General features: G+C 72.0%; 47 protein-coding genes and 2 tRNA genes (1 of these 49 cut by a window edge). 8 read left to right on the top strand and 41 right to left on the bottom strand.

The annotated features are described in order from the left end of the window. Nucleotides 1-42 precede the first annotated feature (42 nt). The 4 genes from ACFC0Z_RS17945 to hrcA form a co-directional block, all read right to left on the bottom strand. The gene (locus ACFC0Z_RS17945; RefSeq protein WP_376438470.1) at nt 43-786 is read right to left on the bottom strand and encodes a 16S rRNA (uracil(1498)-N(3))-methyltransferase; all 744 of its coding nucleotides are present in this window, start codon (nt 784-786) and stop codon (nt 43-45) included. Beyond that, nucleotides 783-2,015 (bottom strand): nitronate monooxygenase, encoded by a 1,233-nt coding sequence (locus ACFC0Z_RS17940; protein ID WP_376438467.1) that lies wholly within the window; start codon nt 2,013-2,015, stop codon nt 783-785. The genes ACFC0Z_RS17945 and ACFC0Z_RS17940 overlap by 4 nt, the downstream gene beginning before the upstream one ends. A gap of 247 nt (nt 2,016-2,262) precedes the next feature. Continuing rightward, complete coding sequence (gene dnaJ, locus ACFC0Z_RS17935) at nt 2,263-3,399, bottom strand: molecular chaperone DnaJ (RefSeq protein ID WP_360801621.1); 1,137 nt, start codon at nt 3,397-3,399, stop codon at nt 2,263-2,265. Beyond that, a complete protein-coding gene (gene hrcA, locus ACFC0Z_RS17930; protein WP_376438464.1) occupies nt 3,400-4,419 on the bottom strand; it encodes a heat-inducible transcriptional repressor HrcA in 1,020 nt (339 codons plus the stop codon). A 149-nt stretch (nt 4,420-4,568) separates the two neighbouring features. Between hrcA and ACFC0Z_RS17925 the strand changes: the two genes are divergently transcribed. Together ACFC0Z_RS17925 and ACFC0Z_RS17920 are read left to right on the top strand one after the other, a co-directional pair. Next, nucleotides 4,569-5,297, top strand: a complete 729-nt coding sequence (locus ACFC0Z_RS17925) for an MBL fold metallo-hydrolase (protein ID WP_376438462.1) — start codon at nt 4,569-4,571, stop codon at nt 5,295-5,297. Between the two features lie 10 nt (nt 5,298-5,307). Then, complete coding sequence (locus ACFC0Z_RS17920; RefSeq protein ID WP_376438459.1) at nt 5,308-6,117, top strand: DUF3097 domain-containing protein; 810 nt, start codon at nt 5,308-5,310, stop codon at nt 6,115-6,117. 220 nt (nt 6,118-6,337) lie between these two features. Here ACFC0Z_RS17920 and hemW read toward each other — a convergent pair whose 3' ends face one another. The 3 genes from hemW to lepA form a co-directional block, all read right to left on the bottom strand. After that, the gene (gene hemW, locus ACFC0Z_RS17915) at nt 6,338-7,570 is read right to left on the bottom strand and encodes a radical SAM family heme chaperone HemW (protein ID WP_376438457.1); all 1,233 of its coding nucleotides are present in this window, start codon (nt 7,568-7,570) and stop codon (nt 6,338-6,340) included. A gap of 76 nt (nt 7,571-7,646) precedes the next feature. Further along, the gene (locus ACFC0Z_RS17910) at nt 7,647-9,524 is read right to left on the bottom strand and encodes an AMP-dependent synthetase/ligase (RefSeq protein WP_376438454.1); all 1,878 of its coding nucleotides are present in this window, start codon (nt 9,522-9,524) and stop codon (nt 7,647-7,649) included. Between the two features lie 171 nt (nt 9,525-9,695). After that, nucleotides 9,696-11,561 carry a translation elongation factor 4 gene (gene lepA / locus ACFC0Z_RS17905; protein WP_376438451.1) on the bottom strand — a complete coding sequence of 622 codons (1,866 nt, stop codon included), beginning with the start codon at nt 11,559-11,561 and terminating at the stop codon, nt 9,696-9,698. A 187-nt stretch (nt 11,562-11,748) separates the two neighbouring features. Between lepA and rpsT the strand changes: the two genes are divergently transcribed. Then, nucleotides 11,749-12,015 (top strand): 30S ribosomal protein S20, encoded by a 267-nt coding sequence (gene rpsT / locus ACFC0Z_RS17900; protein ID WP_360801601.1) that lies wholly within the window; start codon nt 11,749-11,751, stop codon nt 12,013-12,015. A 1,094-nt stretch (nt 12,016-13,109) separates the two neighbouring features. On the opposite strand, the gene holA is transcribed toward rpsT, so the two are convergent. Continuing rightward, entirely contained in the window at nt 13,110-14,099 is a 990-nt protein-coding gene (gene holA / locus ACFC0Z_RS17895; protein WP_376438448.1) for a DNA polymerase III subunit delta, read from the bottom strand. A gap of 62 nt (nt 14,100-14,161) precedes the next feature. On the opposite strand from holA, the gene ACFC0Z_RS17890 reads away from it, so the two are divergent. Then, nucleotides 14,162-14,407 carry a hypothetical protein gene (locus ACFC0Z_RS17890; protein WP_376438445.1) on the top strand — a complete coding sequence of 82 codons (246 nt, stop codon included), beginning with the start codon at nt 14,162-14,164 and terminating at the stop codon, nt 14,405-14,407. Nucleotides 14,408-14,412: 5 nt separating this feature from the next. Here the strand turns inward: ACFC0Z_RS17890 and ACFC0Z_RS17885 are convergent, their stop codons facing one another. The 9 genes from ACFC0Z_RS17885 to ACFC0Z_RS17845 all read right to left on the bottom strand — a co-directional run bounded on the left by ACFC0Z_RS17885 (nt 14,413) and on the right by ACFC0Z_RS17845 (nt 25,901). Next, nucleotides 14,413-15,303 (bottom strand): YceI family protein, encoded by an 891-nt coding sequence (locus ACFC0Z_RS17885; protein WP_376438442.1) that lies wholly within the window; start codon nt 15,301-15,303, stop codon nt 14,413-14,415. A 132-nt stretch (nt 15,304-15,435) separates the two neighbouring features. After that, nucleotides 15,436-16,719, bottom strand: coding sequence for an MFS transporter (locus ACFC0Z_RS17880; protein WP_376438439.1), 1,284 nt, complete (start codon nt 16,717-16,719; stop codon nt 15,436-15,438). Nucleotides 16,720-16,724: 5 nt separating this feature from the next. Continuing rightward, nucleotides 16,725-17,351, bottom strand: a complete 627-nt coding sequence (locus ACFC0Z_RS17875; protein ID WP_376438436.1) for a winged helix-turn-helix domain-containing protein — start codon at nt 17,349-17,351, stop codon at nt 16,725-16,727. A gap of 29 nt (nt 17,352-17,380) precedes the next feature. Next, nucleotides 17,381-19,828 (bottom strand): ComEC/Rec2 family competence protein, encoded by a 2,448-nt coding sequence (locus ACFC0Z_RS17870; protein ID WP_376438434.1) that lies wholly within the window; start codon nt 19,826-19,828, stop codon nt 17,381-17,383. Next, a complete protein-coding gene (locus ACFC0Z_RS17865; protein ID WP_376438432.1) occupies nt 19,825-20,448 on the bottom strand; it encodes a helix-hairpin-helix domain-containing protein in 624 nt (207 codons plus the stop codon). Before ACFC0Z_RS17865 ends, ACFC0Z_RS17870 begins: the two co-directional genes overlap by 4 nt. A 441-nt stretch (nt 20,449-20,889) precedes the next feature. Continuing rightward, entirely contained in the window at nt 20,890-21,735 is an 846-nt protein-coding gene (locus ACFC0Z_RS17860) for a DegV family protein (RefSeq protein WP_376438429.1), read from the bottom strand. Between the two features lie 91 nt (nt 21,736-21,826). Continuing rightward, on the bottom strand, nt 21,827-22,546 hold the full coding sequence (locus ACFC0Z_RS17855; protein ID WP_376438426.1) for a hypothetical protein: 720 nt from the start codon (nt 22,544-22,546) through the stop codon (nt 21,827-21,829). Nucleotides 22,547-22,671: 125 nt separating this feature from the next. Next, nucleotides 22,672-25,545: a leucine--tRNA ligase gene (leuS, locus tag ACFC0Z_RS17850; protein WP_376438424.1), complete on the bottom strand. Its 2,874-nt coding sequence runs from the start codon at nt 25,543-25,545 to the stop codon at nt 22,672-22,674. Nucleotides 25,546-25,828: 283 nt separating this feature from the next. Beyond that, nucleotides 25,829-25,901: transfer RNA gene (locus tag ACFC0Z_RS17845), tRNA-Ala, on the bottom strand. A gap of 132 nt (nt 25,902-26,033) precedes the next feature. On the opposite strand from ACFC0Z_RS17845, the gene ACFC0Z_RS17840 reads away from it, so the two are divergent. Then, nucleotides 26,034-27,284 (top strand): glycosyltransferase 87 family protein, encoded by a 1,251-nt coding sequence (locus tag ACFC0Z_RS17840; protein WP_376438422.1) that lies wholly within the window; start codon nt 26,034-26,036, stop codon nt 27,282-27,284. Here ACFC0Z_RS17840 and ACFC0Z_RS17835 read toward each other — a convergent pair. Both ACFC0Z_RS17835 and ACFC0Z_RS17830 read right to left on the bottom strand, forming a co-directional pair. Next, the gene (locus ACFC0Z_RS17835) at nt 27,263-27,496 is read right to left on the bottom strand and encodes a hypothetical protein (protein ID WP_376438419.1); all 234 of its coding nucleotides are present in this window, start codon (nt 27,494-27,496) and stop codon (nt 27,263-27,265) included. The genes ACFC0Z_RS17840 and ACFC0Z_RS17835 overlap by 22 nt on opposite strands. A 137-nt stretch (nt 27,497-27,633) precedes the next feature. Then, nucleotides 27,634-29,067, bottom strand: a complete 1,434-nt coding sequence (locus ACFC0Z_RS17830; RefSeq protein WP_376438416.1) for an MFS transporter — start codon at nt 29,065-29,067, stop codon at nt 27,634-27,636. 101 nt (nt 29,068-29,168) lie between these two features. On the opposite strand from ACFC0Z_RS17830, the gene ACFC0Z_RS17825 reads away from it, so the two are divergent. Beyond that, the gene (locus ACFC0Z_RS17825; protein ID WP_376438413.1) at nt 29,169-30,053 is read left to right on the top strand and encodes a helix-turn-helix transcriptional regulator; all 885 of its coding nucleotides are present in this window, start codon (nt 29,169-29,171) and stop codon (nt 30,051-30,053) included. A 53-nt stretch (nt 30,054-30,106) separates the two neighbouring features. Here ACFC0Z_RS17825 and ACFC0Z_RS17820 read toward each other — a convergent pair. From ACFC0Z_RS17820 to ACFC0Z_RS17790, 7 genes are all read right to left on the bottom strand, one after another. Continuing rightward, a tRNA-Ala gene (locus ACFC0Z_RS17820) sits at nt 30,107-30,179 on the bottom strand. 126 nt (nt 30,180-30,305) lie between these two features. Further along, entirely contained in the window at nt 30,306-30,959 is a 654-nt protein-coding gene (locus tag ACFC0Z_RS17815) for a histidine phosphatase family protein (RefSeq protein WP_376439140.1), read from the bottom strand. Continuing rightward, on the bottom strand, nt 30,956-31,420 hold the full coding sequence (gene rsfS, locus ACFC0Z_RS17810) for a ribosome silencing factor (protein ID WP_360801561.1): 465 nt from the start codon (nt 31,418-31,420) through the stop codon (nt 30,956-30,958). The genes ACFC0Z_RS17815 and rsfS overlap by 4 nt, the downstream gene beginning before the upstream one ends. A gap of 83 nt (nt 31,421-31,503) precedes the next feature. Continuing rightward, nucleotides 31,504-33,258, bottom strand: coding sequence for an LCP family protein (locus tag ACFC0Z_RS17805; protein ID WP_376438410.1), 1,755 nt, complete (start codon nt 33,256-33,258; stop codon nt 31,504-31,506). Between the two features lie 19 nt (nt 33,259-33,277). Next, nucleotides 33,278-33,898 carry a nicotinate-nucleotide adenylyltransferase gene (gene nadD, locus ACFC0Z_RS17800; RefSeq protein WP_360801555.1) on the bottom strand — a complete coding sequence of 207 codons (621 nt, stop codon included), beginning with the start codon at nt 33,896-33,898 and terminating at the stop codon, nt 33,278-33,280. Between the two features lie 52 nt (nt 33,899-33,950). Continuing rightward, on the bottom strand, nt 33,951-34,112 hold the full coding sequence (locus ACFC0Z_RS17795) for a hypothetical protein (protein WP_376438407.1): 162 nt from the start codon (nt 34,110-34,112) through the stop codon (nt 33,951-33,953). A gap of 84 nt (nt 34,113-34,196) precedes the next feature. After that, entirely contained in the window at nt 34,197-34,433 is a 237-nt protein-coding gene (locus ACFC0Z_RS17790) for a hypothetical protein (RefSeq protein WP_376439174.1), read from the bottom strand. Nucleotides 34,434-34,563: 130 nt separating this feature from the next. On the opposite strand from ACFC0Z_RS17790, the gene ACFC0Z_RS17785 reads away from it, so the two are divergent. After that, on the top strand, nt 34,564-35,682 hold the full coding sequence (locus ACFC0Z_RS17785; RefSeq protein WP_376438404.1) for a M48 family metallopeptidase: 1,119 nt from the start codon (nt 34,564-34,566) through the stop codon (nt 35,680-35,682). Here the strand turns inward: ACFC0Z_RS17785 and ACFC0Z_RS17780 are convergent. The 7 genes from ACFC0Z_RS17780 to ACFC0Z_RS17750 all read right to left on the bottom strand — a co-directional run bounded on the left by ACFC0Z_RS17780 (nt 35,667) and on the right by ACFC0Z_RS17750 (nt 42,254). Further along, entirely contained in the window at nt 35,667-36,749 is a 1,083-nt protein-coding gene (locus ACFC0Z_RS17780) for a hypothetical protein (RefSeq protein WP_376438401.1), read from the bottom strand. The genes ACFC0Z_RS17785 and ACFC0Z_RS17780 overlap by 16 nt on opposite strands. Nucleotides 36,750-36,819: 70 nt before the next feature. Further along, entirely contained in the window at nt 36,820-37,383 is a 564-nt protein-coding gene (locus ACFC0Z_RS17775; RefSeq protein ID WP_376438399.1) for a hypothetical protein, read from the bottom strand. Nucleotides 37,384-37,490: 107 nt separating this feature from the next. Next, entirely contained in the window at nt 37,491-38,774 is a 1,284-nt protein-coding gene (locus ACFC0Z_RS17770; protein WP_376438396.1) for a glutamate-5-semialdehyde dehydrogenase, read from the bottom strand. Nucleotides 38,775-38,910: 136 nt separating this feature from the next. Next, nucleotides 38,911-39,429, bottom strand: a complete 519-nt coding sequence (locus ACFC0Z_RS17765) for a hypothetical protein (RefSeq protein WP_376438393.1) — start codon at nt 39,427-39,429, stop codon at nt 38,911-38,913. Nucleotides 39,430-39,568: 139 nt separating this feature from the next. Continuing rightward, nucleotides 39,569-40,672, bottom strand: coding sequence for a glutamate 5-kinase (proB, locus tag ACFC0Z_RS17760; protein ID WP_376439137.1), 1,104 nt, complete (start codon nt 40,670-40,672; stop codon nt 39,569-39,571). A gap of 116 nt (nt 40,673-40,788) precedes the next feature. Next, nucleotides 40,789-41,274, bottom strand: a complete 486-nt coding sequence (locus ACFC0Z_RS17755; RefSeq protein WP_376438391.1) for a GtrA family protein — start codon at nt 41,272-41,274, stop codon at nt 40,789-40,791. Further along, complete coding sequence (locus ACFC0Z_RS17750; protein ID WP_376438388.1) at nt 41,274-42,254, bottom strand: glycosyltransferase family 2 protein; 981 nt, start codon at nt 42,252-42,254, stop codon at nt 41,274-41,276. The genes ACFC0Z_RS17755 and ACFC0Z_RS17750 overlap by 1 nt, the downstream gene beginning before the upstream one ends. A gap of 176 nt (nt 42,255-42,430) precedes the next feature. On the opposite strand from ACFC0Z_RS17750, the gene ACFC0Z_RS17745 reads away from it, so the two are divergent. Beyond that, a complete protein-coding gene (locus tag ACFC0Z_RS17745) occupies nt 42,431-44,005 on the top strand; it encodes a DUF6056 family protein (protein WP_376438386.1) in 1,575 nt (524 codons plus the stop codon). Nucleotides 44,006-44,076: 71 nt separating this feature from the next. Here ACFC0Z_RS17745 and galE read toward each other — a convergent pair whose 3' ends face one another. From galE to ACFC0Z_RS17705, 8 genes are all read right to left on the bottom strand, one after another. Further along, entirely contained in the window at nt 44,077-45,060 is a 984-nt protein-coding gene (gene galE, locus ACFC0Z_RS17740) for a UDP-glucose 4-epimerase GalE (protein WP_376438383.1), read from the bottom strand. A 170-nt stretch (nt 45,061-45,230) separates the two neighbouring features. Further along, complete coding sequence (locus tag ACFC0Z_RS17735) at nt 45,231-46,415, bottom strand: glycosyltransferase (protein WP_376438381.1); 1,185 nt, start codon at nt 46,413-46,415, stop codon at nt 45,231-45,233. After that, a complete protein-coding gene (locus ACFC0Z_RS17730) occupies nt 46,399-49,191 on the bottom strand; it encodes a CDP-glycerol glycerophosphotransferase family protein (protein ID WP_376438378.1) in 2,793 nt (930 codons plus the stop codon). Before ACFC0Z_RS17730 ends, ACFC0Z_RS17735 begins: the two co-directional genes overlap by 17 nt. Before the next feature lie 226 nt (nt 49,192-49,417). Next, nucleotides 49,418-51,052, bottom strand: a complete 1,635-nt coding sequence (locus tag ACFC0Z_RS17725; RefSeq protein ID WP_376438375.1) for a glycosyltransferase — start codon at nt 51,050-51,052, stop codon at nt 49,418-49,420. Between the two features lie 437 nt (nt 51,053-51,489). After that, on the bottom strand, nt 51,490-52,929 hold the full coding sequence (gene obgE / locus ACFC0Z_RS17720) for a GTPase ObgE (RefSeq protein WP_376438372.1): 1,440 nt from the start codon (nt 52,927-52,929) through the stop codon (nt 51,490-51,492). Between the two features lie 109 nt (nt 52,930-53,038). Beyond that, nucleotides 53,039-53,293 carry a 50S ribosomal protein L27 gene (rpmA, locus tag ACFC0Z_RS17715; RefSeq protein WP_015033582.1) on the bottom strand — a complete coding sequence of 85 codons (255 nt, stop codon included), beginning with the start codon at nt 53,291-53,293 and terminating at the stop codon, nt 53,039-53,041. 13 nt (nt 53,294-53,306) lie between these two features. After that, nucleotides 53,307-53,627, bottom strand: coding sequence for a 50S ribosomal protein L21 (gene rplU / locus ACFC0Z_RS17710; RefSeq protein WP_015033583.1), 321 nt, complete (start codon nt 53,625-53,627; stop codon nt 53,307-53,309). Nucleotides 53,628-53,869: 242 nt separating this feature from the next. Beyond that, a protein-coding gene (locus ACFC0Z_RS17705; RefSeq protein WP_376438369.1) for a ribonuclease E/G crosses the window boundary here: on the bottom strand, nt 53,870-56,959 show its 3' portion. It continues 753 nt past the right edge of the window; the window shows 3,090 of its 3,843 coding nt (coding positions 754-3,843); its start codon lies beyond the right edge, outside the window; its stop codon occupies nt 53,870-53,872.

Raw genomic sequence — 56,959 nt, 5'->3', positions numbered from 1 at the left:
CTATCGGTAGCCGCCGGCCCGGCATGATCGGCAAGACGCCCCCTAGCTCCAGCGCCCCGTACGCCCCAGCACGAGGGCCGTCGCCGCCGTGCCCGCCGTGGACGTGCGCAGGACGCTGCGGCCGAGGCGGTACGGCTTGGCCCCGGCGGCTTCGAAGGCGGCCAGCTCGTCGGGCGAGACCCCGCCCTCGGGGCCGACGATCAGCACGATCGAGCCCTTCTCGGGGAGTTCGGCGGTGGCGAGCGCGCCGCTGGGGTGCTCGCGGTCCTCGTGCAGGACGGCGGCGAAGTCGGCGGCGGAGAGCAGCGCGGCGAGCTGCTTGGTCGTCATGAGCTCGGAGACCTCGGGGAAGCGGGTACGGCGGGACTGCTTCCCGGCCTCGCGCGCGGTGGCGCGCCACTTGGCGAGGGCCTTGAGGCCGCGGTCGCCCTTCCACTGGGTGATGCAGCGGGAGGCGGCCCACGGCACGATCGCGTCGACGCCGGTCTCCGTCATGGTCTCGACGGCGAGTTCGCCCCGGTCTCCCTTGGGCAGCGCCTGGACGACGGTGATCCGGGGCGTCTCCTCGGCGTCCTCGTGCACCTCGTCGACCCGTACGGTCAGCTGGTCCTTGCCCTCGGCGGCGAGCACGACGCACTCGGCCCAGCGGCCCCGCCCGTCGGCGAGGACGAGCTCCTCGCCTTCCCGCAGCCGCTTCACGGAGACGGCGTGCCGTCCCTCGGGCCCGTCGAGGAGGAAGCTCCCGGGCCCGGGGACGGTGTCGACGACGAAGACGGGTGCGGTCATGAGGCGCTCCTGTGGGCGAGCCCGGGAAGGTCGGAGGAATCGGTGGAACCGGCGGCACCGGCGGCACCGGCGGGATCGGCGGGATCGGCGGCGCCGGAGGTGTCACAAGAAGAGGAGGAGCCGGCGAACTCGGCCGCGCCCGGCGCCCCCTCGGGACAGCCGAAGAGCCCCGCCCGCGCGGCCTCCAGCTCCGCGACGAGGACGTCGACCAGCTGCCCGGCGGGCAGCTCCCGGGCCAGCCGGTGGCCCTGCCCCGCCCACAGCGCCATGCCCTGCGCGTCGCCGGAGTCGGCGGCGGCCTTGCGGATCGGCGCGGTGAGGTGGTGGACCTCGGGGTACGCGGCGGGGGCGTACGGCCCGTGCTCGCGCATGAAGCGGTTGACGAGCCCGCGCGCGAGACGCCCGGAGAAGGCCCGGGTGAACGCGGTGCGGTGGAAGAGCGGATCGGTCAGGGCCCGCTTGTGGAGCGGGTGGGCGCCCGACTCGGGGCAGGCGAGGAAGGCGGTGCCGAGCTGGGCGGCGTCGGCCCCGGTGGCGAGGACCGCGGCGATCTGCGCGCCGCGCATGATCCCGCCGGTGGCGACGATCGGCAGCCGTACGGCCTCGCGGACCTGGGGGACGAGGGCGAGGAGCCCGATGCCGGGCGTGTCGTCGTCCTCGGGGTCGTCACGGTACGAGCCCTGGTGCCCGCCCGCCTCGACGCCCTGGACGCAGACGGCGTCGGCCCCGGCCCGCTCGGCTTCGAGGGCCTCCTCGACGGAGGTGACGGTGACGATCGTGTACGTACCGACGCGGGCGAAGGCGGCGAGCGTGTCGGCGTCGGGACAGCCGAAGGTGAAGGAGACGACCCGGACGGGGTCGTCGAGGAGGATGGCCAGCTTGGCGTCGTACGCGTCGGTGCCGCAGTCGTCGAGGTCGCCGAGCGGCGTGTCGTACCAGGCGGCCTCGCCGGCGAGCTGGTGGCGGTAGACCTCCACGGCGGCGGGGCCGTCGGTCCGGCCGCCGCTCGGCGGGACGAAGACGTTGACGCCGAAGGGGCGCGCGGTCAGCCCGCGCACCTGCTTGATCTCCTGGTAGAGGCCTCCGGCGGTCTTGTACCCACCGGCCAGGAAGCCGAGCGCACCGGCCTCGCAGACGGCTCCGACGAGCTCGGGACAGGAACCGCCACCCGCCATGGGGGCCTGCACGATCGGAAACCGAGAGAGATCGTTCAGTGCGGTGGTGGACATATGGGCATCGTGTCATGCCCCTGCTTCCGGGCCGAATCGGTACGTCAGGTCACGCGAAAGGGCGGTATCCACTGGATACCGCCCCTTCTCACACGCACAACCCGCAACCCGGACCTATCGCCCGCCGAAGGCGGCCTTCAGGGGCCTACCGCCCGTTGAAGGCGTCCTTCAGTCGCGAGAACAGCCCCTGCTGCCCCGGCTGACTGTGCCTACCCGGGGGACGACCCCCGGACCCCCAGCCGAGCGCCTACCGCCCGTTGAAGGCGTCCTTCAGTCGCGAGAACAGCCCCTGCTGCCCCGGCTGGAACTGGCCCGTGGGCCGTTCCTCGCCGCGCAGCTTGGCGAGTTCGCGCAGGAGCCGCTCCTGCTCGGCGTCGAGCTTGCCGGGCGTCTGGACCTCGACGTGCACGATCAGGTCACCGCGCCCGTTGCCGCGCAGGTGCGTGACGCCCCGGCCGTGCAGCGGGACCGACTGGCCGGACTGCGTGCCCGGACGGATGTCGATCTCCTCCAGGCCGTCGAGCGTCTGCAGCGGCACCTTCGTGCCGAGCGCGCCCGCCGTCATCGGGATCGTCACCGTGCAGTGCAGGTCGTCGCCGCGCCGCTGGAACGTCTCGTGCGGGGTCTCCTGGATCTCCACGTACAGGTCGCCGGCGGGGCCGCCGCCGGGGCCGACCTCGCCCTCGCCCGCGAGCTGGATCCGGGTGCCGTTGTCGACACCGGCCGGGATCTTCACGGTGAGGGTGCGGCGGGAACGGACCCGGCCGTCGCCCGCGCACTCGGGGCACGGGGTCGGGACGACGGTGCCGAAGCCCTGGCACTGCGGGCAGGGCCGGGAGGTCATGACCTGGCCGAGGAAGGACCGCGTGACCTGGGAGACCTCGCCGCGGCCGCGGCACATGTCACAGGTCTGCGCGGAGGTGCCGGGAGCGGCGCCCTCACCCGAACAGGTGGTACAGACGACGGCCGTGTCGACCTGGATGTCCTTGGTGGTGCCGAAGGTCGCCTCGTTGAGGTCGATCTCCAGGCGGATCATGGCGTCCTGGCCGCGGCGGGTCCGCGAGCGCGGTCCGCGCTGCGAGGACTGGCCGAAGAAGGCGTCCATGATGTCGGAGAAGTTGCCGAAGCCACCGGCTCCGAAGCCGCCCGCGCCACCGCCGCCGGAGGCCGAGAGGGGGTCGCCGCCGAGGTCGTAGACCTGCTTCTTCTGCGGGTCCGAGAGGACCTCGTAGGCGGCGTTGATCTCCTTGAAGCGCTCCTGCGTCTTCGGATCAGGGTTGACGTCCGGGTGCAGCTCGCGCGCGAGCCTCCGGAAGGCCTTCTTGATCTCGTCCTGGGAAGCGTCGCGGCGCACGCCGAGCACGGCGTAGTAGTCCGTGGCCACTTACGACTCCGCCAGGATCTGTCCGACGTAACGTGCCACTGCGCGTACCGCTCCCATCGTTCCGGGGTAGTCCATGCGGGTCGGTCCGACCACGCCGAGTTTGGCGACTGCTTCGCCGCCCGAACCGTAGCCGACCGAGACGACCGAGGTGGAGCTGAGCCCCTCGTGGGCGTTCTCGTGCCCGATCCGTACGGTCATGCCCGATTCCTTGGCCTCGCCCAGCAGCTTGAGGAGCACGACCTGCTCCTCGAGGGCCTCCAGGACGGGCCTGATCATCAGGGGGAAGTCGTGTCCGAAGCGGGTGAGATTGGCGGTTCCGCCGATCATCAGCCGCTCCTCGTGCTCCTCCACGAGCGTTTCGAGGAGGGTCGCGAGCACGGTCGAGACCGTGGCGCGGTCCTCGATCTCCTCGAAGGACTCGGGGAGGTCCTGCACCAGCTGCGGCACGTCGGCGAACCGGCGGCCGACGACCCGGCTGTTGAGCCGGGCCCGCAGGTCGGCGAGGGAGGTCTCGCCGAAGGGCGCGGGGCAGTCGACGACCCGCTGCTCGACCCGGCCGGTGTCCGTGATGAGCACGAGCATCAGGCGGGCCGGGGCCAGCGAGAGCAGCTCCACGTGCCGGACGGTCGAGCGGGTGAGCGAGGGGTACTGGACGACGGCGACCTGACGGGTCAGCTGCGCGAGCAGCCGGACCGTGCGGCCGACGACGTCGTCGAGGTCGACGGCCCCGTCGAGGAAGTTGTGGATGGCCCGCCGCTCGGGCGTCGACAGGGGCTTGACGCCGGCGAGCCGGTCGACGAAGAGCCGGTAGCCCTTGTCGGTCGGGATGCGCCCCGCACTCGTGTGAGGCTGGGCGATGTACCCCTCCTCCTCCAGCACGGCCATGTCGTTGCGGACGGTGGCGGGCGACACGCCGAGCTTGTGGCGCTCGGTGAGCGCCTTCGAGCCGACGGGTTCCTCGGTGCCGACGTAGTCCTGGACGATGGCGCGCAACACCTCCAGCCTGCGTTCGCTGAGCATCGTGCGCACCTCCAGCTGTCGGTCAGTCGATCCGGTTGCTCCGCTTTTGGCACTCGCCCTGTCTGAGTGCCAGCAATCCCCCGGCCAGTGTACGGCGGCGGGCAACGCTCCTGGCAAGGAGGAGGCGGCGCACCCGTTAGCGTCGCCCCATGGAGACGGATTGGGAAGCGTACGGATGGGAGCGGCTCGCCGACGGAGTGGGCAGGCGCCGACTGCCGGGCTGGGACGCGACGGTGGGGCTCGTCCTGGGCGCACGGGGGATCCTGCTGTACGACACGGGGTCCTCGCTCGCCGAGGGCGCCGAACTGCGGGCGCAGGTGGCAGAGCTCACGGGCGGCCGCAAGGTGACGCACATCGCACTCAGCCACCCCCACTTCGACCACGTGCTCGGCACGGCGGTCTTCGCGGGGGCGGAGGTCTTCGGCGCGGTCGGCTCGGACGAGCTCCTGGGCTCCGCCCGGGGCCGGGAGGAGATGCGCGCGGACGCCGTGAAGCAGGGGCTGGACGCGGCGGAGGCGGAGGCGGCCGCGGACGTCCTGGTCGCCCCGCGCCACCTCGTGTCGGGCGAGTGGACGCTCGACCTGGGCGGCCGCCAGGTCCTCCTGGCGAACGTGGGACCCGGCCACACGGGCCACGACCTGGCCCTGTGCGTCCCCGGCTCCCGCGAGGTGGTCTTCTGCGGCGACCTGGTGGAGGAGTCGGGCGAGCCGCAGGCGGGCCCGGACGCGATCCCGTCCCGCTGGCCCGACGCGCTGGACCGGCTCCTCTCCCTGGGCGGCGAGGACGCGGCGTACGTCCCCGGCCACGGGGCGGTGGTGGACGCCACGTTCGTCCGGACACAGCGCGAGGAGCTGGCACGGCGCTTCGCGGTGTCATAACGTCCCCCAAATGCGCAGCTACAACCCGGACCTGACGCCCCCGTGGAAGAAGTCGGCCCCCGTCCCGGAGATCCCGGCGGACCACGACCTGGTCGTGGAGGAGGTGTCGACGGGCTTCTGCGGTGCGGTGATCCGCTGCGAGGCGGGCACGGTGACGCTGGAGGACCGCTTCGGCAAGCACCGGGTCTTCCCCCTGGCCCCGCGCGGCTTCCTCCTGGAGGGGCGGGTGGTGACCCTGATCCGTCCCGTCGCGCCGTCGTCCTCCGCCCGCCCCACCCGCACGGCCTCGGGCTCGCTCGCGGTCCCGGGTGCCCGGGCCCGCGTGGCGCGGGCGGGCAGGATCTACGTGGAGGGCCGCCACGACGCGGAACTCGTCGAACGGGTGTGGGGCGACGACCTGCGCATCGAGGGCGTGGTCGTCGAGTACCTCGAAGGCGTCGACGACCTCCCCGCCATCGTCGCCGACTTCGCCCCGGCCCCGGACGCCCGGCTGGGCGTCCTGGTGGACCACCTGGTCCCGGGTTCGAAGGAGTCGAGGATCGCCGCGCGGGTGACCGGCGAGGACGTCCTGGTCGTCGGCCACCCGTACATCGACATCTGGGAGGCCGTGAAACCGTCCTCGGTGGGCATCAGGGCCTGGCCGAGGGTCCCCCGCGGCCAGGACTGGAAGACGGGCGTCTGCCAGGCCCTGGGCTGGCCCCACGACAACACGGGCGCGGTCTGGCAGGCGATCCTGAACCGCGTGACCTCCTACAAGGACCTGGAACCGGAACTCCTGGGCCGAGTGGAAGAACTGATCGATTTCGTGACGGCGCCGTAAGAGCCGCCTCCCCCGTGTAGGCAATCGTCCCGCAAGGCGGGACCGGTGGGCACACGGGACGGGCCCCCGTGTGGGCAATCGTCCCGCAGGGCGGGACGGGTGGGCACACGGGACGGCGCACCGTGCCGGGCCTAGGCTTCCGCGCCCGGACCCGCACCCGAGGCGCGGCGCCCCGGGTAGGGCCACGCCCACAGGAACCGCCCGGAAAGCGGCTCCGCCCTCAGTCCACCAGGTCCCGCACCACCGCGTCCGCAAGCAGCCGACCCCGCAGGGTAAGGATCGCCCGCCCCGCCTCGTAAGCCTCGGGCTCAAGGAGCCCATCCTCCATGGCCTTCCGGGAAGCCGCCCGCCCCGCCGGCTTGAGGATCGACAGCTCGACGCCCTCCCGAAGCCGCAGCTCCAGCAGGATCCGCTCGACCCGCCGGTCCTCCTCGGAGAGGAGCTCCCGCCCGGCCCCGGGCGACTTCCCCGCCCCGAGCGCCGCCGCGTACGCGCCCGGATGCTTCACGTTCCACCACCGCACGCCCCCCACGTGCGAGTGGGCGCCCGGCCCGGCCCCCCACCAGTCCGCGCCGCGCCAGTACAGCTCGTTGTGCAGGCAGCGGCCGGCCTCGGAGGTGGCCCAGTTGGACACCTCGTACCAGGAGAACCCGGCCTCCTCGAAAGCCGCGTCGGCGATCAGGTAACGGTCCGCGTGCACGTCGTCGTCGGTCATCGGCACCTCGCCGCGCCGGATCCGCCGAGCGAGCTGCGTCCCTTCCTCGACGATCAGCGCGTACGCGCTGACGTGGTCGGGCCCGGCCCCGATCGCCGCGTCGAGCGACGCACGCCAGTCGTCGTCGGTCTCCCCCGGCGTGCCGTAGATCAGGTCGAGGTTGACGTGCTCGAACCCCGCCGCCCGCGCCTCGGCGACGCACGCCTCGGGCCGCCCGGGGGTATGGGTCCGGTCGAGGATCTTCAGGACGTGCTGCTTGGCGCTCTGCATGCCGAAGGAGATGCGGTTGAACCCGCCTTCCCGCAGCTCCGCCAGGTACTCCGGGTTCACGGATTCCGGATTGGCCTCCGTCGTGACCTCGGCGTCGTCCGCGAGCCCGAACTCGTCCCGGATCGCCCCCAGCATCCGGACGAGGTCCCCGGCGGCGAGCAGCGTCGGCGTCCCGCCGCCGACGAAGACGGTCCGCACGGGACGGGGGTCGTCGCCGAGGACCTTACGGGCGAGCCGTATCTCCTCGGTGACCTGCCCGGCGTAGTTGTCGCGGGAGGCGAGCACGCCGCCGGCACCGCGCAGCTCGCTGGCGGTGTACGTGTTGAAGTCGCAGTAGCCGCACCGCGTGGCGCAGTACGGCACGTGCAGATAGAACCCGAGGGGCCGCTCGGCCGCCCCTTCCAGGGCGTGCGCGGGCAGCGCCCCGGTCTCGGGCATGGGCTCACCATCGGGCAGTACGGAAGGCATGAGCCCATTGTCCCGTACCGCCCGAGGCGACGGAGCAACCCTGTGGATAACTCCCGCCAACCCACTACATCGCAGGTCAGGCCTCGCGAGAGCCCTCGTACATCTCCTCGATGAGCGCCTTGTACTCCCGCTCCACGACCGGCCGCTTCAGCTTCAGCGAGGGCGTGAGCTCGCCGTGCTCGATGTCGAGGTCGCGGGGAAGGAGCCGGAACTTCTTGATCGTCTGCCAGCGCTGGAGGCCCTCGTTGAGCCGGTCCACGTACCCCTGGATGAGCTTCTGGGTCTGCGGCGCGGCGACGACCTCGGCGTACGGCTTCCCGCCGAGGCCGTGGTCGGCGGCCCAGCCGAGGATGGAGGGCTCGTCGAGGGCGATGAGCGCGGTGCAGAAGTTCCGGTCGGCGCCGTGGACGAGGATGTTCGAGACGAACGGGCAGACGGCCTTGAACTGGCCCTCGACCTCGGCCGGCGCGATGTACTTGCCGCCGGACGTCTTGATGAGGTCCTTCTTGCGGTCGGTGATCCGCAGGTAGCCGTCGGCGGACAGCTCGCCGATGTCCCCGGTGTGGAACCAGCCGTCGGACTCCAGGACCTCGGAGGTCTTCTCCGGCAGGCCGTGGTAGCCCTCCATGATGCCGGGGCCGCGCAGCAGGATCTCGCCGTCGTCGGCGATCCGGACCTCGGTGCCGGGGAGCGGCTTGCCGACGGTGCCGGTGCGGTAGGCCTCGCCGGGGTTCACGAAGGAGGCGGCGGAGGACTCCGTGAGGCCGTACCCCTCCAGGATGTGGATGCCCGCGCCGGAGAAGAAGTAGCCGATCTCGGGGGCGAGCGCGGCGGAGCCGGAGATGCAGGCGCGGAGGTTGCCGCCGAAGGCCTCGCGGATCTTGCCGTAGACGAGGGCGTCGGCGACCTTGTGCTTGGCGGAGAGGCCGAAGGGTACGGAGGCGGTTCCGGTCCGGCGGAAGTTGTCCTGGCCGACCTTGGCGTACTCGCGGGCGACGCCGGCCGCCCACTGGAAGATCTTGTACTTGGCTCCGCCGGCGGCGCGGGCCTTGGAGGCAACGCCGTTGTAGACCTTCTCGAAGATGCGGGGGACGGCGGCCATGTAGGTCGGCTGCACGACCGGCAGGTTCTCGATGATCTTCTCGACGCGGCCGTCGACGGCCGTGACGTGCCCGACCTCGATCTGGCCGGAGGTGAGGACCTTGCCGAAGACGTGGGCGAGCGGCAGCCAGAGGTACTGGACGTCCTCCTGGGTGACGAGCCCGGTGGCGGCGATGGCCTTGGCCATGTACGACCAGTTGTCGTGCGGGAGGCGGACGCCCTTGGGGCGGCCGGTGGTGCCGGAGGTGTAGATGAGGGTCGCGAGCTGCGTGGAGGTGATCGCGGCGACCCGCTCCTTGACGGCCTCGGGGTGCTTCTCCAGGTAGGCCTTGCCGCGCGCCTCGAGATCGGCGAGGGACAGCACGAACTCGCCGTCGGCGTCGACACCCTCCGCGTCCACGACGACGACGTGCCGGAGCTCGGGCAGCTCGGCGCGCCGCTCGACGGCCTTGGCGAGCTGGGCCGCGTCCTCGGCGATGAGGACCTTGGACTCGGAGTCGGAGAGGATGAACGCCGACTCCTCGGCGTTGGTCTGCGGGTAGACCGTGGTGGTCGCGGCACCGGCGCACATGACGCCGAGGTCGGCGAGGATCCACTCGACGCGGGTGGAGGAGGCGAGGGCGACCCGCTGCTCGGACTCCACGCCGAGGTCGACGAGGCCGGCGGCGATGGCGAAGACCCGTTCGGCGGCCTGCCCCCAGCTGAGCGACTTCCAGTCGTCCGGCCCGGCGCCGGAGGCGGCGGGGACGGGATGGCGGTAGGCCTCCGCGTCCGGGGTCCGCTCGACGCGCTCAAGGAAGAGGGTCGCCACGGAGGGCGGCCGATTCTCGATCTGGGTCTGGGTGTCGCTCAAGACGTCCTCCGGCGGTGCGTAACTACTAACTAACCGGCGAGTAACCTTCGATTCGCGTTCAGAGTAAAGGGCGAGGGTCCGGCGCGTAAGGGCCTGTGGGGCGCCGCTTGATAACGAACGGGCCCGCGCGCCAGAGGCACGCGGACCCGTCGACGGCGACTGCTCCGGCCGCTACTTCTTCTTGCCGGAAGACTCGTCACTCGACAGAACGGCGATGAAGGCCTCCTGCGGCACCTCCACCGAGCCGACCATCTTCATGCGCTTCTTGCCTTCCTTCTGCTTCTCGAGCAGCTTCCGCTTACGGGAGATGTCACCGCCGTAGCACTTGGCGAGGACGTCCTTGCGGATGGCGCGGATGGTCTCGCGGGCGATGACCCGGGAACCGATCGCGGCCTGGATCGGCACCTCGAAGGCCTGCCGCGGGATGAGCTCGCGCAGCTTGGCGACGAGGCGGACGCCGTAGGCGTAGGCGGCGTCCTTGTGCGTGACGGCGGAGAAGGCGTCGACCTTGTCGCCGTGCAGCAGGATGTCGACCTTGACCAGGCTGGAGGCCTGCTCGCCCGTGGGCTCGTAGTCGAGGGAGGCGTAACCGCGGGTCTTGGACTTCAGCTGGTCGAAGAAGTCGAAGACGATCTCGGCGAGCGGCAGGGTGTAGCGGATCTCGACCCGGTCCTCGGAGAGGTAGTCCATGCCGATGAGCGTGCCGCGGCGGGTCTGGCAGAGCTCCATGATCGCGCCGATGAACTCGCTGGGCGCGAGGATCGTGGCCCGGACCACCGGCTCGAAGACGTCGTCGATCTTGCCTTCGGGGAACTCGCTCGGGTTGGTGACGGTGTGCTCGCTGCCGTCCTCCATGACCACGCGGTAGACCACGTTCGGCGCGGTCGCGATGAGGTCGAGCCCGAACTCGCGCTCCAGCCGCTCGCGGATCACGTCGAGGTGCAGCAGCCCGAGGAAGCCGACGCGGAAGCCGAAGCCGAGGGCCGCGGAGGTCTCCGGCTCGTAGACGAGCGCGGCGTCGTTGAGCTGGAGCTTGTCGAGGGCCTCGCGGAGGTCCGGGTACTCCGAGCCGTCGAGCGGGTAGAGACCCGAGAAGACCATCGGCTTCGGGTCCTTGTAACCGCCGAGCGCCTCGGTCGCGCCCTGGTGCAGGGAGGTGATCGTGTCACCGACCTTGGACTGGCGGACGTCCTTCACGCCGGTGATGAGGTACCCCACCTCACCGACACCGAGGCCGTCGGACGCCGTCATCTCGGGCGACGAGACACCGATCTCCAGCAGCTCGTGCGTGGCGCCGGTCGACATCATCCTGATGCGCTCGCGCTTGTTGAGCTGCCCGTCGACCACTCGTACGTACGTCACGACGCCCCGGTACGAGTCGTACACGGAGTCGAAGATCATCGCGCGGGCGGGCGCGTCGGCGACACCGACGGGCGCCGGAACGTCCCGCACGACCCGGTCGAGCAGCGCCTCCACGCCCATGCCGGTCTTCGCCGAGACCTTGAGGACGTCCTCGGGCTGGCAGCCGATGAGGTTGGCGAGCTCCTCGGAGAACTTCTCCGGCTGGGCGGCCGGGAGGTCGATCTTGTTGAGCACGGGAACGATCGTCAGATCGTTCTCCATCGCCAGATAGAGGTTGGCGAGGGTCTGCGCCTCGATGCCCTGCGCGGCGTCGACGAGCAGGATGGTGCCCTCACAGGCGGCGAGCGACCGCGACACCTCGTAGGTGAAGTCGACGTGCCCGGGAGTGTCGATCATGTTCAGGATGTGCGTCTTGCCGTCACCCTGCCCGTCGGTGGGCGCCCAGGGCAGCCGCACCGCCTGGGACTTGATCGTGATGCCGCGCTCCCGCTCGATGTCCATCCGGTCGAGGTACTGAGCACGCATCTGCCGCTGGTCGACCACACCGGTGAGCTGGAGCATCCGGTCGGCAAGCGTGGACTTGCCGTGGTCGATGTGCGCGATGATGCAGAAGTTGCGGATCAGAGCCGGGTCGGTACGGCTCGGCTCGGGCACGTTGGTAGGAGTCGCGGGCACGCAGGGATCTCGTCTCGGGCGATGTTCAGAACGGATACGTAGACACCATGGTCCCATGCCCGCCGCCCGGCGCCCGGTTTGGGACGCCCAGAGGGTGGCTGGTACTGTGGACAGCTGTGTCTCGTGTGCCCTCTCAGCCTGCGAGATCACATCCAGAAGGAACACCGAACCTGTAAAGGCTCTTTTCGTGGCGAACATCAAGTCCCAGATCAAGCGGAACAAGACGAACGAGAAGGCGCGCCTGCGCAACAAGGCCGTCAAGTCCTCGCTCAAGACCGCGATCCGCAAGGCCCGTGAGGCTGTCGCCGCCGGCGACCTCGAGAAGGCCACCGTTGCCACTCGTGCCGCCTCGCGTCAGCTCGACAAGGCTGTCTCGAAGGGTGTCATCCACAAGAACGCCGCCGCCAACAAGAAGTCGGCGCTGGCGCTCAACGTGGCCACCCTCCAGGGCTGAGCTCACTGATCTAACCGATTCATCCGGTCGTACGGGACCCAGCGGGCCCTCTCTCCCGCTCCCGCCCGACCACCCGGACTCGCACGCGGACGCGTTCGCCACGCGGGTGCGAGCCCAAAAGAACGACGCCGAAGGCCCCGGCCCCTTCCTCCCCAGGAAGCCCGGGGCCTTCGCCGTACCCACACCTGCCCAAGGCCCCGGAGACGACGCCCCCGCCCGGGCCTCCCATGCGCCCCACCGCACCACCCGGCGCAACGCCGCCGGGCCCAGGGGGCCAGGGCGCCCCCGCCCGGGCGCAGACACACATCCGAAGCCGTCGGCCTGGGGGCCCGCCCCTGCCTGGGCGCAGACAGGCACCCGAAGCCGCCGGCCCCGGGGGGCGCCCCCACCTGGCCGCAGACACGCACCCCTACTTAGCCTCCCGGCGCGAAACCGCCGGCCCGGGGGCCCGGGGGCCCGGGGGCCCGGGGGCCCGGGGGCCCGGGGGCCCGGGGGCCCGCCGAAGTCAGAAGCGCACCCCCACCTCGCCCCGGCGCGAAACCGCCGGCCCAGGTGCGCAGCCGACACCCCGCCCGAGGCCAGACGCGCCCCCATCCCACGCCCCGGCGCAAAGCCGCCCGGACCAGGGGTCCAGGGGCGCCCCCGCTCAGGCACACACACCCACCTTGACCCCCGGCGCGAAGCCGCCAGTCCAGGGACCCAGGGACGCCCCCGCTCAGGCGCACACACCCACCTTGACCCCCGGCGCGAAGCCGCCGGTCCAGGGACCCAGGGACGCCCCCGCTCAGGCACACACCCACCTTGACCCCCGGCGCGAAGCCGCCGGTCCAGGGACCCAGGGACGACACCCCGCCCGAGGTCAGACGCGCACTCCCACCCCGCCACCCGGCGCGAAGCCGCCGGTCTCAAGGGGCCCCGGGGCGGAGCCCCTGGCGGGGGCAGGGGCGGAGCCCCTGGGACAAAGAACCCCGCACCCCACCAGCCCCCGGCAGGGTTTCGGGAAGGGGCGGGGTGGGGGAAGCAACGCTCTGACCAGCCACGACACCGCCCGCACCGCCACCCCGAGGCCCTGGGGCGGAGCCCCAGGAAAAGACCTACCCCCGCCGCCCCCGAGCCGCCCGCGCCACCGCGACCACCGCCTTCTCCAGGGCGTACTCCGGATCGTCCCCCCCGCCCTTCACCCCCGCGTCCGCCTCCGCGATCGCCCGCAGCGCCACCGAAACCCCGTCCGGCGTCCACCCCCGCATCTGCTGCCGCACCCGGTCGATCTTCCACGGCGGCATCCCCAGCTCCCGCGCGAGGTCCGCCGGCCGCCCGCCGCGGGCGGAGGACAGCTTCCCGATGGCCCGCACCCCCTGCGCCAGCGCACTGGTGATGAGCACCGGCGCGACCCCGGTCGAGAGCGACCAGCGCAGCGCCTCCAGCGCCTCCGCCGCCCGCCCTTCCACGGCCCGGTCGGCCACGTTGAAGGAGGAGGCCTCGGCGCGGCCGGTGTAGTACCGCCCGACGACCGCCTCGTCGATCGTCCCGTCGACGTCCGCCACCAGCTGCGCGCACGCGGACGCGAGCTCCCGCAGGTCGCTGCCGATCGCGTCGACGAGCGTCTGGCACGCCTCGGGTGTCGCCGAGCGCCCGAGCGCCCGGAACTCCTGCCGTACGAACGTCAGCCGCTCCGCCGGCTTCGTCGTCTTCGGGCAGGCGACTTCCCGCGCCCCCACCTTGCGCGCCGCGTCGAGGAGCCCCTTGCCCTTCGCTCCGCCCGCGTGGAGGAAGACGAGGGAGATGTCCTCGACGGGGTCGTCGAGGTACGCCTTGACGTCCTTGATCGTGTCCGCGGACAGGTCCTGCGCGTTCCGCACGACCAGGACCTTCCGCTCGGAGAAGAGCGAGGGGCTGGTCAGCTCCGCGAGCGACCCGGGCTGCAACTGGTCGGGCGTGAGGTCACGGACGTCCGTGTCGGCGTCGGCGGCCCGCGCGGCCGCCACCACCTCCTGGACGACACGGTCGAGGAGCAGGTCCTCCTGCCCCACGGCGAGCGTCACGGGTCCGAGGAGTTCGTCGGGTGAAGTCTTTCTGGTGGCCATCGCGATCCAGCATCCCACGCCCCACTGACAGCGGTCCCCGTGCCAGGACCGACAATGGCGTGGTGAGCGAACGACGACACGTACTGGTGCTTCCCGACCGCGACGCCGCCGAGGAGGTCGCGGAGGAGCTCCCCGCCCGCTTCGGCGTGACCGAGGCCCCGCAGCTCGTCCGGGACGCCCTGGCCGGCGAGGACGACGCCGAGGACGCCCAGTGGCTGGTGGTCGTGGAGGATCCGGACGCCCGCCTCGACCCGGCGGCGCTGGACGAGCTCGCCGCCGAGTACGAGGGCTGGCTGGAGGCCCCGTAAGGGCCTCAGCCCCGCCCGGTCTTCGGCACGATCTGCACGTCCAGGTCGATGCTGATGCTGGAGCCGACGGCCGCGATCCCCCGCGCCAGCAGCGTCTGCCAGGTCAGCGTGAAGTCTTCCCGGTGCAGCTCGGTCGTGGCCCGGCAGGCTCCCCGCGTCTCGCCCTCGAGACCGTTCCCGAGGCCCAGGTACTGGGTGTCGAGGGTGATCGTGCGGCTCACGCCGTGCAGGGTGAGCGCCCCGGTGACCGCCCACCGGCTGCCGCCCCGGTGGACGAAGCGCTCGCTGTGGAACTCCAGGGTCGGGTAGACGCCGACGTCGAGGAAGTCCCCCGACCGCAGATGGTCGTCGCGCATCTGCACCCCGGTGTCGATGGAGGCCGCGTCGATGACGACGTGCATCGCCGACTGCTCCATGCGCTCGCCGATCCGCACCGCGCCCGCGAAGTTGTTGAACCGGCCGTGGATACGGGCCAGGCCGATGTGGCGGGCGGTGAAGCCGATCTGCGAGTGGGTCGGGTCGATCTCCCAGTCCCCCGCCTCGGGAAGCGGCGGCTGCGGCGCGACCTGGAGCTGGACGTCGCCGACGCCCGTGTGCCCGCCCTCGGTGATGACGGCGCTGCCGTGGAAGGGCGTGTACCCCTCGGCGGTGACGGCGAGCCGGTACTCGCCCGCCGGTACGGTCGCGAGCGCGGTGCCGTACGGGTCGGTCTCCCCGCCCAGCACCTTGCGGCCGGCCGCGTCGCTGAGGACGAACTCAGCCTGCCGTACCGGCTCGTGTACGGGATCGATGACCCGGCAGCTCAGGACCCCCGCCGACGCCGGCACCGCGAGGCCGGCGAGCGGACCGCCCCGCGCCGCGCCCGCCGCCCGCTTCCCGAAAAGACGATCGAACATTCTTCACGCACCCCCGCATGACTCGTTCACTGTGCAACGAAATCGCATTCGATCATCGTTGAAGCGTTTGAGGCAAACGAGCAGAGTGTTACCGAGAGTCCGAATTGAGGATTCCGCTTATCCCCCGGCCCGTCACCCCACCTGGACGGGCTCCGCCCCCTCCTCCGACTCCCCCACGGGCAGTTGACGCATCCGCGCCAGCGGGGAGGGCAGCAGCCACAGCACGGCGAGCACGGCCCCGCCGGTGGCGATCCACAGCGTCGGCCGCAGCCCGATCGACGCGCCGAGCAGGCCGCCGACGAGCGCGCCGAGGGGGCGGAACCCGTGGTTGAGCGTGCGGAAAGCACCCATGACCCGGGCCCGTATCCCGTCCGGGATCACGGCCATCTGGAACGACCCCGCGGCGATGTCCACGACCATCACGGCGGCGCAGGAGAGGAACTCCGCGACGAACAGCACGGTCACGAGCACCGGGAGCGGGCCGCCGGCCAGCGGCACCAGGAGCAGCGGGAGCGTGAACCCGAGGAAGCCGACGACCATCGAGGGGCCGATGCCGATCCGCCGGACGACGGCCCCGCCGACCGCGGCGCCGATGAGGCCGCCGACGGCCCCGGTCCCGAGCACGAGGCCGAGGAGACCCGCGCTGAGCCCGAGGTCGCTGGTCGCGTAGAGCACGAAGAGCGTGTGGAACATGTAGTTGAAGAACTGGACCGTTCCGGAGGCGGCGAACAGCGCCCGCATCGAGGCGTGCCGGACGACCCAGCGCATGCCCTCGGTGAAGTGCCCCTTGGCGACGGGCTCCGGCGGGGGCTCGACGGCCTTGATCCGGGCCAGGTACCCGGCCGACACGACGTAGGTGAGGGCGTCGGCGACCAGCGCGAAGGGCGCGGTGAGGACCTGGACGAGCACGCCGCCGATCCCGGGACCCGCGAGCCAGGCCATCGAACGGCTTCCGTTGACCAGCGAGTTCGCCTGCACGTACCGGTCGGTGGGAACCAGCGCCACGACGAGGGTCGTGTTGCACACCTCGAAGAGGACGGTGAGCGCCCCGACCAGGAAGGCCACCACGTACAGCTGGCCGAGCGTCAGCGCGTCGAGCGCGTAGGCCAGGGGAAGCGTCGCGATCAGGACCGCCCGCCCGAGGTCGGCAGCGATCATGACGCGCCTGCGGTTGGCCTGCCGGTCGGACCAGGCGCCGAACGGCAGGTTGAGCAGGAGCGCCGGGAGGAGCTCGACCGTCTTGAGCCAGCCCATCTCGGCGGCGCCGGCGCCAAGGACGATGACGGCGGCGAGCGGGATCGCGATGAGCGAGATCTGATCGCCGACGAGCGAGACGGTCTGCCCGGTCCAGTAGCGGCGGAAGGTCCGCTCGCGCAGCAGAGCCGGTATGCGTTCCACGAGAGCCGTGCGGGCCATCTCGCTCACTTCCCTTCTTCGTCGTCGTGGGGGATGTCCTGGTCCAGGTAGGCGATCCGCAGGATGCTGACCGCCCGAGCGCCCTCCGGCCTGAGAGCCGGGTCGGCCTCGCGCCCTTCGTAGGGCCGGATCAGCTCGTCGATCCGCTCCCCGAGCGCGGCGAGCTCCTCGGGGGTGAGGTAGAGCAGCGAGTCGCCGAACTGCTCCGCCTCCTGCCATTCCTTCGGGAGCGTGTGCCGCTTCTCCATGGCTCGGGTGAGGCGACCGAAGTACTGCTCGGCGACGGCGACGTTCAGCGCGTCGGCGGCCTGGGCGAGCGCCGCGTCCTCGCTGTGCTCCGGCCACTCCGTGTACCGCGCCGTCGCCCGCCAGGGCTTCTCCCGCCCCCGCCCGCCCGGGGCCTCTTCCACGAGGCCGTACTTGGCGAGTATCCGCAGGTGGTAGGAGCAGCTGGCCACGGATTCGCCGGTCAGCTCGGCGGCCCGGGTGGCGGTGAAGGGCCCGCTGCTCCGCAGGAGCCCCACCAGGGTCATCCGCAGGGGATGGGCGTAGGCCCGCAGGGCTCGCGGGTCGGTGAGTCGGATACTGCGGGGCTGTTCGCCCTCGGGGTGCGCTGCGCTGCTCTCCGGCATGATCTAAAGCTATCTTTAGAAAGATTTCTTTACAAGACTTTCCGCACCACCATGAGCCCCCTTCCCGCCCCCACGACCGCGAGCGCCCCGTCCCGGTCGGTCCGCAGCACCCGCGCCCCTCCGGCCCGCAACAGCCCCACCGTCCGCGGCGACGGATGCCCGTACGTGTTCCGGCCCACCGACACCAGCGCCAGCCTCGGCCGCACGGCCCGTATCAGCCCCACGTCCTGATGCGCCGACCCGTGGTGGGCGACCTTGAGCACGTCCACCGACCCCACCACCGCCCCGGCACTTCCCAGCAGCGCGCGCTGGGCCGGCGGTTCGAGATCACCCAGCAGGAGCAGCCGCACCCCTCCGGCCGCGCGGACCAGAAGCGTGACGCTGGCGTCGTTCGGCCCGTCGGCCGCTCTCGCGGAGTCCCCCTCCGGCCAGACCACCCACCACTCCAGGGCCCCGATCCGCCGGTGCTCCCCCACTTCCGCCCGTACCAACGGCACCCCGGCGGCGGCCGCCGTCCGCCGCACGAACGCGGCCTGGGCGGGCGGCTCCTCGAGCCCCGTCGTCTGGATCGCCCCCACCGACCTCCCGCGCAGCACCCCGGGCAACCCGGCCACATGGTCCGCGTGGAAGTGCGTGAGCACCAGCAACGGCACCCGCCGCACCCCGAGCTCCCGCAGACAGCGGTCCACCGGTACGGGATCGGGCCCGGCGTCCACGACGACGGCCGCGTCACCGCCCGCCGCGAGCACCGTCGCGTCCCCCTGCCCCACCTCGCACATCGCGAACACCCAGCCCGGCGGCGGCCACCCGGTGGCCCACCGCACCACCGGCACCGGCCGCACGACCACGAGGAAGAGCAGCCCCGCGGTGAGCGCGGCGATCCACCCCCGGTACGGCAGCCGGCGCGCCCCGACCAGGACGAGCCCCGTGAGCAGCGCGAGGAGCAGCCCGCCCCACCAGCCACCCGGCCACCCCAGCCGCGCCCCCGGCAGCTCCCCGCCCGCCCGGGCCACGCCCGCGATCCACCCGGCCGGCCATCCCGCGAGCCAGGCCGCGCCGACCCCGGCCGGCTCCCACACCTGCGCCAGGGCGAGCGCACCGAAACCGAGCACCGTCGCGGGGGCGACCGCGAGCTCCGCGAGCAGGTTGGCCGGGATCGCGACCAGACTCACCCGGGCGGCGAACACCACCACGACCGGCGCGCACACGGCCTGCGCCGCGAGCGCCGCCCCCAGCGCCTCCGCGAGCCGCCCCGGCACCCCGCGCCGCCGCAGCCCCTCGCTCCACCGAGGGGCGACCGTCAGCAGGGCTCCGGTGGCGAGGACCGAGAGCAGGAACCCGTAACTCCGCGCCAGCCAGGGGTCGTAGAGGACGAGCACCAGCACCGCCGCGGCCAGCGCCGGGACCAGCGACCTCCGCCGGCCGGTGCCGATCGCGAGGAGCACGACGAGCCCGCAGGCCGCCGCGCGCAGCACGCTCGGATCGGGCCGGCACACGACGACGAAGCCCAGCGTCAGCACTCCCCCGGCCATGGCGGTAGCCCGCAGCGAGAGCCCGATCCGGGGCGCGAGCCCGCCCCGCTCCACCTGCTGCGCCCGCCCGGGCCGCCCGATGAGCAGCAACAGGACGATGGAGAGATTGCTGCCGGAGACGGCGAGCAGGTGGGTGAGGTCGGTGGCCTCGAAGGCGTCCCGCAGTTCGGTGTCGATCCGCGAGGTGTCCCCGACGACCAGCCCCGGCAGCAGGGCCCGCGCGTCGGGCGCGAGCCCGTCCGTCACCTTCCGCAGTCCCTCGCGCAGCGCCCCCGCCGTGCGCTGCGGCGCGCTCGGCGGACCGACGATCCTCGGCGGCGCCGACCCGTCGAGTTTCAGGACCGCGGCGAACGGGTCGCCGGGGTCCATGGGCGGGGCGAACCGGGCCCCGGCCCGCACCCGGGTCGAGGGCAGCAGCCGCAGCCACTCCGCCCGGCCCTCCCCCGGCCCCACGATCACCAGGACCGGCGCCCGCGTCCGGTGAGCCGTGCCGTCCGCCCGCTCCACCCGAGTCACCTCCCCGTCCAGGACGACCGAGACCGGCGCCATCGCGTTGCCCCGTACCCGGGGCCGGGTGAGCCGCGGGTCCGAGGTGACGGAGAACTCCACCTGCGCCCGCACGTACTCCCCCGCCAGCTCCGGCACGGGACCGCGTCGCAGATCCGCCGCGTGAAGCCCCGCCGCGGCCGCCCCGGCCGCGGCGCAGAGCAGGACCCCGGCGCAGGCGGTCGCCCGCAGGCGCCGCCCGGACGTCACGCTCCCGCCGCCGAACCGCCGGGCCGCCTCCGGAGCCAGCAGGACCGCCGCCCCCACCAGACAGACCGCGACACCGGCCACCGTCGTCCACCCGGTGACGCCGACCGCCCACGCGGCGGCGGCCCACGCCGCCAGCGCCAGGGGAACGAGCCGGAAATCGGCCGGCCCCTCCTCCCCTACCGGCCTCACGGCCGGACCAACGGTTCGAGGTCGGCGAACCGGCGTTCGCCGATCCCGTTCACGTCCCGCAGCTCCGCGACCGTCCGGAAGCCTCCGTGCTCCGCCCGGTGGTCGACGATGTGCCGCGCGAGGACCGGCCCGACCCCGGGCAGGGCGTCCAGCTGCTCCACCGTGGCCGCGCTGAGGCTCAGCGGCACGCCGGGCCCGCCGCCCCCGGCACCCGCGCCGCCGACCGGCACCCCCGAGGAACCCGGCATGCCCGGCACCCCGACGAGCACCTGCTCCCCGTCCATGAGGACGCGCGCCCGGTTGATCCCGGTCAGGTCGGCCCCCGGTTTCGCCCCACCGGCCGCCTCCAGCGCATCTGCCACCCGCGAGCCCGCCGGCAGCGTCAGCACCCCCGGCCTGCGGACCTTCCCTCCCACGTCGACGACCACGCGCGGCCCGGCAGCGGGCCTGGCCGCCGGTCGGGAAGCGGCTGCCACCGGCACCGCGCGGACGAGCTCAGGGGCGCGCACCGGCTCGGGCCGCCCCGTCCAGAAGTACCCGCCCGCGATCCCCGCGGCCACGAGCAGCACCACGGCCAGCGCCCCCAGCGCCCTCGGTTCGAGCCCGCAGCGCGTCTGCACCCACAGCGGCACCCGCTCCCGCAACACTCCCGCCAGCCGCCCGCGCACCCCCAGCGGCGACCCGCGCTCCTGCGCCTCATGACCATCGGGCCCGACCCCGGCCGTCTCACCGGGTACGGCCGTCTCGCCGAATACGGCCCCGGGCCCGGCCTCCGGCATCTCCGAAGACGGGCGCGTCCGAATCCGGCGCCGAGTCCGCCCGGTGGGCGCGCCGCGCCCGTCCGGTCGGCCGCGCCCGTCCGACCCGGGCGCCCTGCCGGGCCCGCTCGTCGCCCTGCCCGTGTGTGTGCGTGTCTGCGTGCGCGTCTGTCGCGTGCGTGTACGAAGGTCCATGCCCGTGACGGTAGAGATCGCGAGCGCCCCGTGCCGGACTCACCCAAGTCCCGTGGACAGACGGCCGATTGTGGATAACTCCGTCACTCTCCCGGGGGACCTCCGCGGTCAGCGAGGCGAGACGACCACCGCGAGGAGCCCCGGACCGGTGTGGGCGCCGATGACCGCTCCGACCTCGCTGACCTGGAGTTCCCCGATACCGGGGATCCGCTCCTTGAGCCGGTCCGCCAGGGCGTCGGCGCGTTCCGGCGCGCAGAGGTGGTGCACGGCGATGTCGACGGCGCCGGACCCGGCCCGCTCCACGGCGATCTCCTCCAGGCGTGCGATGGCCTTCGAAGCCGTCCGCACCTTCTCCCGGAGCTCGATCCGCCCGCCGTCGAGCTCCAGGAGCGGCTTCACCGCGAGCGCGGAGCCGAGCAGCGCCTGCGCGGTGCCGATGCGCCCGCCCCTGCGCAGATAGTCGAGGGTGTCCACGTAGAAATAGGCGGAGGTGCCCGCGACGCGCTTCTCGGCCGCCGCCACCGCCTCGTCGAGCGAGCCGCCGGCCTCCGCGACCTCCGCGGCGGCCACGGCGCAGAAGCCCAGCGCCATGCCCATCATCCGCGTGTCGACCACGCGCACCGGCACGGGGGCGTCCTTCGCGGCGAGCACGGCGGCATCGTAGGTCCCGGAGACCTCGGCGGAGAGATGGAGGGAGACGATGCCTCGCGCACCCGCCTCGGCGGCTTCTCGGTAGGCCTCCGCGAAGATCTCGGGGCTCGGTCGCGAGGTGGTGACGGGACGCCGTTTCTGCAGGGCCTCGGCGAGGGACCGGGCCGAGATCTCGGTGCCCTCCTCCAGGGCGCGGTCGCCGATGACGACGGTCAGCGGGACCGTGGTGATCGCGTGCCGCTCCCTCGTCTGGCGTGGCAGGTAGGCCGTGGAATCGGTGACGATCGCGACATGCCGGGACATGAGCGGGAGGTTACCGGTCGAAGGCCGGGCACGGCAGCCCGGCCCCCGCCGGACGCCTCACACCCCCCGCCCGCGCCACGGAAACCACACGTCAGGCGCTGGTCTCCGGCCGGGGCGACTTCTCCCACGGGTAGGCGGTGCGCCGCGGATCGGGCGGGGTGATCGCGGGCGACTCGTCCGTGATTCCCGCGTCGGCGGGACCCGCGGCGGCGGCCGTCGGCCCGTGCGCGGCGGACGCGCCCTGCGCGGCCGTCGGGCCCGCCGGCGTGTCCCAGTGCCGCAAAGCCCCGGCCTCCACGTCGATCTGGTCGCTCAGCGACGACAGGTCGTCCTGCGCGAACCTGAGGGCCCGGTCCCGGGCCGCCCGGCGCAGGGCGTCGGCCGAGCCCGTGATCTGCTCCGTCCGCCGTGCGAGCTCGGGCAGCTGGCCCGACACCCACGCCCGGTCGGGCTCCCGCTCCATGCGCTTGAGGTCCCCGTCCAGTTCGAGTCCGTGCGCGCTGAGCCGGTGGAACAGGTCGAGCGACTCCTTCAGCGAGGCGTCCTCGACGACGCCCGCCTGGAGCGCCTCCTGCGTGGCCCGCATGGAGGTGCGCAGCGAGAGCCGCAGCTTGGCCAGCTCGCCCGCGACCCCGGCCTGGCCGAAGCTCTTGGCCCGCAGCGTGGTGTCCTCGACCGTGCGCCGCGCCTGGTCCAGGGTGCGGTCCACGCCGCGCGCGGCGGCCTTGGCCACCTTCACCGTGGCGTAGACCCCGAGCGCCACGAAGGCGACGAAGAGCAGCGCCATGATCGTGATAATCGCGGCTTCCATGTCCGCCCCTCCGGCGTCGGTCGAATCCCCACGGCTGTGGTTCTTCCACGGTAAACGGAACGGGCAGGCCAGAGGTTCCAATGGAACCCCCAACCTGCCCGTAGGGGAAGCCCCCGATACCGACGTCAGGCGACGATGTTGACCAGCTTCGGCGCGCGCACGATCACCTTGCGGATCTCGGCACCGCCCAGCGCGCCGACCACGTGCGGGTCGGCGAGCGCCAGCGCCTCGAGCTCCGCGTCCGTGATCGACGGGGAGACCTCGAGACGGGCCTTGACCTTGCCCTTGATCTGCACGACGCAGGTCACGGTCTCGTCGACGACGTACGCCGGGTCGGCGACCGGGAAGCCCTGGTGGACGACCGACTCGGTGTGGCCCAGGCGGCGCCACAGCTCCTCGGCGATGTGCGGGGCCAGCGGGGCGACCAGCAGCACCAACTGCTCGGCGACCTGCCGGGACACGGCGCCACCGGACTTCGTCAGGTGGTTGTTGAGCTCGGTGATCTTGGCGATGGCGGTGTTGAAGCGCATCGCGGCCATGTCCTGGGCGACACCGTCGATCGCCTTGTGCAGGGCGCGCAGCGTGTCCTCGTCGGCGGGGGCGTCGACGACGGTGACCTCGCCGGTCGCCTCGTCGACGATGTTGCGCCACAGACGCTGGAGCAGCCGGTACTGGCCGACGACGGCGCGCGTGTCCCAGGGGCGGGAGACGTCCAGGGGACCCATCGCCATCTCGTACAGACGCAGGGTGTCGGCGCCGTACTCGGTGCAGATCTCGTCCGGCGTCACGGCGTTCTTGAGGGACTTGCCCATCTTGCCGAGGACGCGGCTGACCTTCTCGCCCTCGTACCAGAAGGCGCCGTCCCGCTCCTCGACCTCGGCGGCCGGCACGGCGATGCCGCGCGCGTCGCGGTAGACGAAGGCCTGGATCATGCCCTGGTTGTAGAGCTTGTGGAACGGCTCGGCCGAGGAGATGTGGCCCAGGTCGAAGAGCATCTTGGACCAGAAGCGCGCGTACAGCAGGTGCAGCACGGCGTGCTCGGCGCCGCCGACGTACAGGTCGACACCACCGGTCGGCATGCCCTCGCGCGGACCCATCCAGTACTGCTCGACGGAGGGGTCGACCAGCTTCTCGGAGTTGTGCGGGTCCAGGTAGCGCAGCTCGTACCAGCAGGAGCCGGCCCAGTTCGGCATGGTGTTGGTCTCGCGGCGGTACTTCCGCGGACCGGCGCCGTCGCCGAGGTCCAGGGTGACGTTGACCCAGTCCTCGTTGCGGGACAGCGGGGTCTCCGGCTGGGTGTTCGCGTCGTCCGGGTCGAAGGTGCGCGGCGAGTAGTCCTCGACCTCCGGCAGCTCCAGCGGCAGCATCGAGTCGGGCAGCGAGTGCGCGACGCCGTCCTCGTCGTAGACGATCGGGAAGGGCTCGCCCCAGTACCGCTGGCGGCTGAACAGCCAGTCGCGCAGGCGGAAGTTGACGGTGCCCTCGCCGATGCCGCGGTCGGCCAGCCAGGACGTGATCTTCTCCTTGGCCTCGACGACGCCCAGGCCGTCCAGGGAGATCACGTCGTTGGCGGAGTTGACCAGCTTGGCCTCGTACGAGGCGAAGGCGTCGTCCCAGGTGGACGGGTCGGTGCCGCGGTCGTCGCTCGGCTCGACGACGCAGCGCATCGGCAGCTCGAAGGCGCGGGCGAAGGCGAAGTCGCGGCTGTCGTGCGCCGGGACGGCCATGATGGCGCCGGTGCCGTAGCCCATGAGGACATAGTCGGCGATGAAGACCGGGACGGCGTCGCCGCTGACCGGGTTGGTCGCGTACGCGCCGGTGAAGACGCCGGTCTTGTCCTTGGCCTCGGCCTGGCGCTCGACGTCGGACTTGGACGCGGCCTGCTTGCGGTAGGCGTCGACGGCCTCGGACGGGGTGGCGTGACCGCCGGTCCACACGTCGTGGGTGCCCTCGGGCCAGGCGGCGGGGACGATCGAGTCGACCAGGTCGTGCTCGGGCGCCAGGACCATGTAGGTGGCGCCGAACAGGGTGTCCTGGCGGGTGGTGAAGACGGTGATCGCACCGGCGTCGCCGACCTGGAAGTCGACGCGGGCGCCCTCGGAGCGGCCGATCCAGTTGCGCTGCTGGAGCTTGATCGCCTCGGGCCAGTCCAGGCCGTCCAGGTCGTCGAGCAGGCGGTCCGCGTAGGCGGTGATCCGCATGTTCCACTGGCGCAGCTTGGACTTGAAGACGGGGAAGTTGCCGCGCTCGGAGCGGCCGTCGGCGGTGACCTCCTCGTTGGCCAGGACCGTGCCCAGGCCGGGGCACCAGTTGACGGGCGACTCGGAGGCGTACGCCAGGCGGTACTCGCTCAGGACGTCGGAGCGCTCGGCGGCGCTCAGCTCGCTCCACGCGCGCGTGGAGCCGGGTACGTCACGCGTGCCGTTCTCGAACTGCTCGATCAGCTCGGCGATCGGACGGGCCTTCCCGGCCTCGTCGTCGTACCAGGCGTTGTAGATCTGCAGGAAGATCCACTGGGTCCACTTGTAGTACTCGGGGTCGATCGTGGCGAACGACCGGCGCTTGTCGTGGCCCAGACCCAGCCGGCGCAGCTGGACCTTCATGTTCTCCATGTTGGCCTCGGTGGACACGCGCGGGTGCGTGCCCGTCTGCACGGCGTACTGCTCGGCCGGCAGGCCGAAGGCGTCGAAGCCCAGGGTGTGCAGCACGTTGTGGCCGGTCATGCGCGCGTGGCGGGCGTAGACGTCCGTGGCGATGTAGCCGAGCGGGTGGCCGACGTGGAGGCCCGCACCCGAGGGGTACGGGAACATGTCCATGATGAACTTCTTGGGCAGGGCGGCGACCGCGGGGTCCCCGGCCAGGTCACCGGAGGGGTTCGGAGCCTCGTACGTGCCCTCGGCGTCCCACACGTCCTGCCAGCGTGCCTCGATGTCGGCGGCCATGGCAGCCGTGTAGCGATGCGGGGCCGCCGTCTCGGCGGCCGTATTGATCTCGGTCATGGTCCTTGAAGCTCCATCGATCGTCTCTGCCCACTGCCACGAACTGCCGCGAAATGAAAAATCCCCTCGCACAGGAGGGGACCGCCGCGCCGACTCCGACACGAGGACGGTCATCGGTACGACCGTCATGCGTCGGGACTGATCAGCGCGGCTCGGTAAGCAGGAGGCGTACGGCACGCATGGCGCCAGGGTACCGCAGCCCTCGTACGGGCCGCACCGGCGTTCCAGGCGTGGACACACGAAGAAGCGGGCCATCCGATCCGGATGACCCGCTTCTTTTCTGTGGAGCTAAGGAGAATTGAACTCCTGACCTCCTGCATGCCATGCAGGCGCTCTACCAACTGAGCTATAGCCCCTTGTCTTGCTTCTTTCTCTTGTCTCCGTTTCGGTTTCCCTCGCGGCGACAGACAGAACATTAACCGGCTCCCGCCCAGATCTCCAAATCGGTTCTCCGACCCCCTCCGACCTGCCGGGTAGGGTCGCCGACTGTGTCCGTCTCCGTGCTCTCCAAAACCCGCGCCCGGCCGTGGCCCCTGGTCACCGCCGCGGCGGTCTGCCTGCTCTCGTTCACCGCCTTCTGGGTGGCCCAGCGGCTCGCCCACGTGAACATGCTCGACGTGATGGTCTACCGCGCCGAGGGCGAGACCGTACGGGCCGGCGGGGACCTCTACGCGATGCGCGCCACGTCGGCGAACCTCGCCATGACCTACCCGCCCTTCGCGGCGCTGCTGTTCGTCCCGCTGACCCTGGTGAGCGTCCCGCTGATGCGGACGCTCACGACCGCGGGGAACCTGCTCCTGGTGGTCGCCCTGGTGCAGCTGTCGCTCCAGCTGATCCGCCCGGCGCTGTCCCTGCCGGAGCGCAGGGCTGACCTGTGGCGTACGACACTGCTGGTCGCGGCGGCCGTGGTCTGGTGCGAGCCGGTGTGGACGACGCTGCGGTACGGCCAGATCAACCTGCTCATAGCGGTGGCGGTGCTCTGGGACGTCACCCGTCGCGAAGGGAACCGCTGGGCGGGCCTGGGCATCGGTCTCGCGACCGCGGTGAAACTCACACCGGGGCTCTTCGTGGTCCTCCTGCTCGCCGTGGGGCTGCTGCTGTGGCGCCGGGACCGGGCGGGGAACCAGTGGCTGCGGACCGGCGTGACGGCGACGGGTGTGTTCCTGGCGACGACGCTGAGCGTGGCGGTGATGCTGCCGGCGGACTCGAAGAAGTTCTGGACGGAGACCCTCTTCGCGACGGGCCGGGTCGGCTTCGCCGAGGAGACCGCCAACCAGTCCATCAGCGGCGTCCTGGCCCGCCTGATGCACACGGACTCCCCGGGCGTCTGGTGGCTGCTGGCCGCCGCCGTCATGGGCGGTGCGGCGATGGTCCTCGCGGTACGGGCGGGGGTGCGCGGCGACAAGGCGGCGGCCGTGGTCATCTGCGCGTTCACGGCGCTGATGATCAGTCCGATCTCCTGGTCCCACCACTGGGTCTGGTGCGTGCCGCTGCTGATCCTGCTCGCGGACCGCGCCACGCGCGCGTGGCTCGTGACGGGCGCCGTGGCGCTGGCCTTCTGCTCGTTCGCTCTGTGGTGGGTGCCGCACGACCCGGGCCGTCCCGAACTGGACCAGAACGCGGGTCAGATGCTGCTGTCCGCGGTCTATCCGCTGACGGCGACGGCGCTGTTGGTGGGGTACGCCCTGACCTTGAGGCGTCAGGACGTGGACCAGGCTCAGGCTCTGGCGAAGGAGTAGAACCGCTTGAGGGTGCAGTGGTCGTCGAGGAGCCGTCCGTAGATCGGCTCCCCCTCCAGCTCGCGGTACGTCTCGATCGGGTCGCCTTTTATGATCAGCGCCCGCGCGCACTCCTCGCACCAGTACTGGAACTCGGGGTTGACGGGGTCCATGTCGCGCACGATGGGCGTACCGCTGCCGCACCAGTCGCACTTCCGCCTGTGTGCACCCATCAGTCAGCTCCAGCTGTGGCCGCAGGCCGTGCACCCATGGGACACCCTGCTGTGGTCGCCGAGCACGTGGGTCACCCTCCCGTCCGGACTCTCGTCCCCCTCCGGCCGTCCGATTCTGCCATGGCACCGCAAGGGGGTCAGCGCCCTCGGCGCGCCGGTCCGGCGACGGCGCCCAGGACCGCCACGGCGGCCAGGGCGATCATGGTCGTTCCCAGCGCGTCGGCGGAGACCCGTGCCCCCGGCCCCGTCAGCCCGCCGAGGAAGAGGGCGCCGAAGGCGGCGACCCCGACGAGCTGACCGAGTTGGGTGACGGTGGCGAGGAGCCCGCTGGCGTCGGCGGCGTCCTCGGGCCGTACGGTCGCGAGGGCGCCGGTCAGCGTGGGGCTGAAGGCCAGCGCGATGCCGACGCCCATGCCCACCAGGGCCGGGTGGAGCGCGGCACCGCCGTCTCCGCCGTCCCCGAGGGCGAGGCCGAGGGCGAGCGCCGAGGCGGCCGTGAGCAGGAATCCACCCGGTACGAGCGCGCGTTGCAGCCGGGCCGGCCAGCGCCGCCAGGTCAGCCCGACGACACCGAAGGCGACCGCGGCGGGCCCGAACGTGAGCCCGGTGCGCAGGGCGCTGTGCCCGAGCCCGCCCTGGAAGTGCAGGGTGAGGGTGAACAGAAACCCGGCGTTGACGCCCATGGCCGTCGCGATCCGGAGAACGGCCCGCCCCATGCCGGGAGTCCGCAGGACGCGCGGGGCAATCAGCGGAGCGCCGCCCCGCCGGGCCAGCCCCGTCTCGTACGCGCCGAACACGGCGATCAGCAGCGCGGAGCCGCCGAGCGACAGCCAGGTCCACATCGGCCAGCCCTGCTGCTCCCCGAGGACCAGAGGGACGGTCAGGAGGGAGACGGCGGCCGCGAGGAGCAGCAGCCCGGGCAGGTCGAGGGCGCGGCCGCGCTCGGACCCGGTGGGGGCGTCGTGGGGCAGGACGCGGGCGCCGACGACGAGCAGGGCGATCCCGATGGGCACGTTGACGAGGAAGACCGGCCGCCAGCCCGTGCCGAACAGGTCTGCGCTGACAAGGATCCCGCCGACGACCTGCCCCGCGGCAGCGCCCGTGGCGAGGACCGCGGAGTACGCGCCGAGCGCCCTGATCCGGCCCTCGCCGGTGAAGGTCCGCTGGATGAGGCTGAGGACCTGCGGGATCATCAGGGCGGAGCCCGCGCCCTGGACCAGCCGGAAGGCGATCAACTGCCCGGTTCCCGCGGCCAGTCCGCAGGCGAGGGAGGCGGCGGTGAACAGGGCGAGGCCGAGGAGGTACGTCCTGCGGTGGCCGAGCAGGCCGCCGAGGCGGGCCCCGGTGATCAGCAGCACGGCGTACGTGACGGTGTACCCGGCGACGACGAGCTGAAGTCCCGCTCCGGAGGCGGCGAGTTCGGTACGGATCGTGGGGGCCGCGACGTTGACGATGAAGACGTCGAGGAGGGCCATGAACTGGGCGGCGAGCACCACCCCGAGCAGCGGCCCGGGGCGGTTGTCGGTGCCACGGTCTTTACTGAGTACGGGACGTGTTCCGGTCGAGGTCATGCGAGAAGCGTGATCCCGGTCGGATACGGGTAACGAGAGCCCGCTGATGCTGGTACTGACACCACCTGGCAACGGCGGCACGGGGACTCGACCATGGGGGTGTGACGACTTTGGCAGCTGTACCGACCCAGGCGCGCCGACGGCCGGAGCTGGCCGCGTTCCTGCGCAGCCGCAGGGCGCGGGTGACCCCGGAGGACGTGGGCATGCCCCCGGGGTTCCGTCGCAGGACGCCGGGGCTTCGCCGCGAGGAGGTCGCCCAGCTCTCGGGCGTCGGCGTGACCTGGTACACGTGGCTGGAGCAGGGTCGTCCGATCAACGCATCGGCGCAGGTGCTCGACGCCGTCGCCCGCACGCTCCGCCTCGACCGGCCCGAGCGCGAGCATCTCTACCACCTGGCCGGGGTGCCGTACGCCCCCGAGCGGGCGGCCGACGACGACCAGGTCGTCAGTCCGGAGATCCAGGGCATCCTCGACGCGCTCGACCCGCACCCCGCGGTGCTCTACAACGCGCGGTACGACGTGCTGGCGACCAACAGGAGCTACGAGACGCTCTTCCTGTGGGACGGAAACGGCCTGGACACCGGCCCGTTCGACCTGCGGAACGTGCTGTGGGCGCTCTTCACGGCCCCGTCGCCGACGTGCCCCCTGGTCAACCGCGAGGACGAGCTGCCGCTGATGGTGGCCCAACTCCGGGGCTCGTACGGCCGGCATGTGGGCGAGCCCACGTGGGAGGCGTTCGTCCGGCGCCTGGCGGAGGCCAGTCCGGAGTTCGCCCGGCTCTGGCGGAGCGGCGACGTGGTGCCGCCCGGGACCCGCGTGAAGACCTTCCGCCACCAGGCGGTCGGCGAGCTCCGGATGACCTCGGTCTCCCTCTCGGTCAACGGGATGCCCGAGTGCCGGATCGTCACGTACACGCCGAACGACGAGGAGAGCCGCCACGCGATCCGAAGACTCGCCGGAGGCGACGGGCGGGGCGGGGACGACTGAGGGGGCCGAAACGCCGAATCCCGCCCCCTGTTGGGGACGGGATTCGGTGACTGTGGAGCTAAGGAGAATTGAACTCCTGACCTCCTGCATGCCATGCAGGCGCTCTACCAACTGAGCTATAGCCCCTTGCGTTCTTCCGTTCTTCGCGCTGCGCGCTCCGAACAAGAAGAACTCTAGCCTGTGACCTGCCAGAAAGTGAAATCCGGGTCCGTCAGGCCGCTCGCGCGCCCCGATCAGGTCTCGGCGCAGGTCTCAGGCGTCGTCGCCCAGGACCGGCTCGGGCAGCGTGCCGGCGTTGTGCTCCATGAGCCGCCAGCCGCGGGCACCCTCGCCCAGGACGGACCAGCAGCAGTTGGAGAGCCCGCCCAGGCCTTCCCAGTGGTGGGCCTCGAGACCCAGGAGGCGACCGATGGTGGTGCGGATGGTGCCGCCGTGGCTGACGACGACGAGCGTGCCGTTCTCCGGCAGCTTGTCGGCGTGCTCCAGAACCACCGGGGCGGCCCGGTCGGCCACCTCGGTCTCCAGTTCGCCGCCACCCCGGCGCACGGGCTCGCCGCGCTTCCAGGCCGCGTACTCCTCGCCGTACCGCGCCACGATCTCGTCGTGGGTCAGTCCCTGCCACTCCCCCGCGTACGTCTCGCGCAGGGCGGAGTCGTGGGCGACGGTGTGGCCGGTGAGCGCGGAGAGCTCGGCGGCGGTGGCAGCGGCGCGCTTCAGGTCGGAGGACACGATGGCGTCCGGCCGCAGCGCGGCGAGCAGCCGGGCGGCGCGGCGCGCCTGGGCGACGCCGTCCTCCGTCAGCTCGATGTCGGTCGACCCCTGGAACCGGCGCTCCAGGTTCCAGGAGGTCTGGCCGTGGCGCCAGAGGACGATCCGGCGGCCGCTGCCGCTCTTGGTGGTGCTCAGCTCAGCTCACCGTCCACTTCCTCGGGAAGACCGGATCCGGCCTCGATGTCGGTGCCGGTCAGGGCGGCGTGTTCGGCCGCCTTGCCCCGGGTCTTCAGGGCTTCCTCGGGAAGCGGGAGCTCCGGGCAGTCCTTCCACAGCCGCTCCAGGGCGTAGAAGACCCGCTCCTCGCTGTGCTGGACGTGGACGACGATGTCGACGTAGTCCAGGAGGATCCAGCGGGCGTCGCGGTCGCCCTCACGGCGGACCGGCTTGGCGCCGAGGTCCTTGTTCAGCCGCTCCTCGATCTCGTCGACGATCGACTTGACCTGGCGGTCGTTGGGCGCGGAGGCGAGCAGGAAGGCGTCGGTGATCGACAGCACGTCGCTGACGTCGTACGCGATGATGTCGTGCGCGAGTCGGTCGGCGGCCGCGAGGGCGGCGGCGTTGACGAGCTCGATGGAACGGTCCGTGGCGGTCACAAGCAGGCTTTCGTCGGCGGTCCAGTACCCCTCCAGGGTCTCACGGACCGCCGACGCACTCGCAAACGTTTACCGGGACCGTGCTAGCGGGCCCCCGGGACCTTGTAGTCCTGGCCGAGGATCACGGTGACCGCGGCCGCTCCCGCGGGCTTGCCCTTCTGGACCGAGCCGGTCGGGAGCCCCAGGGTCTTGGCGACCTCGGTCGCGGTCCCCTTCTGGGCGTCGTCACCGTAGACGACCTGCGATTTCTCCTGGGTCGTGGCCTTGGATCCGCCGACGAAGGCGTAGCCGCCGTTGATCAGGACGACCCGCGCGGCCTCGGTGGCGTTCTTGCCGGATCCGTCCCGCACGGAGACGCGGGGCACGTCGCCGGCGTCGGGGGCGGTGACCTTGCCGCCGAGGATGTCCTTCACCACGCTGTCGCTCGCGCCATCGGTCAGCGTCCCGTCCTGCTCGACCGGCAGCAGGGCCGTCTTGTAGGCGCCGGTCTTGGCGTGCTCGGCGAGCTTGGCGAGGGAGGCGCCGAGGTCCTTCTCGGGCAGCGAGGGGTCGAGGATCTGCGCCAGGTACTCGATGGTGCCCGTGGCGGTCTCGGGGTCGCTGGAGAACTTCCGCAGCACTCCGTACATGACCTGGCCGAAGCGCTGGAGCTGCTTGGCCTCGGCCTCGCCGGGGGCGCGGTAGGTCGCGTAGGCGACGGCCGCCCGGCCGTTCAGGTCCTGCTTCTCGCCCTTGCGGACGAGAGGCTCGGCGGCGCCCTTCTTCTTGTCGGGCACGTCGGTGTCGGTGTCGACCTCGATGCCGCTGACGCGCTCGACGAGGTTCTCCAGGTACGGGGTGTCCAGGCGCCAGGTGCCGGTGATCTTCGCGCCGAGGAGGTTGCCGATCGCCTCGCGCGTACCGCTCGACCCGTCGTCCTCGACGGACTTGCCGAGGGTGGTCGTGGTGCCCTCGGAGTCGGCGACGGCGACGGAGTTGGGGAGCAGGACGGTGCTGCCCTGCTTGGTGGTGGTGTTGTCGACGAGGAGGGCGGTGGAGGTTCCGCCGCCCAGGGTGTCGTGGAGGTGGACGACGATCGTGTCGCGCCGCTGCGGGCCCGTCGCGGTGTTCTGCTTCCGCTCCGGGTCGGAGGTGCCGGGGAGCATGCCGGCGGACCAGAGGTAGCCGACTCCGCCCACGACGGCGAGGACGAGGACGACCACGAGCGCGACGACCCGGTTGCGGCCGCGCCGCCTGGCCTCCTCGCGCCGCTCCGAGCGGCTCTCGGTGAACGCGAGCCAGTCGATGACGTCCTCGGAGTCCTCGTCGGGCTCCTCGATGAACGAGAACTGCTCGGTGCGGTACGCGCGGTCCTCGGAGTCCTGCCGGGGCGGCGCGGACCGCTCGGGGGCGGGGCGCTCGGGCGCGGGCGGCTCGGCGGCCGGGCGCTGGACGGGTACGCCGACGGGGGCCGCGACGGGGGCCTCGGGGGCGGCCTGGGCCGTCTGCGCGGCCCACTGCTGGCCGGTGTCCGTGTCGTACGAGGGGTAGGTGTAGCCCTGCTGCCCGTACGGGTCGTACTGCGGCTGCGGGGCGGGCTGCTGCGGCTGCTGCTGCTGCTGGGCGGCGTAGGGGTCGTAGCCGTACGCCTGCTGCTGAGGCGGCTGCGCCTGTCCGAGGCCCGCGTACGGGTCGTACGACTGCTGCTCGTACTGCTGCTGGTCGTACTGCTGGACAGGCTGCTGCTGGACGGGCTGCTGCGACGGCGGCTGCTGGTACACCGGCTGCCCGTACTCGTCGTAGCCGATGATCTGCGGCTGCGGATAGTACGGGTCGTACGGGTTGTGTCGATCGTTCACCGGTGGCCCTCCCCGAAGCTCACTCGCCGCGGTACAGCTGGCGCTTGTCGATGTAGCGGACCACGCCGTCCGGGACGAGGTACCAGACGGGATCGCCCTGCGCGACCCGTGCCCGGCAGTCCGTGGACGAGATCGCGAGCGCGGGGACCTCGACCAGCGAGACACCGCCCTTGGGCAGCCCGTCGTCGGTGAGGTCGTGGCCCGGCCGGGTGACGCCGATGAAGTGCGCGAGCGAGAAGAGCTCCTCGGCGTCGCGCCAGGTGAGGATCTGCGACAGCGCGTCGGCCCCGGTGATGAAGAAGAGGTCCGAGTCGCTGTTGAGAGAGCGCAGGTCCCTCAGCGTGTCGATGGTGTACGTCGCGCCGCCCCGGTCGATGTCGATGCGACTGACCGAGAACTGCGGGTTGGACGCGGTGGCGATGACCGTCATCAGATAACGGTCCTCCGCCGCGGACACGGTCTTGTGACCCTTCTGCCACGGCTGCCCGGTCGGCACGAACACCACCTCGTCGAGGTGGAACAGAGCGGCCACCTCGCTGGCGGCCACCAGGTGACCGTGGTGGATCGGGTCGAACGTTCCGCCCATGACGCCGAGTCGGCGCTTGCCGCGGCCACCGGTAGACACTTCCTGCTCTCCCATGCGTGCAGAGCCTACTGGCACCGCGGCGGACGCCCGATCGGCGGTCGGCGGATCAGCGGTCGCGGTTGAAGCGCGTGGTGATCCACAGCAGGAGCAGCAGCGCGCCGAGGGCGCCGAAGCCCGTGAGGTAGGGGTTGAGGCTGTCGTGGTTGCCGCCGTGTTCGGCGCCCTCGGCGAGAGAGACCAGGTGGGCGGCGGTGCTGTGGAGACTCATCGTCAGCAGGACCTATCGATCGGAGAGGGGAGCGGAGACTTCGGGCACATCGTATGCGGGCGGTCCCGGCAGTCTCACGCCGACTCAGGCGTTGGCGTTCTTGTCGGTGTTGCCGCCGGGGCCGGCGCTCGCGTCGCCGTTCGGGTCGCGGCTCGTGTCGTCCGCGCCGTCGGCGTCGTTCCGGTAGCCGCGGAGCAGGAACCAGGCGAGCAGGGCGCCGCCCACGATCGAGACGAGCAGCACGATCCGGAGCGTGTTGCCCGGGCCCTGGTCTGCGGCCGCCGCGAGCAGGGTCGCGGTGACGTCGGCGGTGTCCGGCATGTCAGTGGTGCTCCTCGCTTGTCCACAGGGTCCGAGTTATCCACAGGACCCCCGGCACACGGTAGCGCCACCGCCTAGTGTGGTGGGCGTCAGGGGGACGAGCACCGTCTCGTACGAAAAGGGGGCATCCATGACCGAGAACCACCAGGGGAACGTGCCGAGCAGGCAGCGCAAGCGGTTCCCCGGCATCTCCTCGCGGGCCTACGAGCACCCGGCCGACCGCTCGGCTCTGGTGGCGCTGCGCAAGCTCAGCGGCTTCGACACGGCCTTCAAGGCCCTGAGCGGTCTCCTCCCCGAGCGCAGCCTCAGACTGCTCTACCTCTCGGACTCCGTCCGGGTGAGCGACGCGCAGTTCAGCGGGCTCAACGACATGCTGAGGGACGCGTGTTACATCCTGGACCTGGAGAAGGTCCCGGCGATGTACGTGCAGCAGGACCCGAAGCCCAACGCGATGTGCATCGGCATGGACGAGCCGATCATCGTCGTCACCACGGGCCTGGTGGAGCTCCTCGACGAGGAGGAGATGCGGGCGGTCGTCGGCCACGAGGTGGGGCACGCGCTCTCCGGCCACTCCGTGTACCGCACGATCCTCCTGTTCCTCACCAACCTGGCGCTCAAGGTGGCCTGGATCCCGCTGGGGACGGTGACGATCACGGCCATCGTGACGGGGCTGCGCGAGTGGTTCCGGAAGTCGGAGCTCTCGGCCGACCGGGCGGGTCTCCTCGTCGGGCAGGACGTGCAGGCATCGATGCGCGGACTGATGAAGCTCGCCGGCGGCAACCACCTCCACGAGATGAACGTGGACGCGTTCCTCGCCCAGGCCGACGAGTACGAGAAGGCCGGTGACCTGCGGGACTCGGTGCTGAAGATCCTGAACGTGCTGCCGCGCTCGCACCCCTTCGCCACCGTCCGGGCCGCCGAGCTGAAGAAGTGGTCGGAGAGCCGTGACCACCAGCGGATCATGGACGGGCACTACCCGCGGCGCTCCGAGGACAAGGACACCTCGGTCACGGACGCCTTCCGCGAGTCCGCGGGGCACTACGCCGAGACCGTGCGGACCAGCAAGGATCCGCTGCTGAAGCTGGTCGGGGACATAGCCGGCGGCGCCGGTGACCTCGCCGGCGACCTGGGCGGACGGCTGCGCAACCGCTTCGGCGGGGGCCAGGGCGGCGGCGGGTCCAAGGGCGAGGGCGACGACCGGAGCGACAACCGGGGCGAGGGCCGGGGCGAGGGTCAGAGCGAGGGCTGAGCGCTCGGGGCCAGTGCCCCGCAGAGGGCCGAGGCGGCGGGCCTGCTCGTGGCGTACGGGTCGGTGACCGCCGGTCCGCCCGCCTCCGGGGCCCGCGCGCCCGCCAGGAGGGGCTTCAGGACGCCCTCGGAGCCCGCGTCGCAGGCCTGCGGCCCGACCTCCGCCGTGCTGGTCAGCAGCTCGGCCCGGTGCATGCGCAGGTCCTCGTGGTCGAAGCGGAAGTGGACCACGCGGTGGACGGTGAAGAGCGACGCGGCGGCGACCGGGCCCGCGTCGCCGCTCGCCGGGCGCAGCGCGTAGGTGTACGTGTGGTCGGCGGTGACGTCCAGCGTGTCCGGGCCGGACTCGGCGAAGCGGAGGGTGCCCTGCACGCGGGCGGCCGGGTCGGCGAGCTCGGTCCGGCGCGGGTCGAAGCGGAGGAGCCAGCCGGCGAGGGCGTGCTGTCCGTCGTCGGCCGGTGCCTCGACGCTCCGGTCGAACTGCTCGTACTGGTCCGGGTCGATCAGCAGTCGTACGGGGCGCACGGTCGCCCCGGAGAGGATGTCGGGTTCCAGGGAGGAGGCGACGAGGTATTCCTTGGCGATGGTGAGGCCGGCGACGACCTGGCTCTCCGCGAAGTGCGGGGTACGGGCGGCGACGGGCAGGTTGATGCCGGCGGCGCCCGTGCGGTACTCGGCGGCCGGGCTGTGGGCGAAGAGCTGCTCCGGCTGTCCGCCCGGTACGGCGCCCGGCGGGGCGAGCGGGACGACGGTGGTCCGCAGGGGTTCGGCCCGCTGGTCGACCGGGGGCAGGTACGGGTTGCGGACACCCAGGTAGATGGCGGTGCCGAAGGCGACGAGGATCAGGAGGACGAGCAGGACGGCCTGGCGGGAACCGGTTCTTCCGCCTTCCCAGGTGCCGCGGGACCGGACGGCCCTGGCGTGCTCCCCCATCCGTTCCTGGGCGGAGAACTCCTGGAGGCGGGCAGCGCGGACGAACGCCTCGTCGAAGACGACGGCTCGGTACTCGTCCTCACCGCCGGGGAGCCCCTCGGGAGTCCCCTCAGGCGGGTCGCCACGCCCTGCCATACCTTCAGGGTAGGTCTGCGGAGGGCTCGGTAAACGCCCGCGCACACGGCAGTTCGGAAGAGTTCCGCCGTCAGGGTGTGCGGGGGACGGCGGAGACCGGTGACGGCGTGTACGCCGCGGGCGGGGCCGGCTTCGGGTCGGGGGTGTCGACGCCCGTGGTGGTGGGCGTGGGGAGCCTGTCCTGGCGGTTGGCGACGGCGCCCCGGTAGACGGCGCTGAAGGCCAGGGCGACCATGCCGACGCCCATGGCGAGGGCCAGGACCCAGGCGACGGGGCGGTGCCAGCGGGCGCGGCCCCGGTAAGGGCGCAGGGCACCGCCGTGGCGGCCGTAGGGGCTGTCGTCGTCGCCGATGTCGTCGGGCTCGTAGGTGAGGCCGGCCGGGTCGTGGCCGTCCGCGTACGGGTCGTCGTCGGCGGATCCTCCGCCGGCGCGGGCCCGGGCGGCCTCGGCCTCGGCACGGGCCTGGGCGGCGGCGAGGAGTCGCTCGACCGCGGTCGGCTCGTGGACCGTGGCGGCCTGGACGAAGGCCTCGTCGAAGACCACGGTGGCGTGGTCCTCGGCGGCGCCTCCGCGGTCGACAGAGTCCTCGGGGTCGCCGTCCTGGAACGGCCTGCCCCCCACGTCGTCCGGCACGGTTTCAGAGTAGACCCGGGAGGTGGTTTTGGGCAGGGAGCGTGCGAAGTCTCCCCGCCCGTACCGATCTCCCCGCCCGTACCGAAAGGAGAAGGTTGGTGAGGGGATTATCGAACGTGACCGTCGCCGGTGACGATGTACTTGGTCGAGGTCAGCTCCGGAAGGCCCATGGGGCCACGGGCGTGGAGCTTCTGGGTGGAGATGCCGATCTCGGCGCCGAATCCGAACTGACCGCCGTCGGTGAAGCGGGTGGAGGCGTTCACGGCCACCGTGGTGGAGTCGACCAGCTGGGTGAAGCGGCGCGCCGCGGCCTGGGAGGTGGTCACGATGGCCTCGGTGTGGCCGGAGGACCACATGCGGATGTGCTCCACGGCCTTGTCGAGGGAGTCGACGACGGCGGCGGCGATGTCGTACGAGAGGTACTCGGTCTCCCAGTCCTCGGGCGTGGCCGGGACGACCGTGGCCTTGGAGGACGAGGCGGCGGCGAGGACCCGCTCGTCGGCGTGGACGGTGACGCCGGCCTCGGCGAGGGCGTCGAGCGCGCGGGGCAGGAAGGCCTCGGCGATGTCCTGGTGGACGAGGAGCGTCTCGGCGGCGTTGCAGACGCTGGGCCGCTGGGCCTTGGAGTTGATCAGGATGTCCACGGCCATGTCGAGGTCGGCCTGGGCGTCGACGTAGACGTGGCAGTTGCCGGTGCCGGTCTCGATGACCGGGACGGTGGACTCCTCGACGACGGTGCGGATCAGGGAGGCGCCGCCGCGCGGGATGAGGACGTCGACGAGGCCGCGGGCGCGCATCAGCTCGCGGACGGACTCGCGGGACTCGCCGGGGACGAGCTGGATGGCGTCGGCGGGCAGGCCCGCGCCGCCCACGGCGTCGCGCAGGACCTTCACGAGGGCGGTGTTGGAGGCGTACGCGGAGGAGGAGCCGCGGAGGAGGACGGCGTTGCCGGACTTGAGGCAGAGGGCGGCGGCGTCGACGGTGACGTTGGGGCGGGCCTCGTAGATGATGCCGACGACGCCGAGCGGGACGCGGACCTGGCGGAGGTCGATGCCGTTGGGCAGGGTCGAGCCGCGGACGACCTCGCCGACGGGGTCGGGCAGCGCGGCGACGTGCCGGACGTCGGCGGCGATGGCCCGGACGCGCTCCGGGGTGAGGGTGAGCCGGTCGATGATGCCCTCGCCGGTCCCCGCCTCGCGGGCCTTCGCGATGTCCTCGGCGTTGGCCTCGACGATCTCGGCGGTCCGGACTTCGAGGGCGTCCGCGATCGCGAGAAGGGCGTCGTCCTTGGCCGCTCGCGGGAGTGGCGCGATTTCGGCGGCGGCGCCACGGGCCCGGTAGGCGGCCCGGGTGACCGGGGACAGGTTGTCGAGGGGCGTGAGCGAGGTCATGCCCGCAGGGTACTGGCAGCCCTGCGGACATCCCTCCCTTATCCCGCACTCCGAGACACTCGTCCACGGCACCATCCACGGCACTCTCCACGACACCACCCATGGCACTGTCCGCGCCCGTGGGCGCGGACGGTTCTCAGTAGGGGTGGACGCCGACCGGGGCGGCCGGGGGCGGGCCGTAGCCCTCCGCGATGCGCTGGTGGTAGGTCTCGCGGTCGATGACTTCGAGGCCGACGATCTCCCAGGGCGGCAGCTTGGCGGTCTGCCGGTGTTCGCCCCACAGGCGCAGGGCGACGGCGGCCGCGTCGTGCAGGTCCCGGGCCTCCTCCCAGTACCGGATCTCGGCGTGGTCGTTGGCGTACCGGCTGGTCAGCAGGAAGGGGTGGTCGTGGGCCAGCTGTTCGAGCCCGCGCCGCACCTCCTTCAGCGGTGACTCCACCCCGGACACGCTGAGGGTGATGTGCCAGAGCTTGGAGACGGGCCGCTCCTCGGCGCGCGTCTCCCGTGGGTCGGTGGTGGTCTCGGTCTCCGTGCCCGTGGATGGTGCGGACGTGGACCCGGACCGTGCCTCGTCGAAGTCGGCTCCGGCCTCGACACTGGTCAGGGCACGTTCGGCGGTCCCGCGGGGCGGTGCCCCTGGGCGCGCTCGTCTCACCGGCGGCCTCCTGTGTGATGCGTGTGGTGCTGTACCCCGCCCTTGCTCTTAACCCCCGAGACAAAGTTGACCAGTCCGAGGCAGCGGATGGGGCGGTTTTGGTAAACGTCCCTACCGGATGGCCTGACTTTCAGCCGTTTCAGCGGATGACCACCAGGTCGTCGCGGTGGACGACCTCGCGTTCGTACTCGGGGCCCAGCTCGCGGGCGAGCTCGGGGGTGGAGCGGCCGAGGAGCTGCGGGATCTCCTTGGCGTCGAAGTGGACGAGCCCGCGGGCGACGGCCCGGCCCGCGGTGTCGCGGAGCTCGACGGGGTCACCGGCCGCGAAGTCGCCCTCGACGCCCGCGATACCGGCCGCGAGCAGCGACTTCTTGCCCTCGACGACCGCTCGTACGGCTCCGTCGTCGAGGGTCAGGGAGCCCTGCGGGGTGGAGGCGTGGGCGAGCCAGAGGAGCCGGTCGGCGGAGCGGCGGCCGGTGGGGTGGAAGTACGTGCCGGTGTCCCGGCCCGCGAGGGCGTCGGCGGCGCGGCTCGCGGAGGTGAGGACGACGGGGGTGCCGGCGGCGGCGGCGATCCGGGCGGCCTCGACCTTGGTGACCATGCCGCCGGTGCCGACGCCCGCCTTGCCGGCGGAGCCGATCTCGACGTGGGCGATGTCCTGGGGACCGGCGACCTCGGCGATCCGGGTGGTGCCGGGCTTGGACGGGTCCCCGTCGTAGAGGCCGTCGACGTCGGAGAGCAGGACGAGGAGGTCGGCGCGGACGAGGTGGGCGACGAGGGCGGCGAGCCGGTCGTTGTCGCCGAAGCGGATCTCGTCCGTGGCGACGGTGTCGTTCTCGTTGACGACCGGCAGCGCGCCCATGGCGAGGAGCTGGTCGAGCGTCCGGTAGGCGTTGCGGTAGTGGGCGCGGCGGCTGGTGTCGTCCGTGGTGAGGAGGACCTGTCCGACGCGGACGCCGTAGCGGGCGAAGGAGGCGGTGTAGCGGGCGACGAGGAGGCCCTGTCCGACGCTGGCGGCGGCCTGCTGCCGGGCGAGGTCCTTGGGCCGGCGGGTGAGGCCGAGGGGCGCGAGACCCGCGGCGATGGCGCCGGAGGAGACGAGGACGATCTCCTTCTCGCCGCCGCTGCGGACCTTGGAGAGGACGTCCACGAGGGCGTCGACGCGGTCGGCGTCGAGGCCGCCGGAGGCGGTGGTCAGGGAGGAGGAGCCGACCTTGACGACGATCCTGCGGGCCTCCGTCACGTACGGCCGTGCCACGTCCGTCTGCCTTGCCACGTTCGTCCGTCCCGTCACCTGCGTCGCCACTTGCGTCGTCCTCACTCGGCCCGGCTCGGCCTTGCCCGATCCTGCCGGGCAATCTACGCGAGCCGGGAGGGCTGACGCTCGTCCGTTTCGCTCCCTGGACCCGAGGAGGCGTCCTCCCCGCGGGCGCCTCGGGGCACCAGGATGCGCCGGGAGATCAGGTAGGTGAACGGGATCGCGACGACGGCCGCGACGAGTGGCGCGATCCTGTCGTCCATTCCGGCCCAGGTGACGAGCGCGTAGAGGCCGACGCTCTGGACGAGGTAGTTGGTGACGTTGGTGAGGGGGAAGAGCGCGAACTTCTTCCAGGTGGGGCGGGTGCGGTAGGTGAAGTACGTGTTGAGGAAGAAGGAGCCGACCATGCTGAGGAGGAAGGCGAGGGAGTACGCGGCGAAGTACGGCATCCAGGGGTGGAGCAGCAGGTAGCAGCCGAAGAAGGTGCCGGTGTTGACGCCGCCGACGAGTGCGAAGCGGAGTATCTGCGCGAGCTGCGCGCGGCGGCCCCGGCCCGTCGTCCTCTCCGGTTCCGTTTCCGGTGCCATCAGCGTTCCCGGTCCGCGGCCGCCACGCGTACGCGCTCCGCCGCCGTGCGCCCGAAGGAGCGGTGGGTCTCCTTCACGAGGAAGTGCGGCCGTCGCTTGGTCTCGTAGTAGATCCGGCCGATGTACTCGCCGATCAGCCCGAGCATCACCATCTGCACGCCGCCGAGTCCGACGATGATCGCGACGAGGGTGACGTAGCCGGGCGCGGTGACGCCCTGGGTGAAGGCGGCGACGGTCACCCACCCGGCGTACAGGACCGCGAGGCCGCTGAGGGTCATCCCGAGCCAGAGGGCGATGCGCAGGGGGCGGTTGTTGAAGGAGATCAGCCCGTCCATGCCGTAGTTGAGCAGGGAGCTGAACTTCCACTTCGTCTCGCCGCCCTCACGCGCGGCGTTCTGGTAGTCGAAGCTGACGGTGTCGAAGCCGATCCAGGAGAAGAGCCCCTTGGAGAAGCGGTTGTACTCGGGCAGCGAGAGCAGGGCGTCGACGGCGGGGCGCGAGAGCAGCCGGAAGTCCCCGACGCCGTCGACGAGTTCGACGTCGACCCAGCGGTTGACGGCCCGGTAGTAGACGCGGCTGAGCGTCGAGCGGAGCTTCTTGTCGCCTTCCCTGGAGCGGCGCGCGATCACCTGGTCGTGGCCCTGCTGGTGCAGGTCGAGCATGCGCGCGAGGAGCTCGGGCGGGTGCTGGAGGTCGGCGTCCATGATCACCACGGCGTCGCCGGTGGACTTGCGCAGGCCGGCCAGCATGGCGGCCTCCTTGCCGAAGTTACGGCTGAAGGAGACGTACTGGGTACGGTGCGGGTGCCGCGCGGCGATCTCGCGCAACTTGGTCAGCGTCCCGTCGGAGCTGCCGTCGTCGACGTAACAGATCTCGTACCCCACCGGGAGTCCGTCGAGGACCTGTCGCATGCGGGCATCGAACCGTTCGACGACGTCCTCCTCGTTGAAGCAGGGGACGACGACGGAAAGCCTGGTCATGAAACGGTCACTCCAGAGGGATGGGCCGAGGTACGTCCTGAGGGACCGCCGCGCTCTGCTGCGAGCAGCGCGGCCACGGTACGGAACGGCGGTGACCGGCCGGAGTCGCCCGAGTGACCACCCCTGGTCGGCATGTCGTCCACGCGGCAAAGCATGCGCAGAAGATAGTGACATATGTGGCATTTTCACCCCTATCGTCACCCATAGAGACCATTCCGGAGCGCGACACGGACATCGACGGCCGCCCCGGCCACCGGCGTGGGCTCCCACGGGCGCTGGCCGGCGTCGGGCTGCTCGTCTCGGCCGGCGCCGGGGCGCTCCTGGCGGTCGGCGGCTTCCTCGGGCTCTACCTCCGCCCCACCTCGGACGACTGGTGTGCGCTGTGGAAGGCCCGGGACATGGGCGTCCTCGGGATCACCGAGGACTTCTACCTCACCCAGAACGGCCGGGTCACCAACGCCTTCCTGACCGGCCTGATCTACGCCGACGACATGCGCGGCCCGAAGCTGCTGCCCGCCCTCCTCGTCGCCGCCCTCGTCGGCGGACTCCTCCTCCTCGGCCGCGCGGCCGTGCGCGCCACGCGGCTCCACCCGTCGCCGCCGACCGTGCTGCTCCTGGCCCCGGCCGCGCTCCTGCCGGCGCTGCTGTTCTTCGCGGGCACCCGCTCGTACCAGGCCCTGCTCTGGGCGCCCGCCACCATCTCGCACACGCTGCCGAGCGTGATCGGCCTCTGGGCCGTGCTCGGCGCGGTCCGGGCCGCGCGCCGGGACGGCCCCCGGTGGTCGAGGAGCGTGGCGGTGGCGGCGGCGCTCCTGACCGGGGTGGCGCTCGGCATGCTCAGCGAGCCGTACGCCGTCGTCGCCGGCCTCTTCGCGGCGACCGCAGGAATCCTGTGCCTGCCCCGGCTGGGCTGGGCCCGCGACCGGTACGTGTCGACCTGGTGCGCGGCGGCCTGCCTCGGGCTCCTCGCCGGCCTCGTCCTCCTGTCCACCTCGCCGGGCGCGCGGTGGCGGCGGGCGCAGCACCCCTCGGAGCCGCTGTCACTCGCGGAGATCGGGGCGACCCTGCACGACTGGTGGCGGCTGTGGCAGACGGTCGGCGGCCAGTGGGCGTACGCGGGAGCCGTCGCCGTCGGTGTCCTCCTGGGCCTCGCACTGGCCTCCGCGCGTCGGGAGGAGCCGAAGGGGCCGAAGCACCAAAAGGAACGGTTCGCCGCCCTCCCCCCTCGCCCGCTCCTCCGCGTCGCCGTGCTCCTGCCCCTCCCCCTGGTCGCCCTCGCGAGCCTGGCCGTCGTCCACGGACTGCGCAGCGGATACGGGGACGTGGGCTGGACCTACGCCCGCGTCTGGACCAGCTTCCTCCTCCCCCTCCTGCTCGCCCTGTGCGCGTACGGGGCATGGGGAGGCCACTGGCTGGGGCGCCGCGTCCTGGCCTCGGCCCCCGGCGGCGGGCGCCCGGCCGCCCGCGTCGCGGCCCTGGTCGCGGCGGGCGCGCTCGCCGTCGGCAGCGCGACGGCGCTGGTGCGGCCGGTGTACGACCTGACCACCACGACGGTGGTCCGCAGCGTCGCCTGGGACCGGCAGAACGCCAGGATCCGGGCGGAGGTCGAGGCCGGCGCGCGGGACGTCGTCTACCGCCCGTACCTCATCGGCAAGCTCACCGAGCCCCTCTTCGCCTCCTCCTACGAGCGGGACTGGGCGGCGCGGTGCGCGGCGACGTACTACGGGGTGGACAGGATCCACCGGCCCTGACGACGACAGGAGGGGTGCCCCCGGTCCGGGGGCACCCCTCCTGTCACGCCTTCAGTCAGACGGTCGCGCGGTCAGACGGTCGCGCGGTTCGCCTCCCAGCCCTCCCAGGCGGAGCTGATCATCGAGCGGACGTCGTGCTTGGCCTTCCAGCCGAGCTCCGACTCGATGCGCTCGGCCGAGGCGACCACGCGGGCCGGGTCGCCCGGGCGGCGCGGCGTGACGACCGGCTCGACGCTGTGGCCGGTGACCTCGTTGATGAGGTTGACCATCTCGCGCACGGAGACGCCCTCGCCGCGGCCGATGTTCAGCGCGAGCGTCGCCGTCTCGCCCTGGTCGGCGGCCTTGGCCAGCGCGCGGGCGGCAGCCACGTGGGCGTCCGCGATGTCGGCGACGTGGATGTAGTCGCGGATGCAGGTGCCGTCCGGCGTCGGGTAGTCGTCGCCGAAGATGCGCGGGGACTCGCCGGCGTCGAGCCGCTCGAAGACCATCGGCACGAGGTTGAACACGCCGGTGTCGGCGAGCTCGGGGGCCGCCGCGCCCGCCACGTTGAAGTAGCGCAGGGAGGCGGTGGACAGGCCGTGGGCGTGGCCGGTCGCGCGGGCCATCCACTCGCCGACGAGCTTGGTCTCGCCGTACGGGCTGAGCGGGGCGCACTCGGTGTCCTCGGTGACGAGGTCCACGTCGGGCATGCCGTACACCGAGGCGGAGGAGGAGAAGAGGAAGCTCTTCACGCCCGCGGCGACCGCCGCGTCGAGGATGACCCGGAGGCCCGTCACGTTCTCGTGGTAGTAGTACAGCGGCTTCTCGACGGACTCGCCGACCTGCTTCTTGCCCGCGAGGTGGACGATGCCGGTGATGCCGTGCTCCTTGAGCACCCGGTCGAGGAACTCGCGGTCGAGGACCGTGCCCTGCTCCAGGACGATGCCCGCGGGGACGCGCGCCGGGTTGCCCGTGCTGAGGTCGTCGACCACGACGACGCGCTCGCCGCCCTCGGTCATGGCCTTGACGACATGGGAACCGATGTAACCGGCGCCGCCGGTGATGAGCCAGGTCATTGGGCCAGTGTAGCCATGCCGCCGAAGCCCCTCCGGGGGCTGCGAGCCAGGTCACACGCACGAGGACCCCGCCCGAACAATCGTCCGAGCGGGGCCCTCGCGTACGGGATCTCGCGTACGGGTTCCCGCGTACGGGTTCCCGCGTACGGGTTCCCGCGTACGGGGAACTCCTAGCGGTCGATCTCCTCGAACGCCGCCTCCCACTGGTCGAGGACGTGCGGCAGCGCGAGGTGCGCGACGTGCTCGCGGCCCGCCGCGCCGTACCGGCGCCGCATCGCCGCGTCGTCCATGAGTTCGCCGAACGCCGCGGCGAGCCCCGGCACGTCGGCCGACGGCACGAGCGTGCCGGTGACACCGTCCGCGACGAGCTCGCGGACACCGCCGGAGACGTCGAAGCTCACGCACGGCACACCGCAGGCCGCGGCCTCGGCCAGCGCCATCGGCCGGCCCTCGCGCTCACTGCTGATCGCGACGATGGACAGCTCGCGGTAGGCGGCCGCCATGTCCTCGGCCGTGCCCCGGAAGACGACCTGCTCGGCGACGCCGAGGTCGGCGGCCTTCCTCCGCAGCTCCTCCTCCAGCGGACCGTCGCCGAAGAGGTGCAGCTCCCACCCCGAACGGCCCCGGTGGGCCTGGGCGAAGGCCTCGATCATGCGGTCGTACCGCTTGATCGGGTCCAGCCGGCCGACGGCGCCGATCCTGCGCGTGTCGAGCGGGGCCGTCTCGTCCGGGTAGAACGGCAGCGGGTTCGGCATGACCCGCACGTTCGGCACGCGCTGGTTCACGAACTCGACCGCGTCGCCCTCGGAGAGGACGAGCGTCTGCTCCAGCTCCGGGTAGTGACGGCGGATCATCTTCAGGTTGACGCCGCGCTTCGCCTGCGCGAAGGACTCGTGGTACTGCCCGATGCCCTTCAGGTGGCGCCACTTCAGGGGCATGATCCAGTCGACCGCCCACGGGGAGCCGAAGACGATGTAGCCGTCCTCGACCTCCGCCAGCTTGCGCTCCATCTCCGCGCGCGCCTGGTCCCGGACGGCACGCGCCCGCCGCACGTCGGCACGGCGCGCCAGGCTCAGCCGCTCGCCGACCGTACGGGCCGGCGGCTTGGGGGCCGGGGCCAGGGGGTAGAGCGTCGAGTGCCGGTACGAGGGTGTCGCGTTGTACGGGAAGGGCTCGGGGCTCGTGCGGATCCCGATCAGCTCGACGCGGTGGCCGCGCTCGCCCATGCCCTGGGCGAGGGTGTGCAGCACGCGCTGGGAGCCACCCATCGAGTCCACGTCGATGCCGACGAAGAACACGTTCTTGCGGGCGGCGGAGGCCTCGGACGGCACGGAAAGCTCAGAAAGCTCGGTCATCGGCTCCGCCTTCGAAAAAAGCGTCGACCACCATCTTGCTGGCGTGGCCGGTCTCGTACGAACAGAACATCTCCTGGAAGCGCTCGTACCGCTGCGCGTGCCGCTCCCGTACGCCCTCCAGGTCCCGCACCGCCGCGGCGAGGTCCTCGGTGGTCGTCAGCATCGGCCCGGGAGCGATGTCCTCCAGGTCGTAGTACGTGCCGCGGTCGCCGCCCCGGTAGGCCTCGTAGTCGTCCGTGTAGAGCAGGATCGGACGGCCCGTGTTGGCGTAGTCGAACATCAGCGACGAGTAGTCCGTGAGGACCGCGTCCGAGGCCAGCATCAGGTCGTTGATGTCGGCGAACGCGGAGCCGTCGCGCAGGAAGTGCCCGAGCTCGGGGGCGATCGTGAAGCGGTCGTACGGGTGGGTGCGCACGACGACGACCCACTCGTCCCGCAGGTGCGGGGCGAGCTCGGCCAGGTCCACGCGCACCGACTGCCCGGTGCGGCGGGCCGCGTCGCGGAAGGTCGGGGCGTAGAGCAGGACCTTCTTGTCGGCCGGGATCTTCAGCGACTCGCGGACGGCGGCGGCCCTGGCCTGCTGCTCGGGCTCGGCCCAGCGGACGAGCACGTCGTTGCGCGGGTAGCCGGAGCGGATCAGGTCGGCCGAGACCTCGAAGGCGGGGACGAAGGTCCGCTCGAACTCGGCGCTCGGGCAGACGAGCGCGTCCCAGCGGCCCACGGCGGCGCGGAACCGCTCCTTCTCGATGTCGGACGCGCCGCGCAGCGAGGGCACGTCGAAGCCCATCGCCTTGAAGGTCTGGCCGTGCCAGGTCTGGAGGTACCGGGTGCCCTTCGGCTTCCGGTACAGGTACGGCAGGTTGTGCGAGTCGACCCAGTACGAGGCCCGGGCCAGCGCCCGCCCGTACGCGAAGCTGCCGCGCCGGACGAGGGTGACGTCCTTCGGGAAGGACGAGCGGTCGCCGGAGTACGACCAGACGACGTCGATCGGCAGGTTGCGGCGCTTCAGCTCCTCGTAGATGTAACGAGGGCTGTCCGCGTAGCCGCGGCCCTCCATCGCCTCGAAGACGGCGAGGCTGCGCTTGCGCGGCAGCTTCGACACGGCGTCGTAGGCGGTGGCCTTGCCCTCGTTGCCGACGAGGATCTTCTTGACCTTGCCGACCTTCTCCTTGGTCTTGCGGGCGTAGGGGCCGAGCGGTTCGAGGGACTTGAGCACGCCGGAGCGCTGCCAGTTCACCTCGAGGCGGCCGGCGCCCTTCTGCTCCGCCTGGACGCGCAGGTGGTGGATGCCGAACTTGTGGTACCTGACGGTGATCCGGAAGTCCTGCTGGGCATGGTCGGCGAGCAGGATGTCCGTACGCCGTTCGCCGTCGCACTCCAGGGTGATGACGGGGTGGCGGCGGCTCGTGACGCCGGCCTTGCCGACCGGGACCTTGGAGAGGTCCAGCTCGGCGTGGGAGACGTACTGCCCCTCGCCGTCCGGCCGGAGGGTCACCGGGACCTTGAGCGGCTTCTTGTAGGCGGCCAGTATGACCGCCGCCGCGGTGTCCTCGGTGATGAGACCGACGGGGTCGTACGTACGGATCTCCAGGCGCAGCACCGGGCCGAGCACCGACACCGAGGTCAGCTCGTGCCGCAGGCGGCCGGTGCCGAGGGCGTGGTCGCGCATGTGCCAGTCGCTGATGTCCAGCTCGGCGCGGTCGGCGTCGTCGGCCGGGGCGAGCGCGCCCCAGTAGTCGACCCCGTCGACGCGGGTCACGGCGCGCGGGGCGAGCTGCGGACGGCCGAGCTGGCGGGCGGCCAGGGCGGCCTCCTCCAGCCGGCCGGTGCGCAGCAGGTGGATGCAGACGCGCTCCTCGCGGGAGAGGCGCGCGTAGGTCTCGTCGGCGATCTCGTCCAGGTACGGGGTGACGACCCCGGCGAACTCCGCGATCCACTCGGCGTCGCGGAACGGCAGGTCGCCGAGGTAGAGCCGGAAGTCGTGGCGGAGGAACTTGTGGTCCTTCTCCGCGCGCAGCCCGCCGCGGCCGTTCTCGTCGAACCAGGTGTCGATGAGGCGGGCGACGCCGATGCGGTCCGCCACGTTCTGGATCTTGTGGCGGCTGGAGGAGATGGAGACGCTCTCCGGCGCGAGGCGCCAGGTGTAGACCGACCACGGGACGACGGCGAAGGACTCCGCGAGCGAGAAGGCCTGCGCGGAGAACAGCTGGTCCTCGTAGTGGATGCCCTCGGGGAAGGTAAGGGCGTTCTCCCGGATGAAGGCGGTCCGGTAGAGCTTGTTCGTCGACAGGTGGTCGAAGAAGTACTCGGGGGCCTCGGCGATGCCGTGGACGACCTTCTTCTCGGTGAAGAGGTGCGGGTACCAGAGGCCGGTGGTGTTCGAGGCCTCGAAGAGGCGGGTCACCTCGCCGGTGACGAAGTCGACGCCGGTCTCCTCGGCGACGAGCAGCAGGCTCTTGCAGGCGTGCCGGGGCAGCTCGTCGTCGCTGTCGAGGAACATGACGTACGGCGCTCGGGCGACGGCGATGCCGCGGTTGCGGGGGGCGCTGCAGCCGCCGCTGTTCTCCTCCAGGCGTACGTAGCGCACGCGCGGGTCCTCGGCCTCCAGGGCGCGCGCGACGCGCTCGGTACCGTCGGTCGAGCAGTCGTCCGCGATGATCACTTCGAGGTTGTTCAGGGTCTGGTCGAGTACCGACCTGACCGCTCGCGGGAGCCGCTCCTCGTCGTTGTAGACGATGACGACGACACTCACATCGGGGATGTCGTGAATCGGCATCCAGGTCCTCTCAGAAGTGCGGGCGGCAGGGGTCCGGGCACACGTTCCGCCCGACGGTGGCGCGCTGCCTTCTCCATGGTGCCTGACCGTCTCGGCCGACGAGGAGGGGCGCCGGAGGTGTCCGGAGAGCGCCGTGCAGGAAGCCGAAAGGTTACCTCCCGGAAGCCTCATTCCACACATCTCGTGCGGTACGGGAAAGGGATCAACGGCCTTGCGGAGATGTCGATCACCGTCTGGCGGAGATCCTCTTCAGCCGTCCCGACAGCACCTGGCGGGCGCCCGCCAGCCCCCCGACGAAGCGGAGGACGAGGCCTCTGCGCGCCGAGGCCACGACCTGGACGAGCAGGACCCGGCCGAGCCGTCCGAGGACCGGTCCGCGGCGGCCCGCGAAGCCGTTCGAGGCCCTGACCTCCGCCGTTCCGGTCGACCCGTCGGCGTACGTCAGCTCGGCGTTCAGCGACCAGGACGCGAGCCGGCCGCGGCGCAGCAGCCGCGCGGTCGGCACCGCCACGGTGGCCCGCCAGCCGCCGTCCACGGGCAGCAGGTGCGCCTCGGCGGTGACGCCGCCGTCCGAGCTCCGCTCCGTGAATTCCACTCGAACGGAGACAGGCCCGAGCTCGCCGACCCTGCCGTACAGCTCGTGCACGGTGAGTGTGAGCTTCGTCGCGGCACCGACGGTCACCGCGCCGTCCACGGCGACCGGCAGCTCGGCGGGAGTCAGCTCGGCGAGCCCGTCCAGGGGCAGGTCGGCGGGGGCCGCGGCGAGGACCGGCGAGCCGTCGGCGGCACGCGGATACGGCGGTACGAGCCTGGGCCTCGGGGCCGCGAGCTCGACGAGACGGGTCAGCTCCCGTCCCTGGGGCACCGCGGCGAGGGCCATCAGCGCGCCGTACAGCCAGCGGGAGGGCGCCTGGGCGGCGGCGACGGCCTCGGGCTCGTAGCCGGCGAGGCGCTCGCGGGTCTCCCACCAGCCGGCCCGGTAGGCGGCGGTCCGCTGCGGCAGCTCGCGCAGGTACATGGGGAGGTCGTAGTCGAGGAACTTGGTCTGCGCGGCGCGGGCCAGCGCGGGGCGGCCGGCCGTGCGGAACACGTCGACGACGGCGCTCTGCGCCTCGACCCGGTGCTGCCAGTTCTCGAGCGCGGCCCGGCGCAGCGAGATCGACAGGTTCGCGGCCTGTCGCCGCACGTTCCAGACGTAGACCGGCACGTCGGTGACGGCGAGCCGGGGGGCGGCGGCCAGGACGCGGGCGCTGAAGACGAAGTCCTCGTAGTGGAAGGTGCCGTCGGGGAAGCGGATCGCGTGCCCGTCGAGGAACTCGCGCCGGTAGAGCTTGTTGACCGAGAGCGTGTCGAAGAGGAACTCGGGGTGGTCCTCGATCCCGTCGAGGACGGTGCCGGGGAGCGTGGCGCCCCGGGAGACGTCGTACAGCGCGGGCGCCCAGACCGTCTCGCGGCCCTCGGGGAGTTCGCGGCGCACGCAGATCCCGGCGACGACGTCCGCGTCCTCCGCGTCGGCGACGGCGAGCAGCGCGTCGACGGCGCCGGGGAGGAGCAGGTCGTCGCTGTCGAGGAAGAGGACGTACGGGTGGACGGCGACGCCCAGGCCGTCGTTCCGGGGGGTGCCGCAGCCGCCGCTGTTGCGCTTGCGGACCAGCGTCCGCACCCGCGGCTCGTGGGCGAACGCGGCGAGCACCTCGGACGTGCCGTCCTGCGAGGCGTCGTCGACGACGACGACCTCGCCGACCGCCTCGCCTTGCGCGAGGGCGGAACGGATCGCGTCATGGACATGCGCGGCGTCGTCGTACGTGATGACGACGACGCTGACACGGGCCGGTTGCTGTGGCCGAGAGCTCTCATTCACCCGTGAAGACTACGGACCTGACGGACTCCTTCCGCCCCCGGCGTCGGGAAGTGGAGGTCCGGACACCCCGGAAAGAAGCGGCCGGAACGATCCGCCGGAACAGGTCGTACGCCTCCGTGCGAGAGCCGTCCGGCGCTGGCTGCGCCCGTACCGGCTTCATCCGAACGGGTGAACCCGGAAGGGGGCCGGAGGGGTCCCAGGCCCTCAGAGGGGCCGCCAGGCGCCCTCTCGGCGGCCGGGAACGGCGCAGGGCCGCCGGACTGTGCCCGGCGGCCCTGCGCACACCTTCCGCGCCCGGTTACGGGAACCGTGCCCGCACCGCTGAAGGAGCCTTCAGGATTCGCCCGCGAATCCTGCACCGAATCGACACCACCGCTCCTGAAGGAACCTTCAGGACGCGGTCATGACGCGGTCGGGAAGCGGTCCTGGAAGCGGTCCTAGAAGGGGTCGAACTCGTCGTACTCGCGCTGGGCGTCGTCCCGCTGCGCGTCGCGGTCGCGGCGGCGCTGGGCGGCCGGACGCGGGGCTTCGAGGCGGTGGTCCTCGCCTCGGCGGCCGAGCATCTCGGCGCCCGCCATCATCGTCGGCTCCCAGTCGAAGACGACCGCGTTGTCCTCGGCACCGATCGCGACGCCGTCGCCCGCGCGGGCGCCGGCCTTCATCAGCCGGTCCTCGACGCCGAGGCGGTTGAGGCGGTCGGCCAGGTAGCCCACGGCCTCGTCGTTGTTGAAGTCGGTCTGACGGACCCAGCGCTCGGGCTTGTCGCCGCGCACCCGGTAGACGTCCTCGGCCTCGTCGTACACGACGGTGAAGCCCGCGTCGTCGACGGCCTTCGGGCGGATGACGATGCGCGTCGCCTCCTCCACCGGCTTGGCCGCCCGCGCCTCGCCGACGATGCCGGCGAGCGCGTAGGAGAGCTCCTTGAGACCCGTACGGGCGACGGCGGAGACCTCGAACACCTGGTAGCCGCGTGCCTCCAGGTCGGGGCGGATCATGTCCGCGAGGTCCTGGCCGTCGGGGATGTCGACCTTGTTGAGGACGACGATCCGGGGCCGGTCCTCCAGGCCGCCGTACTGCGTGAGCTCTTCCTCGATGATGTCGAGGTCGGTGACCGGGTCGCGGTCGGACTCCAGGGTCGCCGTGTCCAGGACGTGGACGAGGACGGAGCAGCGCTCCACGTGCCGCAGGAACTCCAGGCCGAGGCCGCGGCCCTGGCTGGCGCCCGGGATGAGGCCGGGGACGTCGGCGATCGTGTAGACCGTCGAGCCGGCGGTGACGACGCCCAGGTTCGGGACGAGGGTCGTGAAGGGGTAGTCCGCGATCTTCGGCTTGGCGGCCGAGAGGACGGAGATGAGCGAGGACTTGCCCGCGCTCGGGTAGCCCACGAGGGCCACGTCCGCGACGGTCTTGAGCTCCAGGACGATGTCCCGGGACTCGCCGGGCTCGCCGAGCAGCGCGAAACCGGGGGCCTTGCGGCGGGCGGAGGACAGCGCCGCGTTGCCGAGGCCGCCGCGGCCGCCCTGTCCGGCGACGAAGGTGGTGCCCTGGCCGACGAGGTCGGCGAGCACGTTGCCCTGCTTGTCGAGGACGACGGTGCCGTCCGGTACGAGCAGGACGAGGTCCTGACCGTCCTTGCCGGAGCGGTTGTCACCGGCGCCGGGCTGGCCGTTGGTGGCCTTGCGGTGCGGCGAGTGGTGGTACTCGAGAAGGGTGGTGACGTCCTGGTCGACGACCAGGGTCACGTCGCCGCCACGGCCGCCGTTGCCGCCGTCGGGTCCGCCGAGCGGCTTGAACTTCTCCCGGTGAACGGAGGCGCAGCCGTGGCCCCCGTTACCCGCGGCGACGTGCAGCTCGACGCGGTCCACGAAGGTGGTCATGGTTCTGTGCCTCCAGAGAATTACGGGTGGGAATGTCTATCTAGTAACACGCGAAAGGCGGACCCGCTTCCCTGTCGGGAAGTGAGGTCCGCCTCCGCAAAGATTCCGATCAGGCGACCGGAACGATGTTCACGACCTTGCGGCCACGGTGGGTGCCGAACTGCACCGCGCCGGCCTGCAGGGCGAACAGCGTGTCGTCGCCACCGCGACCGACACCCGAGCCCGGGTGGAAGTGGGTGCCACGCTGGCGGACCAGGATCTCACCCGCGTTGACGGCCTGACCGCCGAAGCGCTTCACGCCGAGCCGCTGGGCATTGGAGTCGCGCCCGTTCCGGGTGGACGATGCGCCCTTCTTGTGTGCCATGTCTCAGTCCCTCTTACTTCGCAGCCGCGGGGATACCGGTGACCTTGATCGCCGTGTACTGCTGGCGGTGACCCTGGCGACGGCGGTAGCCGGTCTTGTTCTTGTAGCGCAGGATGTCGATCTTGGCGCCCTTGTGGTGGTCCACGACCTCGGCCGTGACCTTGATACCGGCCAGGACCCACGGGTCGCTGGTCACGGCGTCGCCGTCGACAACGAGCAGGGTCGAGAGCTCGACCGTGTCGCCAACCTTGGCAGTGGAAATCTTGTCAACCTCAACGATGTCGCCGACAGCAACCTTGTGCTGGCGACCACCGCTGCGCACGATGGCGTACACGCGGATCTCTCTCTCACTCGGGGTGGAACCTCTGAAGCCAGCCGCTCACACGGGCCCGGGGGCCCGCGGCGTTCCGGAATCGGACGAGCGGCCTCTCCCGACGAGCGGGAGGGAAGTGCTCAGAGGCGCGACGTGTCGATGAGACACGCCGACGGTCTAGGTTACGGGCGGCTGCCGCAGAGGGTCAAATTCGCCCGAGTGGGTGCGGGCCGTCCCTCAGGGGACGGCCCGCACCCGGTGGATCAGTCCTGGGCCGGAGCCGGGGTCTTCTCCGCCGCCTTCTTGGCCGGGGCCTTCTTGGCGGTCGTCTTCTTCGCCGCGGCCGTCTTCTTGGTCGCCGCCGTCTTCTTGGTGGCGGCCTTCTTGGCCGTGGCCTTCTTCGCGGTCTTGCGCGCGGCCGTCTTCTTGGCCGGCGCGGCCTCGGTCTCGGCGGCCTCGGGGGCCTCCGTGACCTCGGTGGCCTCGGCCGGAGCCGTGGCGACCACGACGACGGCGGCCTCCTCGGCGCCCGCGGGCGAACCGGCCGGAGCGGTGGCCTTGCGGACCACACGGCGACGGGCGCGCGGCGGGGCGGCCACGGGGGCCTCCTCGACGACGGGCTCGGGCGCGGCCTCCGCGACGGGCTCCGGGACGGTCTCGACGACCGGCTCGGCGACCGGCTCGGCCACCGGGGCGGCGGCGGGCGCCGCGGCCTCGGAGGTCGCCGTCGACACGACCGGGGACGTCGCCCGGCGCGTGGCGCGACGACGGCCACGCGGGGCCGGGGCCGGGGTCTCCTCGACCACCGGCTCCACGACCGGCTCGACCACGGTCTCGACGACGGGCTCCGCGACCGGCTCGGCCACCGTCTCGACGACGACCTCGGCGACCGGCTCCGGCGCGGTCTCCCGCGTCGGCTCGACCACGTAGGTCTCGGTCTCCACGACCGCCGGGCGTGCCGGGGCGGCCGGCGCGGTCACCCGGCGGGTGGCGCGACGGCGACCGCGGCCACCGCGCGTGGCGGCGGCCTCGGCCTCGGCGGCGGAGCCGTACAGCTCCTCGTCCGCGGCGATCGGCTCCGGCAGCGCCACCGGGGCGGCCAGCTCGGCGGCGACCTCGGCCTCGGTCTCGTGCTCGGCACCGGTCTCGACCGTGGTGTCGTGCTCGTGCTCGTGGGTGTGCTCGGCGCCGCCGCGGCCGCGCTTGCGCGCCCGCTTGCCACCGCCGCCGACCGCGGCCGGCTGCTCCATGTGGACGATGACACCGCGGCCGTTGCAGTGGACGCAGGTCTCGGAGAAGGACTCCAGGAGGCCCTGGCCGACCCGCTTGCGGGTCATCTGGACCAGGCCGAGCGAGGTGACCTCGGCCACCTGGTGCTTGGTCCGGTCCCGGCCCAGGCACTCCAGGAGGCGGCGCAGCACCAGGTCGCGGTTGGACTCCAGGACCATGTCGATGAAGTCGATGACGACGATGCCGCCCAGGTCGCGCAGCCGCAGCTGGCGCACGATCTCCTCGGCCGCCTCCAGGTTGTTCCTGGTGACGGTCTCCTCGAGGTTGCCGCCCTGGCCGGTGAACTTGCCGGTGTTGACGTCGACGACGATCATCGCCTCGGTCTTGTCGATCACCAGCGAACCGCCGGAGGGCAGCCAGACCTTGCGGTCCAGCGCCTTCATCAGCTGCTCGTCGATCCGGTACGTCGCGAAGACGTCGACCTCGCTGGTCCACTTGGACAGGCGGTCGGCCAGGTCGGGCGCGACGTGCGAGACGTACCCGTGGATGGTCTCCCACGCGTCGTCGCCGCTGACGATGACCTTGGAGAAGTCCTCGTTGAAGATGTCGCGGACGACGCGGACCGTCATGTCCGGCTCGCCGTAGAGCAGGCTCGGCGCGGAGGTCGAGATCTGCGCGGCCTTCTTCTGGATGTCGGCCCACTGCGCCTGGAGGCGCTCGACGTCACGGCGCAGTTCGTCCTCGCTCGCGCCCTCGGCGGCGGTGCGCACGATGACGCCCGCGTCCTCGGGGACGATCTTCTTGAGGATGGTCTTCAGACGCGCGCGCTCGGTGTCCGGGAGCTTGCGGCTGATGCCGGTCATCGAGCCCTCGGGGACGTACACGAGGTAGCGGCCCGGGAGGGAGACCTGGCTGGTCAGGCGGGCGCCCTTGTGGCCGATCGGGTCCTTCGTGACCTGCACGAGGACCGACTGGCCGGACTTGAGGGCGGACTCGATGCGGCGCGGGCCGTGGCCCATGCCGAGCGCCTCGAAGTTGACCTCGCCGGCGTACAGGACGGCGTTGCGGCCCTTGCCGATGTCGACGAAGGCGGCCTCCATCGACGGCAGGACGTTCTGGACCTTGCCCAGGTAGACGTTGCCGACGTACGAGGTGGCCTGCTCCTTGTTGACGTAGTGCTCGACGAGCACGTTGTCTTCCAGGACGCCGATCTGGGTGCGCTCGCCGCTCTGGCGGACGACCATGACGCGCTCGACGGCCTCGCGGCGGGCGAGGAACTCGGCCTCGGTGATGATCGGGACGCGGCGGCGGCCCTGCTCGCGGCCTTCGCGGCGGCGCTGCTTCTTGGCCTCCAGACGGGTCGAGCCCTTGATGGACTGGACCTCGTCCGACGGCTCGGCCTTCTCGCGCGCCGGGCGGGGCTCGCGGACCTTGACGACCGTACGGACGCCGTCCTCGTCGGCCGTGTCGACGTCGGCGGCGGTGTCCCCGCTGCGACGGCGGCGACGGCGGCGACGACGGGAGCTGCTGGAACCGCCGGCGTACTCCTCGGCGTCCTCGTGCTCCTCGTCGGCCTCCTCGGCCTCGTCCTCGGAGCGGGCGTCGTCCTCCCGGGACTCCGTCTCCTCGCCGTCCTCGGTCTCCTCGACCTCGGCGAGCTCACCGCGACGGCGGCGACGGCCGCCGCGACGGCGACGACGGGACGGGCGGTCGCCGTACTCGTCCGACTCCTCGGCCTCCTCGGCCTCGTCGAGCTCGTCGGCGACGGCCTCGACCTCGGGCTCGTCGGCGACGGTGGCCGGGACGGGCTCGACGGCGACGGGCTCGCCGCGACGGCGACGGCGACGGCGGGAGCCGGTCTCGCGCTCGACGGGCGCGGGAGCCGTCTCGACGGCCTCGACCGTCTCCTCGATCTCCTCGATCTCCTCGATCTCGTCGAGGTCGTCCTCGATGTCCTCGACGGCCTCGACCTCGGCCGCGGCGATGATGGCCGCGGTCTCCGGGGTCTGGAACATCGGCTCGGCGAAGACCGGGGCCTGGAAGACGGCGACGGCCGGGCGCTCGGCGCGGCGGGCGCGGGAGGTCTCCGGGGTGGTGGCCGGCTCGGAGGTGAACTGCGGGGA

Origin of the sequence: Streptomyces sp. NPDC056144, from assembly GCF_042264145.1 — a bacterium.
In the GTDB taxonomy this organism is placed as follows: Bacteria; Actinomycetota; Actinomycetes; order Streptomycetales; family Streptomycetaceae; genus Streptomyces.
This window is presented reverse-complemented; position numbering and strand designations above follow the sequence as displayed.

What these genes read in the sequence shown, in the direction of transcription:
- ACFC0Z_RS17945 (WP_376438470.1), bottom strand. Translation starts at nt 786, where the DNA reads ATGACCGCACCCGTCTTCGTCGTCGACACCGTCCCCGGGCCCGGGAGC.
- ACFC0Z_RS17940 (WP_376438467.1), bottom strand. Translation starts at nt 2,015, where the DNA reads ATGTCCACCACCGCACTGAACGATCTCTCTCGGTTTCCGATCGTGCAG.
- hrcA (WP_376438464.1), bottom strand. Translation starts at nt 4,419, where the DNA reads ATGCTCAGCGAACGCAGGCTGGAGGTGTTGCGCGCCATCGTCCAGGAC.
- ACFC0Z_RS17925 (WP_376438462.1), top strand. Translation starts at nt 4,569, where the DNA reads ATGGAGACGGATTGGGAAGCGTACGGATGGGAGCGGCTCGCCGACGGA.
- ACFC0Z_RS17920 (WP_376438459.1), top strand. Translation starts at nt 5,308, where the DNA reads ATGCGCAGCTACAACCCGGACCTGACGCCCCCGTGGAAGAAGTCGGCC.
- hemW (WP_376438457.1), bottom strand. Translation starts at nt 7,570, where the DNA reads ATGCCTTCCGTACTGCCCGATGGTGAGCCCATGCCCGAGACCGGGGCG.
- holA (WP_376438448.1), bottom strand. Translation starts at nt 14,099, where the DNA reads ATGGCCACCAGAAAGACTTCACCCGACGAACTCCTCGGACCCGTGACG.
- ACFC0Z_RS17885 (WP_376438442.1), bottom strand. Translation starts at nt 15,303, where the DNA reads ATGTTCGATCGTCTTTTCGGGAAGCGGGCGGCGGGCGCGGCGCGGGGC.
- ACFC0Z_RS17880 (WP_376438439.1), bottom strand. Translation starts at nt 16,719, where the DNA reads ATGGCCCGCACGGCTCTCGTGGAACGCATACCGGCTCTGCTGCGCGAG.
- ACFC0Z_RS17875 (WP_376438436.1), bottom strand. Translation starts at nt 17,351, where the DNA reads ATGCCGGAGAGCAGCGCAGCGCACCCCGAGGGCGAACAGCCCCGCAGT.
- ACFC0Z_RS17860 (WP_376438429.1), bottom strand. Translation starts at nt 21,735, where the DNA reads ATGTCCCGGCATGTCGCGATCGTCACCGATTCCACGGCCTACCTGCCA.
- ACFC0Z_RS17855 (WP_376438426.1), bottom strand. Translation starts at nt 22,546, where the DNA reads ATGGAAGCCGCGATTATCACGATCATGGCGCTGCTCTTCGTCGCCTTC.
- leuS (WP_376438424.1), bottom strand. Translation starts at nt 25,545, where the DNA reads ATGACCGAGATCAATACGGCCGCCGAGACGGCGGCCCCGCATCGCTAC.
- ACFC0Z_RS17835 (WP_376438419.1), bottom strand. Translation starts at nt 27,496, where the DNA reads ATGGGTGCACACAGGCGGAAGTGCGACTGGTGCGGCAGCGGTACGCCC.
- ACFC0Z_RS17830 (WP_376438416.1), bottom strand. Translation starts at nt 29,067, where the DNA reads ATGACCTCGACCGGAACACGTCCCGTACTCAGTAAAGACCGTGGCACC.
- nadD (WP_360801555.1), bottom strand. Translation starts at nt 33,898, where the DNA reads ATGGGAGAGCAGGAAGTGTCTACCGGTGGCCGCGGCAAGCGCCGACTC.
- ACFC0Z_RS17795 (WP_376438407.1), bottom strand. Translation starts at nt 34,112, where the DNA reads ATGAGTCTCCACAGCACCGCCGCCCACCTGGTCTCTCTCGCCGAGGGC.
- ACFC0Z_RS17790 (WP_376439174.1), bottom strand. Translation starts at nt 34,433, where the DNA reads ATGCCGGACACCGCCGACGTCACCGCGACCCTGCTCGCGGCGGCCGCA.
- ACFC0Z_RS17785 (WP_376438404.1), top strand. Translation starts at nt 34,564, where the DNA reads ATGACCGAGAACCACCAGGGGAACGTGCCGAGCAGGCAGCGCAAGCGG.
- ACFC0Z_RS17780 (WP_376438401.1), bottom strand. Translation starts at nt 36,749, where the DNA reads ATGGCAGGGCGTGGCGACCCGCCTGAGGGGACTCCCGAGGGGCTCCCC.
- ACFC0Z_RS17770 (WP_376438396.1), bottom strand. Translation starts at nt 38,774, where the DNA reads ATGACCTCGCTCACGCCCCTCGACAACCTGTCCCCGGTCACCCGGGCC.
- ACFC0Z_RS17755 (WP_376438391.1), bottom strand. Translation starts at nt 41,274, where the DNA reads ATGGCACCGGAAACGGAACCGGAGAGGACGACGGGCCGGGGCCGCCGC.
- ACFC0Z_RS17750 (WP_376438388.1), bottom strand. Translation starts at nt 42,254, where the DNA reads ATGACCAGGCTTTCCGTCGTCGTCCCCTGCTTCAACGAGGAGGACGTC.
- galE (WP_376438383.1), bottom strand. Translation starts at nt 45,060, where the DNA reads ATGACCTGGCTCATCACCGGCGGCGCCGGTTACATCGGTTCCCATGTC.
- ACFC0Z_RS17735 (WP_376438381.1), bottom strand. Translation starts at nt 46,415, where the DNA reads ATGACCGAGCTTTCTGAGCTTTCCGTGCCGTCCGAGGCCTCCGCCGCC.
- ACFC0Z_RS17730 (WP_376438378.1), bottom strand. Translation starts at nt 49,191, where the DNA reads ATGCCGATTCACGACATCCCCGATGTGAGTGTCGTCGTCATCGTCTAC.
- obgE (WP_376438372.1), bottom strand. Translation starts at nt 52,929, where the DNA reads ATGACCACCTTCGTGGACCGCGTCGAGCTGCACGTCGCCGCGGGTAAC.
- rpmA (WP_015033582.1), bottom strand. Translation starts at nt 53,293, where the DNA reads ATGGCACACAAGAAGGGCGCATCGTCCACCCGGAACGGGCGCGACTCC.